Source organism: Streptomyces sp. NPDC058697 (assembly GCF_042715345.1).
In the GTDB taxonomy this organism is placed as follows: Bacteria; Actinomycetota; Actinomycetes; order Streptomycetales; family Streptomycetaceae; genus Streptomyces; species Streptomyces liliifuscus.
The window spans coordinates 112,626-167,699 of record NZ_JBHXSU010000004.1; the positions used below are offsets into that span (position 1 = coordinate 112,626).

Annotated in this window: 49 protein-coding genes, 3 pseudogenes and 1 riboswitch (2 of these 53 running past the window's edge); of the genes and pseudogenes, 26 read left to right on the plus strand and 26 right to left on the minus strand. The window is 69.8% G+C overall.

The genetic code is table 11. The features are described from left to right. A protein-coding gene (locus ACFWXQ_RS11350; RefSeq protein ID WP_383939506.1) for a serine hydrolase crosses the window boundary here: on the plus strand, window positions 1-1,524 show its 3' portion. The gene continues 264 nt to the left of window position 1, outside the view; 1,524 of the gene's 1,788 nt are visible here — the last part of the coding sequence; the start codon falls outside the window, past its left edge; the stop codon is at window positions 1,522-1,524. A gap of 77 nt (window positions 1,525-1,601) precedes the next feature. Here the strand turns inward: ACFWXQ_RS11350 and ACFWXQ_RS11355 are convergent, their stop codons facing one another. From ACFWXQ_RS11355 to ACFWXQ_RS11365, 3 genes are all read right to left on the minus strand, one after another. Then, a complete protein-coding gene (locus ACFWXQ_RS11355; RefSeq protein ID WP_383939503.1) occupies window positions 1,602-3,182 on the minus strand; it encodes a phytoene desaturase family protein in 1,581 nt (526 codons plus the stop codon). A gap of 192 nt (window positions 3,183-3,374) precedes the next feature. Beyond that, window positions 3,375-5,597 (minus strand): tetratricopeptide repeat protein, encoded by a 2,223-nt coding sequence (locus ACFWXQ_RS11360; protein ID WP_383939501.1) that lies wholly within the window; start codon window positions 5,595-5,597, stop codon window positions 3,375-3,377. Window positions 5,598-5,941: 344 nt separating this feature from the next. Next, a complete protein-coding gene (locus tag ACFWXQ_RS11365; RefSeq protein ID WP_386268031.1) occupies window positions 5,942-8,149 on the minus strand; it encodes an MMPL family transporter in 2,208 nt (735 codons plus the stop codon). Between the two features lie 209 nt (window positions 8,150-8,358). Here ACFWXQ_RS11365 and ACFWXQ_RS11370 point away from each other — a divergent pair, with 209 nt between their 5' ends. Together ACFWXQ_RS11370 and ACFWXQ_RS11375 are read left to right on the plus strand one after the other, a co-directional pair. Further along, entirely contained in the window at window positions 8,359-9,753 is a 1,395-nt protein-coding gene (locus ACFWXQ_RS11370; RefSeq protein WP_383951128.1) for a flavin monoamine oxidase family protein, read from the plus strand. A gap of 52 nt (window positions 9,754-9,805) precedes the next feature. After that, complete coding sequence (locus ACFWXQ_RS11375; protein ID WP_383951130.1) at window positions 9,806-10,291, plus strand: SRPBCC family protein; 486 nt, start codon at window positions 9,806-9,808, stop codon at window positions 10,289-10,291. Between the two features lie 50 nt (window positions 10,292-10,341). Here ACFWXQ_RS11375 and ACFWXQ_RS11380 read toward each other — a convergent pair whose 3' ends face one another. Next, on the minus strand, window positions 10,342-10,965 hold the full coding sequence (locus ACFWXQ_RS11380; protein ID WP_383951133.1) for a TetR/AcrR family transcriptional regulator: 624 nt from the start codon (window positions 10,963-10,965) through the stop codon (window positions 10,342-10,344). A 321-nt stretch (window positions 10,966-11,286) separates the two neighbouring features. On the opposite strand from ACFWXQ_RS11380, the gene ACFWXQ_RS11385 reads away from it, so the two are divergent. The 3 genes from ACFWXQ_RS11385 (at window position 11,287) to ACFWXQ_RS11395 (ending at window position 14,423) form a co-directional block, all read left to right on the plus strand. Beyond that, window positions 11,287-12,450, plus strand: coding sequence for an ABC transporter substrate-binding protein (locus tag ACFWXQ_RS11385; RefSeq protein ID WP_383951136.1), 1,164 nt, complete (start codon window positions 11,287-11,289; stop codon window positions 12,448-12,450). Between the two features lie 108 nt (window positions 12,451-12,558). Further along, window positions 12,559-13,752: a sensor histidine kinase gene (locus ACFWXQ_RS11390; protein ID WP_386268034.1), complete on the plus strand. Its 1,194-nt coding sequence runs from the start codon at window positions 12,559-12,561 to the stop codon at window positions 13,750-13,752. Beyond that, window positions 13,749-14,423 (plus strand): response regulator transcription factor, encoded by a 675-nt coding sequence (locus ACFWXQ_RS11395; protein WP_383951141.1) that lies wholly within the window; start codon window positions 13,749-13,751, stop codon window positions 14,421-14,423. The genes ACFWXQ_RS11390 and ACFWXQ_RS11395 overlap by 4 nt, the downstream gene beginning before the upstream one ends. Before the next feature lie 125 nt (window positions 14,424-14,548). Here the strand turns inward: ACFWXQ_RS11395 and ACFWXQ_RS11400 are convergent, their stop codons facing one another. From ACFWXQ_RS11400 to ACFWXQ_RS11410, 3 genes are all read right to left on the minus strand, one after another. Beyond that, the gene (locus ACFWXQ_RS11400; RefSeq protein ID WP_383951145.1) at window positions 14,549-15,235 is read right to left on the minus strand and encodes a TetR/AcrR family transcriptional regulator; all 687 of its coding nucleotides are present in this window, start codon (window positions 15,233-15,235) and stop codon (window positions 14,549-14,551) included. Then, a complete protein-coding gene (locus ACFWXQ_RS11405) occupies window positions 15,232-15,903 on the minus strand; it encodes a DUF998 domain-containing protein (RefSeq protein WP_383951148.1) in 672 nt (223 codons plus the stop codon). The genes ACFWXQ_RS11400 and ACFWXQ_RS11405 overlap by 4 nt, the downstream gene beginning before the upstream one ends. 245 nt (window positions 15,904-16,148) lie before the next feature. Next, entirely contained in the window at window positions 16,149-16,838 is a 690-nt protein-coding gene (locus tag ACFWXQ_RS11410) for a TetR/AcrR family transcriptional regulator (protein ID WP_383951151.1), read from the minus strand. Between the two features lie 522 nt (window positions 16,839-17,360). Here ACFWXQ_RS11410 and ACFWXQ_RS11415 point away from each other — a divergent pair. Further along, window positions 17,361-18,656, plus strand: a complete 1,296-nt coding sequence (locus ACFWXQ_RS11415) for an MFS transporter (protein WP_383951154.1) — start codon at window positions 17,361-17,363, stop codon at window positions 18,654-18,656. Window positions 18,657-18,728: 72 nt separating this feature from the next. Here the strand turns inward: ACFWXQ_RS11415 and ACFWXQ_RS11420 are convergent, their stop codons facing one another. Both ACFWXQ_RS11420 and ACFWXQ_RS11425 read right to left on the minus strand, forming a co-directional pair. After that, window positions 18,729-18,971, minus strand: a complete 243-nt coding sequence (locus tag ACFWXQ_RS11420; RefSeq protein ID WP_383951157.1) for a hypothetical protein — start codon at window positions 18,969-18,971, stop codon at window positions 18,729-18,731. A 46-nt stretch (window positions 18,972-19,017) separates the two neighbouring features. Next, a complete protein-coding gene (locus ACFWXQ_RS11425; protein WP_383951160.1) occupies window positions 19,018-20,424 on the minus strand; it encodes a ferric reductase-like transmembrane domain-containing protein in 1,407 nt (468 codons plus the stop codon). A 277-nt stretch (window positions 20,425-20,701) separates the two neighbouring features. Between ACFWXQ_RS11425 and ACFWXQ_RS11430 the strand changes: the two genes are divergently transcribed. Both ACFWXQ_RS11430 and ACFWXQ_RS11435 read left to right on the plus strand, forming a co-directional pair. Continuing rightward, window positions 20,702-21,397: a response regulator transcription factor gene (locus ACFWXQ_RS11430; RefSeq protein ID WP_383951163.1), complete on the plus strand. Its 696-nt coding sequence runs from the start codon at window positions 20,702-20,704 to the stop codon at window positions 21,395-21,397. Then, on the plus strand, window positions 21,394-22,785 hold the full coding sequence (locus tag ACFWXQ_RS11435; protein ID WP_383951165.1) for an ATP-binding protein: 1,392 nt from the start codon (window positions 21,394-21,396) through the stop codon (window positions 22,783-22,785). The genes ACFWXQ_RS11430 and ACFWXQ_RS11435 overlap by 4 nt, the downstream gene beginning before the upstream one ends. A 39-nt stretch (window positions 22,786-22,824) precedes the next feature. Here ACFWXQ_RS11435 and ACFWXQ_RS11440 read toward each other — a convergent pair whose 3' ends face one another. After that, the gene (locus ACFWXQ_RS11440; protein WP_383951168.1) at window positions 22,825-24,939 is read right to left on the minus strand and encodes a glycosyltransferase; all 2,115 of its coding nucleotides are present in this window, start codon (window positions 24,937-24,939) and stop codon (window positions 22,825-22,827) included. Window positions 24,940-25,060: 121 nt separating this feature from the next. Beyond that, on the minus strand, window positions 25,061-26,335 hold the full coding sequence (locus ACFWXQ_RS11445; protein WP_386268040.1) for a flavin monoamine oxidase family protein: 1,275 nt from the start codon (window positions 26,333-26,335) through the stop codon (window positions 25,061-25,063). Window positions 26,336-26,597: 262 nt separating this feature from the next. On the opposite strand from ACFWXQ_RS11445, the gene ACFWXQ_RS11450 reads away from it, so the two are divergent. From ACFWXQ_RS11450 to ACFWXQ_RS11460, 3 genes are all read left to right on the plus strand, one after another. Continuing rightward, complete coding sequence (locus ACFWXQ_RS11450) at window positions 26,598-27,269, plus strand: response regulator (RefSeq protein WP_386268042.1); 672 nt, start codon at window positions 26,598-26,600, stop codon at window positions 27,267-27,269. Further along, on the plus strand, window positions 27,269-28,372 hold the full coding sequence (locus tag ACFWXQ_RS11455; protein WP_383956317.1) for a sensor histidine kinase: 1,104 nt from the start codon (window positions 27,269-27,271) through the stop codon (window positions 28,370-28,372). Before ACFWXQ_RS11450 ends, ACFWXQ_RS11455 begins: the two co-directional genes overlap by 1 nt. Window positions 28,373-28,524: 152 nt before the next feature. Then, a complete protein-coding gene (locus ACFWXQ_RS11460) occupies window positions 28,525-29,709 on the plus strand; it encodes a flavin monoamine oxidase family protein (RefSeq protein WP_383956320.1) in 1,185 nt (394 codons plus the stop codon). A 15-nt stretch (window positions 29,710-29,724) separates the two neighbouring features. Here the strand turns inward: ACFWXQ_RS11460 and ACFWXQ_RS11465 are convergent, their stop codons facing one another. From ACFWXQ_RS11465 to ACFWXQ_RS11475, 3 genes are all read right to left on the minus strand, one after another. Beyond that, window positions 29,725-30,915: an acyl-CoA dehydrogenase family protein gene (locus tag ACFWXQ_RS11465; protein ID WP_383956329.1), complete on the minus strand. Its 1,191-nt coding sequence runs from the start codon at window positions 30,913-30,915 to the stop codon at window positions 29,725-29,727. Between the two features lie 161 nt (window positions 30,916-31,076). Then, entirely contained in the window at window positions 31,077-31,847 is a 771-nt protein-coding gene (locus tag ACFWXQ_RS11470) for a CbtA family protein (RefSeq protein ID WP_383956323.1), read from the minus strand. Between the two features lie 29 nt (window positions 31,848-31,876). Beyond that, the gene (locus ACFWXQ_RS11475) at window positions 31,877-32,101 is read right to left on the minus strand and encodes a CbtB-domain containing protein (RefSeq protein ID WP_055611616.1); all 225 of its coding nucleotides are present in this window, start codon (window positions 32,099-32,101) and stop codon (window positions 31,877-31,879) included. A 35-nt stretch (window positions 32,102-32,136) separates the two neighbouring features. Further along, window positions 32,137-32,279: riboswitch (cobalamin riboswitch) on the minus strand. Between the two features lie 130 nt (window positions 32,280-32,409). Here ACFWXQ_RS11475 and ACFWXQ_RS11480 point away from each other — a divergent pair. After that, complete coding sequence (locus ACFWXQ_RS11480) at window positions 32,410-33,033, plus strand: histidine phosphatase family protein (protein WP_386268045.1); 624 nt, start codon at window positions 32,410-32,412, stop codon at window positions 33,031-33,033. 99 nt (window positions 33,034-33,132) lie between these two features. Here the strand turns inward: ACFWXQ_RS11480 and ACFWXQ_RS11485 are convergent, their stop codons facing one another. Next, on the minus strand, window positions 33,133-33,525 hold the full coding sequence (locus tag ACFWXQ_RS11485; RefSeq protein ID WP_383944836.1) for a ferredoxin: 393 nt from the start codon (window positions 33,523-33,525) through the stop codon (window positions 33,133-33,135). A gap of 143 nt (window positions 33,526-33,668) precedes the next feature. Here ACFWXQ_RS11485 and ACFWXQ_RS11490 point away from each other — a divergent pair, with 143 nt between their 5' ends. Beyond that, the gene (locus ACFWXQ_RS11490; RefSeq protein ID WP_383944742.1) at window positions 33,669-33,818 is read left to right on the plus strand and encodes a hypothetical protein; all 150 of its coding nucleotides are present in this window, start codon (window positions 33,669-33,671) and stop codon (window positions 33,816-33,818) included. Between the two features lie 198 nt (window positions 33,819-34,016). Then, window positions 34,017-35,345, plus strand: coding sequence for an AbfB domain-containing protein (locus ACFWXQ_RS11495; RefSeq protein WP_383944839.1), 1,329 nt, complete (start codon window positions 34,017-34,019; stop codon window positions 35,343-35,345). Between the two features lie 242 nt (window positions 35,346-35,587). Here ACFWXQ_RS11495 and ACFWXQ_RS11500 read toward each other — a convergent pair whose 3' ends face one another. Genes ACFWXQ_RS11500 through ACFWXQ_RS11510 form a run of 3 tightly spaced genes read right to left on the minus strand, consistent with a single transcriptional unit; the run spans window position 35,588 to window position 38,401 of the window. Next, the gene (locus tag ACFWXQ_RS11500; protein ID WP_383944745.1) at window positions 35,588-36,769 is read right to left on the minus strand and encodes a PQQ-dependent sugar dehydrogenase; all 1,182 of its coding nucleotides are present in this window, start codon (window positions 36,767-36,769) and stop codon (window positions 35,588-35,590) included. Beyond that, the gene (locus tag ACFWXQ_RS11505) at window positions 36,766-37,653 is read right to left on the minus strand and encodes an SDR family oxidoreductase (protein ID WP_383944748.1); all 888 of its coding nucleotides are present in this window, start codon (window positions 37,651-37,653) and stop codon (window positions 36,766-36,768) included. The genes ACFWXQ_RS11500 and ACFWXQ_RS11505 overlap by 4 nt, the downstream gene beginning before the upstream one ends. 10 nt (window positions 37,654-37,663) lie before the next feature. Continuing rightward, window positions 37,664-38,401: an SDR family oxidoreductase gene (locus ACFWXQ_RS11510; protein ID WP_383944751.1), complete on the minus strand. Its 738-nt coding sequence runs from the start codon at window positions 38,399-38,401 to the stop codon at window positions 37,664-37,666. 89 nt (window positions 38,402-38,490) lie between these two features. On the opposite strand from ACFWXQ_RS11510, the gene ACFWXQ_RS11515 reads away from it, so the two are divergent. Further along, complete coding sequence (locus ACFWXQ_RS11515; protein WP_383944754.1) at window positions 38,491-39,096, plus strand: TetR/AcrR family transcriptional regulator C-terminal ligand-binding domain-containing protein; 606 nt, start codon at window positions 38,491-38,493, stop codon at window positions 39,094-39,096. Between the two features lie 138 nt (window positions 39,097-39,234). Then, window positions 39,235-39,600 carry a hypothetical protein gene (locus tag ACFWXQ_RS11520; RefSeq protein ID WP_383944757.1) on the plus strand — a complete coding sequence of 122 codons (366 nt, stop codon included), beginning with the start codon at window positions 39,235-39,237 and terminating at the stop codon, window positions 39,598-39,600. A gap of 7 nt (window positions 39,601-39,607) precedes the next feature. On the opposite strand, the gene ACFWXQ_RS11525 is transcribed toward ACFWXQ_RS11520, so the two are convergent. Beyond that, entirely contained in the window at window positions 39,608-40,180 is a 573-nt protein-coding gene (locus tag ACFWXQ_RS11525) for a hypothetical protein (protein ID WP_383944760.1), read from the minus strand. A 634-nt stretch (window positions 40,181-40,814) separates the two neighbouring features. Here ACFWXQ_RS11525 and ACFWXQ_RS11530 point away from each other — a divergent pair. From ACFWXQ_RS11530 to ACFWXQ_RS11545, 4 genes are read left to right on the plus strand one after another with little or no spacing between them, the layout of a single operon-like run. Beyond that, a complete protein-coding gene (locus ACFWXQ_RS11530; protein WP_383944763.1) occupies window positions 40,815-41,444 on the plus strand; it encodes a (2Fe-2S)-binding protein in 630 nt (209 codons plus the stop codon). Continuing rightward, a complete protein-coding gene (locus ACFWXQ_RS11535) occupies window positions 41,441-42,424 on the plus strand; it encodes an FAD binding domain-containing protein (RefSeq protein WP_383944766.1) in 984 nt (327 codons plus the stop codon). The genes ACFWXQ_RS11530 and ACFWXQ_RS11535 overlap by 4 nt, the downstream gene beginning before the upstream one ends. Next, on the plus strand, window positions 42,421-44,628 hold the full coding sequence (locus tag ACFWXQ_RS11540) for a xanthine dehydrogenase family protein molybdopterin-binding subunit (protein WP_383944768.1): 2,208 nt from the start codon (window positions 42,421-42,423) through the stop codon (window positions 44,626-44,628). The genes ACFWXQ_RS11535 and ACFWXQ_RS11540 overlap by 4 nt, the downstream gene beginning before the upstream one ends. After that, window positions 44,625-45,782: an XdhC family protein gene (locus tag ACFWXQ_RS11545; RefSeq protein WP_383944771.1), complete on the plus strand. Its 1,158-nt coding sequence runs from the start codon at window positions 44,625-44,627 to the stop codon at window positions 45,780-45,782. The genes ACFWXQ_RS11540 and ACFWXQ_RS11545 overlap by 4 nt, the downstream gene beginning before the upstream one ends. Window positions 45,783-45,792: 10 nt before the next feature. Here ACFWXQ_RS11545 and ACFWXQ_RS11550 read toward each other — a convergent pair. Then, window positions 45,793-45,870, minus strand: a pseudogene (locus ACFWXQ_RS11550) (NADP oxidoreductase); the annotation flags it as partial. A gap of 24 nt (window positions 45,871-45,894) precedes the next feature. On the opposite strand from ACFWXQ_RS11550, the pseudogene ACFWXQ_RS11555 reads away from it, so the two are divergent. Both ACFWXQ_RS11555 and ACFWXQ_RS11560 read left to right on the plus strand, forming a co-directional pair. After that, a pseudogene (locus ACFWXQ_RS11555) lies at window positions 45,895-46,157 on the plus strand (MMPL family transporter); the annotation flags it as partial. A gap of 220 nt (window positions 46,158-46,377) precedes the next feature. Then, entirely contained in the window at window positions 46,378-46,872 is a 495-nt protein-coding gene (locus tag ACFWXQ_RS11560; protein ID WP_383944774.1) for a GNAT family N-acetyltransferase, read from the plus strand. Window positions 46,873-46,984: 112 nt separating this feature from the next. On the opposite strand, the gene ACFWXQ_RS11565 is transcribed toward ACFWXQ_RS11560, so the two are convergent. Further along, window positions 46,985-47,638, minus strand: a complete 654-nt coding sequence (locus tag ACFWXQ_RS11565) for a TetR/AcrR family transcriptional regulator (protein ID WP_383944777.1) — start codon at window positions 47,636-47,638, stop codon at window positions 46,985-46,987. 73 nt (window positions 47,639-47,711) lie between these two features. On the opposite strand from ACFWXQ_RS11565, the gene ACFWXQ_RS11570 reads away from it, so the two are divergent. Together ACFWXQ_RS11570 and ACFWXQ_RS11575 are read left to right on the plus strand one after the other, a co-directional pair. Continuing rightward, window positions 47,712-48,479 carry an MBL fold metallo-hydrolase gene (locus ACFWXQ_RS11570; protein WP_383944780.1) on the plus strand — a complete coding sequence of 256 codons (768 nt, stop codon included), beginning with the start codon at window positions 47,712-47,714 and terminating at the stop codon, window positions 48,477-48,479. Between the two features lie 172 nt (window positions 48,480-48,651). Beyond that, window positions 48,652-50,295, plus strand: a complete 1,644-nt coding sequence (locus ACFWXQ_RS11575; protein WP_383944783.1) for a GMC oxidoreductase — start codon at window positions 48,652-48,654, stop codon at window positions 50,293-50,295. Between the two features lie 68 nt (window positions 50,296-50,363). Here ACFWXQ_RS11575 and ACFWXQ_RS11580 read toward each other — a convergent pair whose 3' ends face one another. The 4 genes and pseudogenes from ACFWXQ_RS11580 to ACFWXQ_RS11595 all read right to left on the minus strand — a co-directional run bounded on the left by ACFWXQ_RS11580 (window position 50,364) and on the right by ACFWXQ_RS11595 (window position 53,540). Continuing rightward, window positions 50,364-50,843: a carboxymuconolactone decarboxylase family protein gene (locus tag ACFWXQ_RS11580; RefSeq protein ID WP_383944786.1), complete on the minus strand. Its 480-nt coding sequence runs from the start codon at window positions 50,841-50,843 to the stop codon at window positions 50,364-50,366. A 241-nt stretch (window positions 50,844-51,084) separates the two neighbouring features. After that, a pseudogene (locus tag ACFWXQ_RS11585) lies at window positions 51,085-52,149 on the minus strand (dihydrodipicolinate reductase); the annotation flags it as partial. 110 nt (window positions 52,150-52,259) lie between these two features. Next, window positions 52,260-53,177: a TIGR03619 family F420-dependent LLM class oxidoreductase gene (locus ACFWXQ_RS11590; RefSeq protein ID WP_383944789.1), complete on the minus strand. Its 918-nt coding sequence runs from the start codon at window positions 53,175-53,177 to the stop codon at window positions 52,260-52,262. A 153-nt stretch (window positions 53,178-53,330) separates the two neighbouring features. Continuing rightward, complete coding sequence (locus ACFWXQ_RS11595; protein ID WP_383944791.1) at window positions 53,331-53,540, minus strand: hypothetical protein; 210 nt, start codon at window positions 53,538-53,540, stop codon at window positions 53,331-53,333. Here ACFWXQ_RS11595 and ACFWXQ_RS11600 point away from each other — a divergent pair. After that, complete coding sequence (locus ACFWXQ_RS11600) at window positions 53,539-53,928, plus strand: hypothetical protein (protein ID WP_383944794.1); 390 nt, start codon at window positions 53,539-53,541, stop codon at window positions 53,926-53,928. The genes ACFWXQ_RS11595 and ACFWXQ_RS11600 overlap by 2 nt on opposite strands. A gap of 189 nt (window positions 53,929-54,117) precedes the next feature. On the opposite strand, the gene ACFWXQ_RS11605 is transcribed toward ACFWXQ_RS11600, so the two are convergent. After that, window positions 54,118-55,074: the 3' portion of a carboxylesterase/lipase family protein gene (locus ACFWXQ_RS11605; protein WP_383944797.1), read on the minus strand. It continues 564 nt past the right edge of the window; only the last 957 of its 1,521 coding nucleotides appear in the window; its start codon lies off the right edge, out of view; the stop codon is at window positions 54,118-54,120.

The following is a 55,074-nucleotide window of genomic DNA, read 5'->3' on the forward strand; positions in this document are numbered from 1 at the left end:
GGCGCCGTGCTGCTCGCCGGACGCGGCGGCACGGTCGCGCTGCACCACCCGATCGGCAAGGCGGTGCGCTACTCGGCGTACGACGAGAAGACCGACACCGCCCTGGAGTTCCCCGCCGACCAGCAGATCGCGATGGCGCGGGACACGGTCTTCGACCTCGCCTCGGTGTCGAAGCTGTTCACGTCGATCCTCGCGGTGCAGCAGATCGAGCGCGGCGAGTTGAAGCTGGAGGGAAAGGTCGCCTCCTACCTCCCGGACTTCGGCGGCGCGGGCAAGCAGGACATCACGATCCGTCAACTGCTCACGCACACCTCGGGGTTCCGCGCCTGGATCCCGCTCTACAGCGCGCCGACGTACGAGGAGAAGCTCCAGCTCATCTGGAAGGAGGCGCCGCTCAACCCGCCGGGCACCAGGTACCTCTACTCGGACCTCAATCTGATCTCGCTCCAGCTCGTCCTGGAGAAGATCACCGGTCGCGCCCTGGACGCCCTGCTGCGAACCGAGATCACCGACCCGCTCGGAATGCGCCGCACCCGCTTCAATCCGCCCGCCTCCTGGAAGCCGAAGATCGCCGCCACCGAGGACGCCCGCAAACCGTGGTCGGGGCTGGACCGCGGCCTCGTCTGGGGCCAGGTGCACGACGAGAACGCGTACAGCCTCGGCGGTGTGGCGGGCCACGCCGGTGTCTTCTCCACCGCGTGGGACCTGGCGGTCCTCGGCCGTGCACTGCTCAACGGCGGCGTGTACGGCAGGGCGCGCATCCTGGAGCCCGAGTCGGTGGAGTTGATGTTCACCGACTTCAACACTGCGTTCCCTGGTGACGAGCACGGCCTCGGCTTCGAGCTCTACCAGCACTGGTACATGGGCGCGATGGCCACACCGCGCACCGCGGGCCACACGGGTTTCACCGGCACCTCGCTCGTACTCGACCCGACGACCGACTCGTTCCTCGTCGTGCTCAGCAACTCCGTCCATCCCGTGCGCAGTTGGCGGTCGGGGTCCGCTCCCCGGGTGGCCGCCGCCAACAACCTGGCCCGCGCTGTGCCGGTCCGGCCCGCGCGAGGACGTACGGCCTGGTACTCCGGCATGGCGGCCGCCACGTCCGCCACGCTGACGCTGCCCGCGCTGGATCTCGGCGCGGGAGGCCGTCTGCGGTGCGCCCTGTGGTGGGACACCGAGCCGGGGGCGGACGCTCTCTTCCTGGAGGCCTCGCCGGACGGCGGCACGACGTGGCGGCCGGTGCCGTTCACCACCGTCCGGCGCGGCGAGGCCGCCCAGGAGCATCCCGCCGGTTCCGTCACCGGCTGGTCGGGGCGGGCCTGGCACCGGCTCTCCGCGGATCTCCCCGAGTCCCGGCAGCTCGTCCTGCGCTGGCGGTACACGACGGATCGGCTCTACGTCGGCCGGGGCGTGTACGTGGACGCGCAGCGGGTCGCGGACGGCGACCGGGTGGTGTTCGACGAGGCCAGACCCGCGGACGCGGCACGGATCGAGGCGGCGGGCTGGACGGCGGCCAAGGACTGACCACCGGAGCCGGCGACGGCGTGAACAAGCCGCCGCCGGGCGCTACTTGGCGGTCACGCAGCCGGTCTCACAGCCAGTCACGGAGACTCCTCCAGCACCGCCATGGCCGCGTTGTGTCCCGGTACTCCGCTCACCCCGCCGCCGCGCACCGCGCCCGCGCCGCACAGCAGGACGTTCGCGTGCGCGGTCTCCACGCCCCAGCGGCCCGTGCCGTCCTGCTCATAGGGGAAGGCGAGGTCGCGGTGGAAGATGTTGCCGCCGGGCAGCCGCAGATCGCGCTCCAGGTCGAGCGGTGTCTTGGCCTCGATGCAGGGGCGGCCGTCCGCGTCGGTCGCCAGGCAGTCGGCGAGCGGCTCGGCGAGGTGCGAGTCCAGTTGCGCGAGCGTCGACTTGAGCAGTTCCTCGCGTACACCGTCGTTGTCGTGGGCGAAGAGCCGGGCGGGTGTGTGCAGTCCGAAGAGCGTGAGCGTGTGGTAGCCCTGCTGCACCAGGTCCGGGCCGAGGATCGTCGGATCGGTGAGCGAGTGGCAGTAGATCTCGGAGGGCGGCGCCTCGGGCAGCGAACCGGATGCGGCCTGCGCGTGTGCGGTCGCCAACTGCTCGTATCCCTCGGCGATGTGGAAGGTCCCGGAGAACGCCTCGCGCGGATCGACGGACGTGTCGCGCAGCCGGGGCAGCCGCTTCAGCAGCATGTTGACCTTGAGCTGGGCGCCCTCGGCCGGGGCGGGCGGCTCGTCACCGGTGAGCCGGACGAGCTCCTGCGGGGAGGCGTTGACGAGGACGTGCCGGGCGGAGACGGTCCGTTCCCCGTCCGCGGTCCGATACGTGACCTCGGCGGCCCGCCCGTCGGTCTCCACGCGGACCGCCTCGTGGCCGGTGGCGACGACCGCGCCCGCGGCGCGCGCGGCTCCGGCGATGGCGTCGGTGAGCGCGCCCATGCCGCCGACCGGCACGTCCCAGGCTCCCGTGCCGCCGCCGATCACGTGGTAGAGGAAGCAGCGGTTCTGCCGCAGGGACGGGTCGTGGGCGTCGGCGAAGGTTCCGATGAGCGCGTCGGTGAGGACGACGCCGCGTACGAGATCGTCGCTGAAGTTGTCCTCGACGGTCACCCCGAGCGGCTCCTCGAAAAGAGTCCGCCAGGCCTCCTCGTCGTCGATGCGGCCGCGCAGCTCGTCGCGCGTGGGCAGCGGTCCGGTGAGGGTGGGGAACACCTTCTTGGCGACGCGGCCGGTCATCCCGTAGAAGCGCTGCCATGCCTGGTACTCGCGGGCGGACCCGGTCAGCTTGGCGAAGGCCTCCCGGGTGCGCCGTTCGCCGCCCCCGACGAGCAGTCCGGTCGGCCGTCCGTCACGCTCGGTCGGGGTGTACGAGGACACGGTGCGGCCGCGGACCCGGAAGTCCAGGCCGAGATCCCGCACGATCTTCCGGGGCAGCAGGCTGACCAGGTACGAGTACCGCGACAGCCGGGCATCGACACCGGCGAACGGCCGCGTGGACACGGCAGCCCCGCCGGTGACCCCCAGCCGCTCCAGCACCAGCACGGACTTCCCGGCCCGAGCCAGATAGGCAGCGGCAACCAGCCCGTTGTGCCCCCCGCCGACAATGACGACGTCCTGCTCCCGGTATCCCTCGAATGCACCCATGCATCTAGGTAACACGCAACGATCTAGGTCGGCCAGACACACGCGGCAACCGGCCCCGTTAGGGGCGCGGGCCGCGAGGGGCCGAGGCCCCGTTAGGGGCGCGGGGAACTGCGCGCCCAGCCACACCCAACCCGCGGCCGACGAACAACCCAACAGCGGGGCCCGGGGCGCAGCCCCGGTCTCGATCCCGCGCACCCCAGCGGAGCGTCACCGCTGGCGCAAAGCCGCCACCCTCCGATACAACTCCACCGCCTCCGCCCCCCGCCCCAGCTGCTCCAGACAGTGCGCCTCGTCGTTGCGGCTGGCCAGCGCGTCGGGATGGTCACCGCCCAGCACACGCTCGCGTGCGGCGGCCACCTGGCGGTACTCCGTGAGCGCGTCGGCCCACCGGCCGAGCCAGCCGAGCCCGACGGCGACCTCGCGCCGGCTGACGAGGGTGTCCGGGTGGTCGGGGCCGAGGACGCGCTCGCGGATCGCGCACACGTCACGGGACTCGGCGAGGGCCTCCTCCCACCGGCCGAGCCGGCCGAGGTTGACGCCGAGCCCGTGCCGGGCGCGCAGGGTCTCGGGGTGGGCGGGCCCGTGGACGCGCGTGCGGTCGTCGATCAGGCCGCGGTACAGCTCCAGCGCCTGGGCGCTGCGTCCGAGCCGGCCGAGGCTGATGCCGACCTCGTAGCGCGCGGCGAGCGTGTCGGGATGGTCGGGGCCGAGCGCCTGTGCCCGCGCCTCGGCGACCTCCTGGTACGTCTGCAGTGCCTCCGGCCAGCGGCCCAACTGCCCGAGCGCGTAGGCGACTTCGTACCGGGTGACGAGCGTGTCGGGATGGTTCGCGCCGAGCACCCGGGCGCGGGAAGCGGCCACCTCGCTCGCCATCCGGTACGAGTCCTCCAGGCGTCCGAGTCTGCTGAGGTTGAAGGCGAGGTTGTGGCGGCAGCGCAGGGTGTCGGGGTGCTCGGGGCCCATCGCGCGTTCCCGGGCCGCCAGTACGGCCGTATAGACCTGGTGTGCTTCGAAGTGGCGGCCCAACTGGCCCAGTACGTAGGCCATTTCCTGGCGGGCGGCGAGGGTGTCCGGGTGGTCGGGGCCGAACACGTGCTCCCTGGTCTGGGCCACGTGCCCGTATTCGCGCAGCGCGTCGGCGGGGCGGCCGGTGCGGCTGAGAGTGAAACCGACCTCGTAGCGGCTGGCCAGTGTGTCGGGGTGGTCGGGGCCGAGCGCGTGTTCGCGTTCGGCGGCGACCGCGCGGTGCACCTCGCCCGCCTCCGCCCAGCGGCCGAGCCGCCCAAGGCTCAGCCCCGCGTTGTGCCTGCCGGTGAGGGTGGTGACCAACTCCGGTGACGGTGTGGGCCGTTCGGCGGGAACAGGGTGCTGGGTGCCGCGCGTGTCGGTGCGGGCGATCCAGTCACCGGTGAGACCCGCGGCGGCGTCGGGCGGTGTGGTGCGCAGGCCCGCGCCGGTCGCCTTGTGGCCGGTGGTCATCCCGCGGGTCCAGGAGGGCAGCCGGTCCTCGCGGGCGGCAGGCCGGTCCGGCGCCGCGGGCCGCACCGGGGGCGACACCACGGTCGGCACGTACGCCGGTGCCGTGCGGCCCGCGCCGATGCGGCGGCCCAGCTCACGGGCGTCGTGCGGCCGCTGTTCGGGTTCCTTGGCCAGCAGGTCCAGGATGACCCGGTCCAGGAACTCGGGGAGCTCGGCGCGATGGCGGCGCGGCGGCTCGGGGGGCGTGTCCCGGTGGCCGACCAGGACCGCCCACGCGTCGTCGAGGTCGAACGGCGGCGCCCCGGTGGCGATCTCGTACAGCACACAGCCGAAGGAGTAGAGGTCGCTGCGGTGGTCGACGTGGTCGCCGCCGATCTGCTCCGGCGACATGTAGTGCGGGGTGCCCATGGCAATGCCGGTGCCGGTGAGTCTGGAGGTGAAGCCGATGTCGTGGCCGAGGCGGGCTATGCCGAAGTCGCAGATCTTCACCGTGCCGTCGCCGAGCCGCATGATGTTCGCGGGTTTCAGGTCCCGGTGCACGATGCCCTGTTGGTGGGTGTACGCAAGGGCGGCGGCCGCCTGTTCGCCGATCTCCACGATGTCGGCGACGGGCAGCGGATGCTGTTTGTTGTCCTCCAGGAGCTGGCTGAGGTTGCGCCCGTCCAGCAACTCCATCACCAGATAGAGCACGCCGTCCGACTCGCCGAAGTCGTGGACAACCGTCACCCCGCGGTGCTGAAGGGCCGCGGCCACCCGCGCCTCCCGGCGGAACCGCTCCCGCAGGACACGGGTGAACGAGTTGTCGTGGTGCTGTCCCAATGGTTTGAGGCACTTCACGGCGACCTGTCTGCCCAGCGACTCGTCCCGGGCACGCCACACCTCACCCATCCCCCCTCGACCGATCAGGTCGAGCAACCGGTACCGGCCCTGGATCAGCCTGGTGTCCCCCATCTGCTGCGATCGCCCCCGTCGTTCGGCCCCGCCCTCCCCTGGCTCGTCCAGTATGGCCAGCTGTCGTCCGACTTTGTACGGGGCCCGCCGTGAGCCGGGGCCGAGCCGTGACATCGTGCGGATAATGTGTTTGGGCGGCAGTTGCCGGTGTGGACGTGCGGGAACGCAGTGCAACACGGTGCCGGTGGTTCGCAGTTGCCGCATCACCGTGCCGGGCGACCGTACGGATCTTCCGTACAACTCATGGTCGTACGGCGGCAGTGGGACGTACGTCGACTGCGCCACCCGGCGCCACACCAGTGCGCGCGCCGGGACCAACAGCACTTTCCCTCGCGTGGGCCGGCTCAGGAGACGGGTTCGGGTTCCTTGCGTTCCGCCGGTGCCGTCTTCTGGAGGCTGCTGCCTTCGACGTCGAGGTCGGGCAGGATCCTGTCCAGCCAGGCCGGCAGCCACCAGGCGCCCCGGCCGGCGAGGGCGAGTACCGCCGGTACGAGCGTCATGCGGACGGCGAAGGCGTCGATGGCAACACCGACGGCCAGGGCGAACGCGATGGGTTTGATGAGGGAGTCGTCCAGGGGGAAGAACCCGGCGAAGACGGTGAACATGATCAGGGCGGCGGCGGTGACGACCCGAACGCTGTGCCGCGCGCCGTCGACGACCGACTGACGGGCCCGGCCGGTGTGGGCCCATTCCTCGCGCATCCCGGACACGAGGAACACCTCGTAGTCCATGGCGAGTCCGAAGAGCACGCCGATCAGGATGATCGGCAGGAAGCTGACGACCGGACCGCTGTGGGGCACACCCAGGACGTCGGCCAGCCAGCCCCACTGGAAGACGGCGACGACCAGTCCGAGCGAGGCGCCCACCGAGAGCAGGAAGCCGACGGCGGCCTTGACGGGAATGACCAGTGACCGGAAGACGATCATCAGCAGGAGCAGGCTGAGGCCGACGACGATGGCGACGAAGGGCAGCAGGGAGTCGCTGAGGCGGTTGGAGACGTCGATGTTGACGGCGGTGGTGCCGGTGACCGCGACCGAGGCGCCGGTGGTGTCACGGAGGTCGGGCGCGGCCTCGCGGATGTCGCGGACCAGTTGGCCGGTGCGGACGCTGTCGGGGCCGGAGGCGGGCAGGACGGTGATGACGCTCTGCGTGGGGTCGCCGGTGGGCTGGGGCGGCAGGACGGCCTTGACGTTCTTGAGGGTGCTCAGCCTCTCGGCCACCTGAGCGCCGGCCTGTGAACTCGTGGCAGCCGTACCGTCGTCGGTCTCCGCCAGTACGAGCAGCGGGCCGTTGAAGCCGGGGCCGAACTTCTCGCTGATCGCGTCGTAGGCCTTGCGCTCGGTGGAGGCGTGCGGCGCGGAGCCGTTGTCGGGAAGCGCCAGGCGCAGGTCCGTGACGGGCAGGGCGAGGGTCACGAGGATGCCCGCGACGGCGAGCACGGTCAGCAGCGGCTTCGCGATGACCCACTTGGTCCAGCGGGTGCCCATGGTGGTGCGGCCGGTGACCCCCTCGGCGTCGGCGGCCCGCCGGGCGGCGCGGGTGCCGGGCTTGGGGGCGAGCCGCGGACCGGCGAATCCCGCGACGGCGGGGACGAGGGTGATCGCGGCCAGTACGGCGACGAGAACGGCTCCGGCGGCCCCGAGACCCATGGTGGTCAGAAACGGGATGCCGATGACGCTGAGGGCGGCGAGCGCGATGATCACGGTGGCGCCGGCGAAGACGACGGCGCTTCCGGCCGTACCGACGGCCAGCGCGACGGATTCCTTCGGGTCGGCGCCACGGGCGAGTTGCTGTCGGTGGCGGGAGAGGATGAACAGGACGTAGTCGATGCCCACGGCCAGGCCCAGCATCAGGGCCAGCGTGACGGCCGTGGAGGAGATGCTGACCGCGGGTGCGAGCGCGAGCAGCCCGGCCAGACCGACCGCCACACCGATCAGGGCGGGCAGCAGCGCCATTCCGGCGGCCAGCAGCGAACCGAACGTGACGACGAGCACGAGCAGCGCCACGGCCACGCCGATGATCTCCGAAGGACCGATGTGGACGCCCTTGCTGCTGAAGACGGAACCGCCGACCGAGGTCCGCAGCCCGTCCGTCTCCGCCGCGCGGGCCGCGTCCTGGATCGCGTCCACGGATGACGTACGGACCTCCGCGGTCTGCACGGGGTACTGGATCTGGACGATCGCCGTCGTCCGGTCGCCCGAGACGGCGCCGGAGGACCGAGGGTCGACGACCTCGCTGACCTGCGGCGCCTGCTCGGCCTCCGCCACGGTCCGGGCGATGGCCGCCGTGTAGGGGGCCTCGGTGACCCGGTGGCCCTCAGGCGCGGTGAAGACGATCTGGGCACTCGCGCCCGACGCTTCCGGAAGGGTCCTGCTCAGGCTGTCCAACGCCCGCTGCGACTCGGTGCCCGGCACCGAGAAGCGGTCGTCGAGCTTGCCGCCGAAGACGCCGACGCAGGTGATGAGCGCGGCCAGGACGAAGAGCCATATACCCAGGACGAGCTTTCGGTGCCGGTAGGCGCTGTGACCCAGCCGGTGCAGCAGGACGGCCATGACGAACTCCCTCGAACGGTAGCGGTGGGCCGACTTTATCACCTGCTCAAGTCGCTCGACATAGTCTTCAGACTGTGACGCATGCCATTCGCGCCATAAGGCCAGGTCATACCCCTTGGGCGGGTGACAGACTCATACGACATTGTCAGTCGACCACGTCGCATGTAACTTACTCACCGACCCCCATCCCCATGAGCCAGGGAGTGACCGTGACCCAGACCGAGGCCCGGACACACAGCACGCGAGACACCGACGTCGTCGTCATCGGCGCCGGGCTGGCCGGACTCACCGCGGCGCGTGAACTCGTCGCCGCGGGCAAGTCCGTGACCGTCCTGGAGGCCCGCGACCGGGTCGGCGGACGGCTGCTCAACCACGACCTCGGCGACGGCCGAGTGACCGAGATCGGCGGGCAGTTCGTGGGCCCGACCCAGGACCGCGTCCTGGCGCTGGCCAAGGAGGTAGGCGTGTCCACGTACGAGGCCGCCGTACCCGGCGATCGCATCTACGTCCGTGACGGCAAAGCCAGGCGGTTCGCCGGACACACTCCCCCGGACCTCCTCGCCCTGCCCGACATGGGCATCGCCCTGGCCCGCATCGGCCAGGCGGCCGGCAAGGTGCCCCCGGCGGCTCCGTGGCGGGCCACGAACGCCCGTGACCTGGACGGAATGACGTACGAGACCTGGCTGCGCAAGGCCGAAGTCACCGGCGACGCGGTCGACTTGATCAACATCTTCCTCAACTCCGCGTACGGCGGCGAGGCGCGCGACGCGTCGGCGCTGTTCAGCCTCTGGTACGTCTCGACCTTCGGCGACGAGACCCATCCGGGCACCATGGAGCGCGGCACCGGCACCTCCGGCGGCGCCCAGGACAGCCGGTTCGTCGGCGGCTCGCAGCTGGTCGCGACGCGGCTGGCCGAGGAACCCGACGGCCGCGTCCAACTGTCGGCCCCGGTACGGCGGATCAGCCAGGACACCGGTGGAGTCACCGTGGTCTCCGACGCCGGCGACTGGCGGGCCGACCGGGTGATCGTCGCCGTACCGCCGCTCCTGGCATCGCGGATCGTCTGGGACCCGCTGTTGCCTCCGCAGCAGGACCAACTGTTCCAGCGGCTGCCCTTCGGCACGCTCATGAAGTGCGTGGCCGTCTACGACAGCCCGTTCTGGCGGGCGGAGGGCCTGTCCGGCATGGGCCTGCTGCGGGGTGGTTCGCCGATCCGCGAGATGTTCGACAACTCCCCGCCCGACGGCGGACCGGGCGTCCTCATGGGGTTCCTCGGCGGCAAGGAGTGGCGGAGGTGGGCGCACCGCCCGGCGGGCGAGCGCCGTGGCGCGGTGCTGCGTTCCTTCGCCCAGGTCGTCGGGGACCGGGCCTACGACACCGTCGACTACGTCGAGCAGGACTGGACCGCCGAGCAGTGGACGCGGGGCGGCCCCACGTCCGTCGCCGCCCCCGGAGTGCTCACGGAGTACGGGGAGTGGCTGGGCCGGGCGTTCGGGCGCGTGCACTTCGCCGGGTCGGAGTTCTCCCCCTACTGGAACGGCTTCATGGACGGCGCGGTCCGCTCCGGCCGGCACACCGCCACCGAACTCCTGCACCGGAGCTGACCGGGATCAGCGGCCGGAAGAACGAGAACAGAAACAAGAAGGAGAACCGCTCATGACCAAGTTCCACGTCACCGAACACGCCGTCGTCGACGCCCCCGTCGAGCGTGTCTGGGAGATCGTCTCCCGTACCGACCGCTACGCCGAGTGGGTAGCCGGTGCCATCGAGGTCACGGACCACCACTTCATCGCCACCGTGGGCAGGACCTACGCCGAACGCAACCGCACCCTCGGCCCGTTGCGCACCGACTCGGTGTGGACCGTGGTGGAGGTCGATCCCCTGAGGCGCCGCGTCGACACCGGGGTCGGGTTCGCCCCGCTGAAGGAGGTGACCAGCATCTTCGAGTTCCAGCCGGTGCGGACCGCGGAGGGGAGGGAGGCCACACAGATGACGTACCAGGTGGAATACGTCATCGGCCTCGGCCCCGTCGGACTTCTGCTCGACCGGGTACAGCAGCCGGGCATGCGCGCGAACATGCGCACCTCGATGGCCAACCTGAACACCTTGATCCGTTCCGAGACCCTCAACACGCGCGGCTGACCACAGGCCAAGGGCGCACTCGTACCGTACGAGTGCGCCCTGCGGCGTTGTCAGTTCGCGGGTACGGGCACCAGCTCCAGCCGGCCTCCGGCCATCGCCACCACCGCGGACACGAAGGCCTGGAGGCAGGTGCGTTCGGCCTCCTCGTCGGGGAGCGCGAGGTGTTGCAGCGTGAGCCCGTCGAAGCCGGCGAGGAAGAACCGCGCGATTGCGTCCACGGGCTGGGCGAGGGGTTGGCCGGTGCGTTCGGCCGCCTCGGTGATCAGTCGTGCGGTCACCTCGGTCACCCCCCGGTAGTGGCTTTCGAGGGCCTGGCTCAGAGCGGGCGAGCGGAGCGCGAACATGGTCAGCTCCGTGAGGAGTTGATGGCTTTCGGGCTGCTCACGCACCGTCCGCCACAGTGCGGCCGCCAACGCGCCCGCCGTCTCCTCGAACCCTCCGTCGGCCGGCGCGGCCCGCTCGACCTGGGCCACCAGATCCTGTGTGAGCTGCTCCATGACCGCGAGGTACAGCCCTTCCTTCGTACCGAAGGTGTAGTGCACCGTGGCCTGGGCCACCCCCAGCTCGGCGGCGATGGCACGCGTACTGCCGGCCGCGACGCCTTCCCGCGTCATGAAGTCGATGGCCGCTTTGATCAACTGGGGGCGGCGCTCGGCCGCGGAAACGTGAGCCATGGGATCCATCATAGCGACTGAGTCCGACGAACAAGTCGTCCGAACAAGTCGGGCCCCCTGCACTCGCCCTCTCCTGCGCTACCGTGTGAGCACCCGGCCACCGCACCCGGCCGTACAGGAGTCCGCGGCGCCGAGCCCGTTCAACCGAAGAGTTGAACGGGGTGCGTGCTTATGGGCGACGCGCGAACGCCCGCGCCGGCCGGAGACTCGTTTCGCCCGCGGTCGACCCGGATCACACCCGAGCCGCTTCGACCCGGATCAAGCCCGAGGCCGCGATGTGCGGGACCGGGGCTCGGCAGGCGGAGAGAGGACCCCCCACCCATGTCCAGCAACATCAGCAGGCGCGGCATTCTCGCGGTCGGTGCCGGAGCGACGGTGGCCGCGGCGACCGGGGCCGCCACCGCGAGCGCCGCGGAGAACGTGCGCGGCGGCAGGAGCGGCGCCGGATCGTCCTCCGGCGCCTTCGTCCGCGAGGAGACCCGGTCGCTCGACCAGCTCTACAAGGCCGCGCTCGCCGAGGGCGGCAGGCTCGTCGTCTACGCGGGCGGTGATGTCGACGACCAGCTGGCGGGTGTCCGGGCGGGGTTCCGCAGCAGGTTCCCCGACATCGACCTGACGATTGTCGTGGACTACAGCAAGTTCCACGACGTACGGATCGACAACCAGCTCGCGACGGACACCCTGGTCCCGGATGTCGTCCAGCTCCAGACCCTCCAGGACTTCACCCGCTGGGCGCGACAGGGGGAGCTGCTGTCCTACAAGCCCGCCGGGTTCTCCGCCGTCCACCCGAAGTTCAAGGACCCGGGCGGTGCCTGGACGGCGGTGATGGCTGTCGCCTTCAGCTTCGTCTACAACGTGGCGGCGGTCGGCGCCGAGGTGCCCCGTACACCGCTGGACTTCGTCGACCCCCGCTGGAAGGGCGCCATCGCCTCCTCCTACCCGCATGACGACGACGCGGTGCTCTACCTGTTCTCGCTCTATGTGCGGAAGTACGGCTGGGAGTGGGTCGCGAAGTTCGCCGGGCAGCAGCCGCAGTTCGCACGCGGCTCCCACAAGGCGGGCATCGCGGTGGGCGCGGGCCAGAAGAGCATCGGTGTCGGCTCCTCGGGCAGCCTGCTGACCACCGGCGGGGCGTCGAGGTGGGCTCTTCCCAGCGAGGGTCACCCGTTCATGGCGTGGGGGCAGCGTGCCGCGATCCTGAAGCAGGGCGCCCACCCGGCGGCCGCCAAGCTGTATCTGAACTGGATGCTGTCCCGCGAGGTCCAGGGGGCGTCGTTCAACGGCTGGTCGGTCCGTACGGATGTCCCGCCGAAGAGCGGCCTCAGGCCGATCTGGGAGTACAAGGACGCCAACCTCGACGGCTTCCCGGTGTTCATGGAGGACCGCGCCAGGGTCGAGCAGCTCAAGCAGACCTTCGCGCTGTACTTCGGCGAGGTCCAGGGCGCCCCTTCCCCCGGCGTCCTCGGCCTGCACCCGGGCCGCTGACCCCGGGTGCGGGCAAGGGCTCCCTGCCGGTTTACGCCGGTCACACACTGGTTCGGGTTAAAGTCTGCCGCTCCTGTCGTGACCGTCACCCAGCAGGGAGCCGCTGCCGTGCCGCCCTCTCGATCCGCCCTGCGCAGGCTGCCCTTGTCGGCGCGGCAACTTCCGCACCTGGTCTTCCTGGCCGTCGTCGTCGGCACCCTCGCACGGCTCATCACCGTGCACACATGGCTGTGCTGGCTCGTCACCCCGCCCATCGTGGTGCTGGCCCTGGTGTACGTGGTCGGGCTGATGCAGTGGGACCGGCTCGGCACCCGGGGCAGGCCCGCCTGGCTGGGGCTGCTCCTGCTGCTGTGGGGGTGCGTCTGCTGGATGCTGCCGCCCGATCTGACCACCGGGTACGTCTGGTTGGCCGTTCCGCTGGCCGTGGTCGCGCAGCGGATGCCCGGGCGCCGGCTTCCGCTCGCGGGGCTCTGGGTGACGACCTTGCTGCTCGTGGCGACTCTCGTCCGGATCAGGGGCGGGTTCGACCTCGAACTCGTCGCACCACCGACCGCGGCCGTCTGGGCGACCGTGGCCCTGCATCGCACCCAGGACCGGTTGATGCGTGAACTGACCGCCACGAGAGGGGAGTTGGCGGCACGCCAGCGCGAGGCCGGGCGCCTTGCCGAGCGGGCCCGTCTCGCCCGGGACCTGCACGACACCCTGGCCCAGGAGATCGCGGGGAGCCGCATGCTGCTCCAGGCCGCCGAACGGGACTGGGAGCGCAGGCCGGAGGCGGCGCGGCGACAGGTTCGGGCCGTTGTCGACGCGCTCGGCACGCATCTCGCGGAGACCCGCGGCATCATCCACGACCTCACCCCGCCCGGTCTCGAACGTGACGGCCTGGAGACGGCTCTCCACGAGCTCTGCGCTCGCGCGGACGCGGCTCCGGGAGCTCCCGCGGTCTCCGTCTCCACACGGGGTGAGCCCTGTCCGGTGCCCAACGACCGGGCCGTCGCCCTGCTCCGCGTGACCCGCGGGCTGCTGGCGAACGCGTGCGAGCACGCGCGCGCCTCGCATGTCCGGGTCACCCTTCAGCACGCAGACGGGGTCGTGGCGGTCGAAGTCAGCGATGACGGAAGGGGGTTCGATCCGGCGGCCGCGCTCCCCGGGAAGGACGGGCGGGGATTCGGACTGGCCGCCGCCCGCGAACGGCTCGCCGAGCTGGAAGGCACGCTCACCGTCGACGGCGTACCCGGACGCGGGACCCGGGCCCGAGCGACCGTACCGGTGCGGGCGCGTGTCACCGCGGGCGCGGCATGAGCGAGGCTGCCGCGGTCCGGGCCGTACGGATCCTGATCGTGGACGACCATGTCGTCGTACGGGCCGGTCTGCGGGCCTTGCTGGAGGGTGAGCCCGGCTTCGACGTGATCGACGAGACCGGCGACGGCGAGCAGGCCGTACTCCTGGCCGACAGGCACAGACCCGACGTGGTCCTGATGGACCTGCGGCTGGCGAACGGCGGCACGACCACTGACGCCGACATGGGCGGCATCGCCGCGACCCGTCGGATCACGACCGCCGTTCCCGGCGTCAATGTCGTCGTCCTGACCAGCTACGGCACCAGAGGAGACGTCGTCCGTGCCATGGAGGCCGGCGCTCGCGGCTATGTCCTCAAGGCGGGCCCGCCCGAGGAACTCTTCCGCGCGGTACGCGCCGCCGCGGCCGGGGGCATGGGCCTGGCACCCGAGGCGACCGCCCACCTCGTCGGCGGGGCGATGGGGACCGGCCCGGTGCTGAGTGAGCGCGAGCTCGAAGTCATCAGGCTGCTCGCCCAGGGACACAGCAACCGGGCCATCGCGGCGGCCCTGCATCTCGCCGAGGCCACGGTCAAGACACACCTCGTCCGCATCTACCGCAAGCTCGGCACCGAGAACAGGGCCAGCACGGTCTCCGAGGCCGTCCGACGCGGACTGCTCGAAATCGGCGGCTGAAGCGTCCGACCGACGCTCCCACAAGCCCGCCTCCGGTCGACACCTCGCGCGACAGCGGCGAGGAAGTCGCCGGAGAGGTACTCCAGCGGCTCGGCCGTAAATCTCGGCCTTGAATGGGGACGGAACTATCCCCGCGCGGCATGATCCTGTCCGGCGTCAGCCGGCGGCTGGGCGGAGGGCGCGGGCCAGGTCCGGAGAATCTGGGCGTCGGTCATCGGGGACGTGTGCGCCGCCGGGCCCTGCTCCAGGCCGAAGCCCATCAGCAGGGCTTCGGCGTAGCGGCGCCAGGCCTCGGGGGCGATCTCCTCGGTGCGGTCGGCGACAGCGCCGATCATGTGCAGGAAGGCGTACACGTCGGGGCCGGCGAAGTCTTCGCGGACGGCGCCCGCCGCCACCGCGCCTTCCACCAGGCCGTCCACATGGCGGCCGAGGTCGTCGCGCATCCGGGCGATGGCCCTGTCGTCCATGCTCGCGTGGGCGAGGACGACATCGAGGGCCCGGTCGCGGGCCCGCCACTGGGCCGCTGCGAGGAGGTAGTGGCGCAGAGCCTGTCCCGGGTCCGGTTGCTGCTCGGCCGCTGTCGCGAGCTGCAGGAACGTGGTAAACCGTTCGGTGAACAGGGCGTCGATCAACACCTGCAGATCGGGGAAGCGCCGGTAGACCGTGGCGACTCCGACCCCGGCCTCGCGCGCGATCTCGTTGAGGGTGACGGCGGAGCCGCGCTGCGCGAACATCCGGTCGGCCGTCTCCATGATCAGCCTGCGGTTTCGTTCGGCGTCCGCGCGCAGCGGGCGTTGCGTATCCCGGGTCACGCCAAGACATTCTCCACCACGGCAGGACGGCGTACGTACCTGGCCAGGACCAGGACCCCCGTCACGACGCTCCAGAGCAGCCAGGAGTAGACACTGCCCCGTTCGAACACCCCGGCCACGCTCGCCGAGGCGCCCACGAGTGCCACGCTCACCAGGCCCAGGACGCCGACCGTGACGCTGAAGACGCGGTACGCCGGGGGAAGACCGAGGCTGCGCAGCGCCCCCGCCAGGATCGCCAGCGTGTTCGCGCACAGGATGCCCACCCCGGCTCCGCCGACGTGCACGGCGAGTCCGAAACCCGGGCCGCCCTCGGAGCCCTGGAACAGGCCTACCAGCACCATCCCCACGCCGTGCGCGACCGCGAGGGCGATGACCGCGCGACGTGCCCGGCCCTCCACCAGGTGGGCCAGCAGCAGCACACCTGCCGCGAACAGGATCCCTTCGAGCATGAACGACGTGTTCATCAACGCATGGTCCGGGGAGCAGATGTCACGGCCCTGGAACCGGGCACCGCAGTCGGATACGCCGAGGTCGCTGATGTAGTTCCGGGCGTAGCTGTAGGGCGGACTGATCCAGGCGGCCGCGGTGATCGCCTCTGCGAAGACCCATTGCACCGCGTTCACCACGAGGATCACCGCACCCAGCACAATCCACATTCTGCGAGACATCGGGAACCCCTCTCACGACGCCATGGGGCGACATCGACGGATACCAACGTAGCAGTAAGTGGATAAATCTATCCAGTTAAGCGGGACAGCCGACCGATACCGGTCCGACATCAGGCCACCTGCCATCACCCCCCGTACCGAGAACCGTGACCCCTGCGATCACGCCGAACACCGTGGACGCAGCCGTGCGAGCACTATGTGGAGAAAGTATCTCCACATAGCGGGGATGGCAATGACCCCTGCCGCTACTCCTGGGCCGGGGCGGGCCTGGCGGTCAGGCCCATCAGCTCTTCCACCGTCTCGTTGCCCAGGCTCTCCTCCGTCAGCGCCCGGTTGTCCGGGCGCCGACGGAGGCCGTCCAGCAGGATCTCGATGTAACGGCGCCAGATCTCCGGCCGCCTGCCCTGCGTGAACTGGGCGGCCGCGCTGAGCATCTGCTGGATGACGGGGATGTCGGAGGGCGTCACCTCGGCACGGAGGTCTCCGCTCTCCTGGGCCCGGTGGATCAAGGCCTCCAGGAAGGGGAGCATGCCGCCCCGCGCCGTCTCGATGGGTCCGGAACTGTGGCTCCCCAGCATGATCACTTCATTGAGGCCGCGGTTCTCGGCGAGGTCGGCCGTCATCTCCATCAGGAAGTCGACGAACCCCTGCCATGGATCGGGATGCGCGAGGGCCTTCCGCGCGGAGAGCTGCCGCAGCTCCAGATCCTGCTCGAACAAGGCCCGTACGAGGGCTTCCTTGGTGGGGAAGCGGCGATACACCGTGCCGACGCCGACTCCGGCCTCGTGGGCCACGTCGTCGAGCGTGACCCCCAGTCCGCGCCGGCCGAAGATCTCACGTGCGGCGCGCAGGATCCTCTCCCGGTTGAGCGCGGCATCGCGCCTCAGGGGACGGCCACCGCCCTTGTCGCCCATGGACCGGGAACCGTCATTCATGGCCCCAGAGTAGCCCCGTTGATCACCGGCCGGCCTTCGGGACGACAGGCGCGGAGGCGGTCCCGCACAGCGCGCCGACCACGTTCCGAGGCCCGCCCGCCGAGGCCCGACGGCCACCTCGGCGAGCCGAAGTGCACACGAATTTCCACCCGTTCCGCCCTCTTGACACGGGTTGCGGGGCTGCCTTTACTTACCAACCATCAAACGACCAATCGTTCGGTCGGTACACCTGGGGCGCCAGCAGCCGTGCGGCCCGAGGGGTCTGTACCGACGCGACGTACGGCCTGGTCGTCGTGCTCATTCCGCCTGCACGCAAGCCCGTCCGGAGGCCGGCCCCACCCTGCCCGCCGACAGGACCCCGTCGTGAGCTGAGGCAAGGAAGACAAGGAAGAACCGCCTCGATCCGTACGCGATCCGTACGTCGACCGAGCGCGACCGTCCCCCAGTTCACTCAGGCATGTCTCCATCTCGCCATGCCTCGAAGAGAGCTGCGCCCGCGTCATCCCCTGTCAGGAGACAGCAGTGACCATCGATCGAAATCTCTCCACGGCACCCGCTCAGAAGCGGGTTCGCCCGATGCGAGTGGCGACGGCCAGTTTCATCGGGACCGCAATCGAGTGGTACGACTACTTCATCTACGGCATGGCCGCGGCCATCGCGTTCGGGCCACTGTTCTTCCCTTCCGTCTCCCCGGCCGCGGGCACGCTGGCGGCGTTCGCCACGTATTCGGTCGGATTCGCGGCCCGCCCCATCGGCGGGATCATCATGGGGCACTTCGGCGACCGGGTCGGCCGCAAGTCCATGCTGGTGATCTCACTGCTCACCATGGGGCTCGCCACGGTAGGAATCGGGCTGCTTCCGACGTACGAGACCGTCGGCGTCTGGGCGCCGGTTCTGCTCGTGACCCTGCGGTTCGTCCAAGGACTCGGGGTCGGTGGCGAGTGGGGCGGGGCGGTGCTCATGGCCGTCGAGCACGCCCCGGACCGGAAGAAGGCCTTCTACGGCAGCTTTCCGCAGATGGGTGTGCCGGGCGGGCTCATCGTCGCCAACCTGGTGTTCCTGGCCCTCACGAACAATCTCAGCAACGAAGCGTTCCTGGCGTGGGGTTGGCGCATTCCGTTCCTGGCGAGTGCCGTCATGGTCGTGGCCGGCCTGGTGATCCGACTCACCATCACGGAAAGCCCCGAATTCCAGGAGGTGAAGAAGGCGGACTCGGAGCAACGGATGCCGATCGTCACCGTATTGCGCGAGAGCTGGAAGGAAGTACTCCTGTCCGCCGGGGCCTTCATCGGCATCAACGCGGTCGGCTATATCTTCATGGCCTACCTGCTCTCCTACACAACCGCCGTACTCGGACTGAGCAGGAATCTCATCCTCACCTTCACGCTCATCGCGTCCATGGTGTGGCTCGCGGTCATCCCCTGGGCCTCCGCCCTCTCGGACCGGCACGGCCGGCGCAAGGTGCTCATGGTCGGCTCCACAGGACTCGTCGTCTCCACGCTCCTGCTGTTCCCCATGATCAACACCGCCGACTCGGCCCTGATCCTGATCGCACTCCTGATAACGGCGGTGTTCATGGGCATCGTCTACGGGCCGATCGCGGCGCTGTTCTCCGAACTCTTCAAAGCCGAGGTGCGCTACAGCGGGGCCTCGCTCGGCTACCAGCTCGGCTCGATCCTGGGCGGCGGCATCGCCCCGACCGTGGCGACAGGTCTCTACACGAGCTGGGAATCGACCGTACCCATCAGCCTCTATCTCACGGGGGTGACACTGATCAGCCTCGCCTGCGTGTGGCTGGTCACCCGCCGGACGGGCTGACGTTCCGCCAGGCGTACAACCTCGGGCGCCCGGGATCACCGCCGCGCATGCGGAATCGGCTGCGCCTGCTTCCTACTTGTTCTCGCCGGGCTTGCCGACGTGTTCGCCGTCCCCCGGTGTGTCGTCGCCGGGCTTGGCCTGGTCGGGGTCGGCGGGAGCGGTGGAGCCGGGCTCGGCCGGAGCGGTGGAGCCGGGCTCGGCGTGGTTGCCGTCGTCTCCCGATTTGCCGGTGGTGCCGGAGAGGTTGAGCTGGAAGGCGAAGAGAAGGACGGCCACGGCGAGGGTGGCGGTGATCCAGACGGTGATGCGTCGCATGTGGGTCTCCTGTTGATGGTGAATCGGCGGGTGACGTGGTGTTCGGCTACCAGGCGAACTCCTCGGTGTGGACGTGATCGCGGTGCGCGCCGGCGCCGCGTGCGGCCCTGCGGACGGCGGTGATCCAGGCGGGCGGGCCGCAGACGTAGATGTCGCAGTGGGCGATGTCGGGTACGAGGTTCTTGAGGACCTGGGCGTCGTCATCGAGGTGGGCGGGGCCTGCGGCCTGCCAGGACGTGTCGGCGCGGCGCGGTCCCGGCAGGAAGATCAGCTCGACTCCGCGGTGGGCGGCGATCGCCCGGAGTTCGTCGGCGAAGACGGCGTGCTGGTCTTCGCTGTAGCGGTAGATGAGCGTCGTCTCGCCGCTGGCGTAGGCGGTGTCCTCGATGAGGGCGCGCATGGGGGTGATGCCGATTCCCGCGGCGATCAGGAGCATGCGGGGCTGAGTGCGCCGGCGGGCGGTGAGGGTGCCGTAGGGGCCTTCGATCAGGGCGCGGGTGCCGGAGGTGAGGCGGGCGGCGCGGGCGCTGCCGTCGCCGGCGGCCTTGATGGTGATGCGCAGCCGGTCGCGGGTGGGGGCGGCGGAGAGGGTGTACGGGTTGCCGCGGGTCCAGCCGGGACCGTCGAGGAAGCGCCAGACGAAGAACTGGCCGGAGGCGGTCCTCATCCTGTCCAGGCGGTGCCCTGTGAGCGTGACGGACACGGTGCCGGGTGCCTCGGTGACGACGGACTCGACACGCAGGCGGTGGTGGAGGGAGCGCCGAACGGGCAGGGCGACGCGGTACACGAGGGTGACGGCGAACGCGAAGCCGTACAGGCACCACCAGTAAAGGCGGGTCCAGGTCTCGTGGAAGTCGGCGCCGTCGACGAACGTGTGGGGGAAGGTCGCGGCGATCCCCGCGTACGAGTACAGGTGCAGCAGGTGCCAGGACTCGTAGCGCAGCCTGCGGCGGGCGGTGCGGATCGAGGTGACCACCACCATGATCAGCAAGGTGGTGCCGGCGGTGGCGAACAGCATCCAGGAGTCGGTGATGAAGACCCGCACCAGCGCATCGAGCATCGCGTCGGGTTCACGTACCGCGCGCTCGACGGTGAACAGTACGACGTGGGCGATCATCAGCCAGAACGAGGCGAAGCCGATCCAGCGGTGCCGGCGAGTCAGCAGGTCGTGGCCCCAGGAGCGTTCGACCCAGGGGATCCGGGCGAGCAGGACGACCTGCAGGATCATGAGGTCGGAGGCCAGCAGTCCGGTGAGCAGGCCGAGGGAGCCCATCGCCCGGTCGGCGGTGGTGAGGCCGAGCGGGCCGCCCTGGTTCATCACCCACAGGGCGACGACCGCGACCACGGACAGGATCGCCAGGGCGCCGAGCGGGTCGGCCGCCGTGAAGCCCCGCCTGCCGCGTTCGGCGGGTGGCCTGCGACGGCCGCGGGGCAGGATGGTGGAGAGGGTCATCAGGGTTCCTTCGGCACGGGTCACGATCCGCCGCGGTGTGCGGGTGGCGTTCACCCTGGCCGGGCTCTTTGTGGCAGCTCTAAGAAGCGGCCCGCTGCCGAGCGGCTTCCCATACACGGGGAAGAGGCGGTGACCTGCAGCGACGGAACGCCGGGCGGGGGTGACGGCCGAGGAGCGAACCGCGTGGTTCTTAGACTTCCTTGTCCTTCGCGGCCGATCCTTGATCTCGGGCAGCCCCGGTCGTGTGGGATACCGGCGAAGGACTGAGGTTCAGCAGATGGCAGGAGCGGGCCGGACCCCTGAGGTGCTGGTCGTGGACGACGACCCGGGCGTACGCCAGGCCCTGGATCTGGGTCTGGGCCTTGAGGGCTTCACCGTGCGCCTCGCCGAGGACGGCGAGACGGCGCTGGAGCAGGTCGCCGTCCGGCCGCCGTCGGTGATCGTGCTGGACGTGACCATGCCGGGCCTGTCCGGTGTCGACGTGGTGCGCCGGTTGCGGGCCGTGGGCCGGACGCTGCCGGTGTGCATGCTCTCCGCCCGCGACGAGGTCGACGACCGGGTCGCCGGACTCGCGGCCGGCGCGGACGACTACGTGGTCAAGCCGTTCTCCATCGCCGAACTCGCCGCCCGACTGCATGCCATGGTCCGTCTGCACGAGTCAACCGCCGAGCGTCCGCTGGTCGTCGGCGACGTCACGATCGAACCCGCCCGACGCACCGCCTCCCGCGCCGGGCGGGACCTGCGGCTGACCGCCCGCGAGTTCGATCTGCTGCTCGCGCTCGCGCACCGCCCCGGGCAGGTCCTCTCCCGCACCCAGCTCCTCGAACAGGTGTGGGGCTACACCTGGGACGTGGACACCAATGTCGTGGACGTCTTCATCGGCTATCTGCGCAAGAAACTCGAAGCCGACGGCAGCCCCCGCGTCCTGCGGACGGTACGCGGGATCGGCTTCGCCCTGCGGATCGGCTCATGAAGCTCGTGCCGCGCGCTCTGCGCTCCCAGATCACGGCGGCGGTCGCGCTCCTTGTGACGCTGGTGGTCGCGCTCGCCGGGCTGGTCATCGTCGCCCGGATCGACCACCGCGACCGCACCGACGTCGACCGGCAGCTCACGGCTCGCGCGCAGAAAGTTCAGGAGGACGCCGACAAGCTCCTCGAACAGGGCGACCACGCGGGAGGCGACGAGGGCCAGGACGACTACGGGGGCCTGCTGACCGGCAGTCAGAGTCTGGTCCGCGTGATCTCCGACGGACGGGTCGTCGCGCAGCGGGGCGAGACCCCGCCGTTCCCCCTGCCCGTGCCCGAGCGGGACGGCTACTCCACACTCGAAGGCGACGGACGGACCTGGCGCTCCCTGACCCAGCCCCTGGGCACCTCTGGCGATCGGGTCGAGCTGCTGCAGGACATCGAACCGATCGAACGCCGGCTCTCCGACAACATCGCCATCGTCGCCGCGGTCACCCTCCTCGCCGCCGCGGTCACCGCCATCGGCACCTGGCTCATCACCCGGCTCCTTCTCCACCCGCTGCAGCGGCTGCGCACGGGGGCTCTGGCCATCAGCACCGATGTCACCGGGCCCGCGCTTCCCGCTGTCGACCGGCCCCAGGAGGTCGCCGATCTCTCGCACGCCCTCAACGCCATGCTCGACCAACTGCGCACCAGCATGGAAGCCACCCGCCGCTTCACCGCGGACGCGGGACACGAACTGCGCACTCCGCTCACCACTCTCGGAATGACCCTGGAGACCCTCCAGCGCAACCCGGACCTCCCCGAAGCCCAGCGCGCCCGGGCCCTGGAAGCCATGCGTACCGAGCATCGCCGCATCACCACTCTGCTCACCGGCCTCCAGGCCCTGGCCCGCGGCGACGCCCACGCCCTTCCCGGCCGCGCCCCGGTCGACCTGACCGCACTGCTGACCGAGGCCGTCCAGCATGCCGCCCGACGGCACCCCACGGTCACCTACCGCCTCGAACCCGCCGCCCCGGTGACGGTCGAGGGATGGCAGGCCGGGCTCCGCCTCGCCGTCGACAACCTCCTGGACAACGCCGCTCTGCACGGCCGCGCCGATGGAAACGTCAGCATCGGGCTGTCCCCTGACGGCACCACGGTCCGGATCACGGTCGGCGACGACGGCCCCGGCATCCCGCCCGGCCAACGCCAGGCCATGAAGGAGCGCTTCACCCGCGGGTCACGCACCCATGCCCCCGGCTCCGGTCTCGGCCTCGCCCTCGTCGAACAGCAGGCCCAACTCCACCACGGGACGCTCCACCTCGGACCAAGCCCCGACGGCGGGCTCCGCGCGATCGTCAGCCTGCCGTTCGACGAGGGCGAGGCCGGACCCGGCCCCGAGCGTCATCGGTGAGGACTCTGCGGCGCGGTGAGGCCGAGGACAGGCCGGTGTTCACAAGGATTCGCCCGTCCGCGGAAGGCCGGGCACCGTTGCGGTGGTCCTGATCACCAGGTCGTGATCGTGTGTCAGCTGGAAACACACCGTCAGCGCGCTGCCACCGGAACCCGTGTACCGGCCGACCGGGAAGACGCGGACGTCCCGGCGGTCCACGAGATCACCGGACACCATCCCGAGCCGCAGCTCCGGACCTCCGTACGCGGTCAGTCTCAGCTCCCAGAGCGCCTCTCGGCCTCGATGGTGCTCGGCCATCGCGCGGACCGGGACGGTGACGTCGAAGTCGCCGCGGGGGTCGACGTAACAGGGAGCGTCCAGGACCGCGGCCCTGTCTCCCAGGTTCCGGGCCTGGAAGCGGTAGTGGTGGGCACGCGCCGTCCTGCCCCGGAGCGAGCCCGTCAACCGGACCGCCTCATCGCCCACTTCGACCGCGGTGACCTCCGCGTGCGCCGGCCTGAGCCAGGCCCGCAGTACGAGCCCTCCGTCCTCGGTCGCGTACGGGATCCACCTCCGCCCTTCTCCACGCTCCGGGCTGAGGCCGGTGTCCGGATCCAGGAGGCGTGCCGTCTCTACGAGCCCGGCCCGGACACGCCGTGACCTGATGCCGCCGGCCTGTGCGAGGCGTACGTCCCAGTCCCCCTCGGCGAGTTCCCAGTGGCGTCGTTCGAGCAGGGCCCGCAGAGGCCCGTCGCCTTTCTGCTCGTGGGCCTCCAGCGGCAGACGTACGACATCGCCGCTTCCTCCGCACCGGGGGTCCAGGACCAGCTCCCAGGGGCCGGGCGTCAGCCGCTCCGCGGCCACCTGGAAGAGCAGTGAACCCCCTTTCAGAACACGGCAGTTGACTGTCGCAGGCAAGCCGGGGCGGCGGGCGGCGAGGCGCTCGACGAGCAGTCGCGTACGGCGCCATAGCCGGGGACCGCCTCCCGCGTCCCCCAACGAGCGGGCCCCGCCGCCCGGTTGGGACCCGCAGTCGGCGAACAGGGCCTCGTACTGGGCCGATATGCGCTCAGGACGAAAACGTTCGGCGTTCCTCAGCGCGGCTTCGGCCATCCGTCGGCGCTCGGTCTCGTTCTCGATCAGGCGGCACATCGCGGCGGCGAGCGCGTCGGTGACGGCACCCTGGCCGGGCACGACGAGGCCGTCCACGCCCGGCTCGATGATCTCGCGGGGCGCGTGGTCGCAGTCGGTGCTCAACACCGGTACCCCGCAGGCCATGGCCTCGACAAGCGCCGCGCCGGAGGGTTCGGTGGCGTGGGGGACCACGGCGAGGGCGGCCTTGGCCCACTCGGGTTCCATCGGAGTACGCGCACCCATCAGCAACACGTTGTTGTGCAGGCCGAGTTCGGCGATGCGGTGTTGCAGCCGCGCCCGTTCCCTGCCGCGTCCGTAGATCCGCAGACTCCAGTCCGGGTGCTTCGCCGTGACCTCGGCGAAGGCGTCGAGCAGGCGGTCATGGCGCTTCGTCGGGGTCAGCCGTCCGGCCGCGAGGACGATTCTCGAGTCACCGGTGGAGGGCTCGGCATCGGATGCGGAGCAGCAGACCGGAATGCTCGCCAGCCTCGTCCTCGTATCGGGGAGAGCTGCCCGGTAGGCGCCCAAGTCGGCCTGCGTAAGGGTGACATATGCGTCGAGTCGCGAGATGGCCGCGTCCAGCTCGCTCCGCAGTGCGGCTGTATGGAGATCGCGGGTCCGGTGTTCCTGGCCGATGCGGAGGTAGTCACTCCGGCCGTACTCGGCCAGGAAGCAGACGAGGTACGGTCGCGTCGCGATCACCACGTCGGCGTCGGTGCTCCGCAGATGGGCCGCCAGCCGTGCCTCTCCGAGCCGGCTCGGCGGGGTCGGCCCGGTGTGGGTCTCGTCCCGCGGGCACACGGTTCCGGGCACCCGCAGATCCGCCCTGTCCGTCGCGTCGTACCGGGAGTTGGGCCGCAGGTCCACCAGGGCGCGTACCCGCACACCGTCGGCCGCCGCGAGCGGCATGCGGTCGGCGGTGCGGTAGTAGGACACGATCTCCACCTCATGACGTGCCGCGAGCGCGCCGGCCAGGTTCGTCACGGCGCGGACGGTGGCGGTGATCCCGTAGGCGTTGTGGAGCAGAAACGTGATCTTCATGGTCCTCATCAGGGTGTCGGCCTGTGCCTCCACCTCACAGCGGTGCCTGCCTCAGGTCACTCCCCTGACCAGCGGGACCACCCCGCCGTCAGGGTGATCCCCGCGGCCCTCGGCCATCGAGTCACCCGGTTGGGATCCGCCCCAGCCGGCTCAGCAAGTGGGCGGCGGCCTGCTTGCCGCTGTCGTGGGAGAAGTCGACCTGGTCGGTGACGACGCCGGCCCAGAAAAGGGTGTCGCCGACCGGCCGGTAGATCCTCCGGACGCCGGTGACCTTCCACGAGTGGGTGAAGGCGGCACGGGCGAAGGGGTCCTTGGCCCATTCGTGCTCCATGACCTTGACGGGTGTGAGGCCGGGGTCGCCCGCGACGCACCGGATCACTTCGAGGTACTCCCGATGGCGCTGTTCCGCGGGCATGGCCAGCAGACGCTCGGCCTCCGCCTCCTCGGCTCCCGCGAGAATGATCCGCCCCGAGTGGTCGGGGTTTCCCATGGCGGCGTTCATCAGCCACAACTGCCGGCCCGCTTCGACGACATGGTCGGCATCCTCCGGGAACACCGGCCGGTCGAACTCCATCAGGACCTTGGAGATCGCGACATGCGGCACGGCCTTGAAGGCGTCCGTCTTCTCCTGCGGCAGCGGCGGGGAGAACTCGACGGCGTCGGCGTCGAGTACGGCGACGGGCAGGGCCACCACCGCGGCACGGGCCCGGAAGGTGACCGGCCTGCCTTCCTGCTCGGCATGGACGACGACGTGTCCGGGCGAGTGCTCCACCCGTCGCACCACGGTGTCGAGCTGGATGGACAGGTTTTCGGCGAGCGGGGCGAGGATCTGCCTGTAGCCGCCCAGGACCTGGAAGTTGTAGGGGAACTTGAGGGTCTTCTTCTTCCATGGGCCGCCCACGTGCGTACGGGACAACGTGTGGCTGTGCGTGTGGGTCCCCAGTCCTTGCCGCCGGACCAGCTCCCAGGTGGAGGCGTTCCTGCCGTGGATGAACTGCGCCCCGAGTTCGATGGGGATGGACATGGCGTCCGGATGGGTCCACAGACGGCCGCCGATGCGATCGCGGGCCTCGACGACGATGACGTTCTTTCCGGCATCCGCCAGGACCCTGGCGGCGCTCAGCCCGGCGACTCCCGCGCCGATGACGACGACATCGAGATCGCCTCCCCGTTCTCCCGCCGTGTCCGGCCCCGCCGGTCCGGCGGCGGCCGCGTCCGGCCGGAGGGCGCTGCGTGCTGCATCCGGGCGGAGGGACTCGCTGCTTGCCGCGTCCGGCCGGGGCGGCTCGGTGCGTCCCGGGCCGGCCGACCACGCGGCACGGGACGTGGCCGCCACTTCCCCGGCAACACCGGCGAGAAGGCCGAGAGGGCCCACCCGAGGGATCTTGTGTTCCATTTTCGCCTCCGCCTTTCCGTCGTCAACGGCGTGCGTACGTATTGCCGTTCGCCACCCACGCTCGCCGGGCCGCCGCACGGTCCGCCATCCGCCACCCGGCCTTCGGACACCCGCCGCCCGGCCGGACACATCCCCCGACCGGCTGGAACGGGCCCGCCGGTCGACTGGCCTCGACCGCCGCGGAACCCGCGGAGCGCCGGCCACCGCCTAGGGTCGGCAGGTCAGCGGTCGCAAACCGCCGTACGAGTGCGAAGGAACGACTGTGATCCGGGTAGTGGTGGTGGACGACGAGGCCCTGGTGCGGTCCGGCTTCGAAATGATCCTGAACGCGGCGGACGACATCCAGGTCGTCGCCACCGCGGTCGGCGCGGAGGCCGTCGCCGCTGTACGCCGTGAGAATCCCGATGTCGTCCTGCTCGACATCCGCATGCCGGACGTGGACGGACTGACCGTGCTCGCCGAGTTGCAGTCGCTGCCGGCCGCGCCGGTGGTGGCGATGCTGACTACCTTCGACACCGACGAGTACGTCATGACCGCACTGCACTCCGGGGCGGCCGGGTTCCTGCTCAAGGACACCGAACCCGACCAACTGGCGCAGCTGGTAAGGACGTTGGCGGCAGGAGGCGTCGTCCTGTCGCCGAGGGCGTCCCGTGCGGTCCTGCGGGGCCGGCCCACCGGTCCGGCGCCGGTCGACACCGAGGAGGCCACCCGCGTGGGCCGGCTCACCGACCGGGAACGGGCTGTCCTCACCCTCGTCGCCGAGGGCCTGTCCAACGCCGACATCGGCGCCCGGATCCATCTGAGCGCCGGCACCGTCAAGGACCATGTGAGCGCCATCCTCACCAAGCTCCGCGTGGCCAGCAGGGTGCAGGCGGCCCTCATCGCCCAGCGCACGGGCCTGCTGGACCCGAAGCACAAGGCGGGCGAGGAGTAATGCCGCGCTGGTCCGTGCCCGCCCGGGTACGGGATGTCGGGCTCGCCGCTCTGGCGGCCTTCGACGTCTGGTTCAACTATGAGTCCTTCACGCCCGTCACCGCGGCCCTGACAGCCGTCACCTGTGCGGCGATCCTGCTCAGGCGCCGTTTCCCGCTGACGGCGTTCGTGCTGACCCTGCCCGCCACGCTGGTCGTGGAGGTGGTGGTGGCCCCGATCAGCACCCTGTACACGCTCGCCGAGCGTTCCCGGGACCGCCGCCTCCTGACCGGCTGCGCCATCGTCGCCGCCGCCGTCCTGGCCGTCCCCTGGCCACTGGACTGGTACGCCCCGACGGGCGAGACCTGGACCCTGGTCTACTTCGGATATCTCCTCGCCGCCACGCTGGCACCCGTGCTCGTGGGACAACTAGTCCAGGCCCGGCGCGACTTGAAGCAGCAGCTCGCGGAGATCGAGGAGGCCCGCGAGCACGAGCGGGCGTTGCACGCCCAGGCCGTACTGGCCCGCGAACGCGCCCAGCTCGCCCGTGAGATGCACGACGTCGTGTCCCACCAGGTGAGCCTGATCGCCGTGCAGGCGGGCGCCCTCCAGGTGGCGTCCAAGGACACGCCCAGCCGCGAGGCCGCCCGCTCGATCCGTACCTTGAGCGTCGCCACGCTCGACGAGCTCCGCCATATGGTCGACGTCCTGCGTGCCTCCGGCAGCGGAGCGACCGAGCTCACTCCACAGCCCACCCTCGCCCAACTTGAGCAGCTGATCGCGAACAGCGGTATCGACGTGGAACTCAGCGGCGGGCCCGCGACGGACATGCCCGCGCCCGGCCAGCGGGCGGTCTACCGCACCGTGCAGGAGGCGCTCACCAACGCGCGCAAACACGCACCCGGAGCGCGCGTACGTATCGAGATCCTTCAGATCGGCCAGGACACCGAGGTCACCGTCACCAACACCGCCCCCACCCGCCCCGCCCTCGCCCTGCCCGGCTCCCGGCAGGGTCTCATCGGCCTGCGCGAACGCGCCGAGCTGCTCGGCGGCACCTTCGAGAGCGGACCGACGGACGACGGCGGCTACCGGATCCGCCTGCGCCTGCCCACCCACCCCGGCTGAACACCCCGCGCCCGGCTGCCGGCTGCCGCTCCCCCGACCGGCGGGGGTCGAACCCCCGGCCGGAGGGTGGTGACCGCACTGGCCGACCGACCAGCGTGGGAGGTGCGCGCAACGAGTGCGCACTCCGTTCTTGACGGGAAGGCAGAGGCGAAGTGGAACACAAACGCCCCCTGGTAGGTCGTCGTGGCCTCATCATCGGTACCGCCGCGGGAGTCGCGGCGGGCTCCCTCGCCGTGTGGTCGGCCGGCGCGGCTCAGACCGAGGCACCCACGCCGGACTCGGGAGGCACGCGGGGAGCCGACCTCGATGTCGTCGTCATTGGTGCCGGAGCCGCAGGACTCAGCGCGGCGCGAGTACTTGCGGACGCCGGGAAGAGGGTGACGGTCGTCGAGGCCCGCGACCGCATCGGCGGCCGCCTGTGGACCCAGCCGGACGCCATGTCCGTCCCGATCGAACTCGGGGCGCAGTTCATCCACGAGCCGAACGCCTCGACCTGGAAGTTGGTCCGCAGCCAAGGCCTGAAGACACACACCCACGCCCACACGTTGTCCCGTACGCGCGTGGGCGCCCCTTGGAAGAAGGACACCATCGAGCGTCCGTACAACTTCCAGGTCATCGGCGGTTACAAACAGATCCTGGCGCCCCTCGCCCACAAGCTGTCCATCCGGTTCAACACCGTGGTACGGCGGGTGGAGCACACGCCCGGCAGGGTCGTGGTCCATGCCGAGCGGCAAGGGCGCCGCGTCACCTACCGGGCCCGGGCCGCGGTGGTGGCCGTGCCTGTCGCCGTACTGGCCGCCGATGCCGTGGAGTTCTCCCCGGCGCTGCCGAAGGAGAAGACGGACGCCTTCAAGGCCGTGCCGCACTTCGCGATCTCGAAGGTCCTGATGGAGTTCGACAGGCCGGTGTTCCCGGAGGATGCCGATCACGTCGTCGAGGCGGATGTGCCGTGGTGGCTGATGAACGCCGCCATGGGACAGCCCCGCCACTCGGGTCGGATCGTCTTCGCCGGGGCCGAGGAGGACGAAGCCGAACGGCTGCTGGCGCTGCCCGCCCGGAAGCGTCACCGGGAGTTCCTCGAAGTGGTCCGGGGCATCGCGGGCGACCGGAGCCTCACGCCCGTCAAGGTCATGGAGCACGAGTGGGCGAAGGACCCCTTCGCCCGCGCCGCCTTCACGGACTCGGAGCGGATCACGGGCGCCCGGGAGATCTACGAGCCGGTCGGCGACACCCTCTTCTGGGCCGGAGTCATCACCGATCAGGTCGACTTCTCCCACGACAGCGGCAACGAGGCCGCCGCCCAGGTGCTCAACCAGCTGGGCCGGCCCAGGGCCTAGCTCTGTCGCACCCGGCTACCGCCGTACCCTCGGCATGCCCAGACCGATCCACGAGATGATTTCCCGCTGGATCTCGTTGTTGCCGCCGCCGAAGGTGAAGATCACGGCTGAGCGGTAGCCGCGCTCAAGTTCGCCATGGAGAACGGCTCCCGCGGAGCCCTCCTTGAGGACACCGGCCACGGCGACGACCTCCATGAGCCAGGCGTAGGCGTCCCGGCGGGCCTCGGAGCCGTACACCTTGACGGCGGAGGCGTCCTGCGGGGTGAGCGTGCCCTCCTGGACGGCGTTCACCATCTGCCAGTTGAGGAGTTTCATCGCGTCGAGCTTCGTGTGGGTCTGGGCGAGGCGGCGGCGCACCCAGGGGAGGTCGACGACGCGGCGCCCGTCGGCGAGCTTGGTCTCCATGGCCCAGCGCTGTACGTCGTGCAGGGCGCGGATGGCCATCGTGCCGTGCGCGGCGAGGGTGACCCGCTCGTGGTTGAGCTGGTTGGTGATCAGCCGCCAGCCCTTGTTCTCCTGGCCGACACGGCGGGACGCGGGGACGCGGATGTTCTCGTAGTAGCTCGCGGTGGTGTCGTGCGAGGCGAGGGTGTTGATGATCGTGCAGGAGTAGCCGGGGTCGGAGGTCGGCACGAGGAGCATGGTGATGCCCTTGTGCGGCGGGGCGTCGGGGTCGGTGCGCACGGCGAGCCAGACCCAGTCGGCGGTGTCGCCGTTGGTCGTCCAGATCTTCTGGCCGTCAACCGTGTAGTGGCCGGTGTCCTCGTCGCCCTCCCTGACCGCCTTGGTCTTCAGCGCGGCCAGGTCCGTGCCGGCGTCGGGTTCGCTGTAGCCGATCGCGAAGTCGAGTTCGCCGGAGAGGATCTTCGGCAGGAAGTACCCCTTCTGCTCGTCGGTACCGAACTGCATGATCGTCGGCCCGACCGTGTTGAGCGCCATCAGCGGCAGCGGTACGCCGGCCTGGGCGGCCTCGTCGAAGAAGATGAACTGTTCCATCGGGCTCAGACCGCGCCCGCCGTACTCCTTCGGCCAGCCCACGCCGAGCCAGCCGTCGGAGCCGAGCCTGCGGATGGTCTCGCGGTAGAAGCGCTTCTGCGCCGCCGGGTCGCCGTATCGGGCGTACACGTCCTCGGGGACCAACTCCGCGAAGTAGGCGCGCAGTTCGGTGCGCAACCGCTGCTGCTCCGGCGTGTATTCGAGATGCACGGCGCCTCCTGGCTCCCACTGGCCCGCTCGTTCGGCCACCCGGACCTGACGGCGCACACCGTAGAACGTGTTCCAGAAATTGGGAATGCCGGTGACGTACACACTCATGCGATAAGGCCCCGGGAATGTGCTCCCGGGACCCCTTCGGCTGCGTGAACGGATCAGTGCGCGACGGGAGTTGCCCGCCCTTCGGGTGCCTTCTCTCCCTCGGCCCCGGCCGTCCCGGGAGCCAGCACGCGCTCCGCGAGCAGCCCGAAGACCAGGCCGTACGCGGTCCACAGGGTCACCTGGATGGCCAGGGTCGCCAGGCGGTACTGCCACAGCAGGGTGGCGGGGAAGCCCTCCGGCGCCTCGTTGAACGACGGCAGGAACGCGTACGCCAGGCCGACGGCCAGGACGAAGGACGCGCCCGCCGCGAGGGTGGCGTTCCAGTTGCCCAGGCGCGGTGCGAGGCGCTTGCCGAGGATCACCGCGGCGACGGCCAGCAGCACGCTGAGCACGATCATCAGGAGGAACAGCGCGGTGCGCTGGTTGAGGGTGTCGGGGTCGCCGACGGCGGGCGGGTTCGCCGGGTACTTGAGGAACGGCACCAGGTAGACCGCGACCAGACCGGCGCCCGCCAGCAGCAGCGCGCTCGCGCGCGGCCCGAAGCGGCCGATCCTGCCGAGGGCGAAGCAGTACGCGAGTGCGGCGATGCCGCCGAACGCGACCCCGTAGACGAGGACGCCGGTGGACAGACCACCGGTGGACTGCATCGCACGGGTGACGAGTTCCTCGCCGCCGTGTTCGTGGGCGTGGGCCTCCTCGAACGCGATGGCCTCGTCCACGCGGGGTTCGCCCAGGAAGTAGGCGACGACCAGGGCGAGCACACCCGCGGCAAGACCCGCGAGCATGCCCCGCACCAGGAGATTTCTGACGGTGACGGAGTTCATTGGGTTGTCCTGTCGGTTCTTTGTCGCCGTCAGTGGCAGGGGAAGCCGAGCAGGTGGCGGGCGTCGTGCACCCACTCGTGCACGCCCTCGCCCGAGACCAGGGAGGTGGCGCCCTGTTCGGCACCGACGAAGTAGAGCAGCACCAGCATCAGGATGCCGAGGAAGACCGCCCAGGGAGCGATCGCGCCGATCGGCAGCTTTGCGGGTACGTCGGGGGTGGTTACGGTCGGCTGAGCGACGGCGGACTGCGCCATGGCAGGACCTCCTGGGGGAACTCGCGTCCCATCTCGGTGGTGCACAGGACGACGGCCACGGGTCTGACTTGCTCGACCTCCGCCTCCCCCGGTGGAAGGCGGTTGTGCGGGGCTTACAGTGGCGCGACCGTGCCGGATTCTCACCGGCTTCCGTCGTACCGTCGTCAATATCGACGAGAAGGTACCGCGAAGCGGAGGCGCGGCCAAGGGCGCATGGAATGCCGGGGGCGCGCCGGGGCCCTGGTCACGCCCCCAATTCCCGGTACGGACAGGGGTGTTGAGCACGTGTGGAACGTGAGGGCGGGACGATGACCAGCCGAGTGATGTTGATCTCACCAGCGATGAGCGCGGCGTTGCGGGAGGCGCGTTTCGACGACGGATGTCCCGTCGACCCGGCCGGGCTGCGGCTCGCCGAGGCGGCCGCGGGCTCGCTGCCGTCCGCCGACCGGGTCCTGGTCTCGCCCACCGTTCGCTGCCGGGAGACGGCGGCGGCCCTCGGGCTCGACGCCCTCGCCGTCACCGAGCCCGACCTGGCCGGGCTGGACGTGGGCCGCTGGCGCGGGGCGACCCTCGCCGAGGTGAGCACCGACGAACCCGAGGCCGTGGGCCGCTGGCTGGCGGACCCGTCGTCCGCCCCGCACGGCGGCGAGTCGGTGAGCGGGCTGTGCGAGCGCGTCGCGAAGTGGCTGGAGACGGTGGCGGATCCGGGTTCCGGGGCTTCAGCATCCGACTCGGCTGGGGGTTCACGACCAGGCTCCGTCCGGATCATCGCCGTCGTCGAGCCGGAGATCGTACGGGCCGGGGTGGTGCGGGCACTCGGGGCCCCGGAGCCGGCGTTCTGGCGCGTCGACGTGCCGCCGTTGGCCGCGACGGAGTTCAGCGGGCGGGCCGGGCGCTGGAACGTACGGGTCGGGAGAGCGCTCGGAGAGTGAGGCGACGGCGAGCGCCCGACTGAACGCTCCTCGGGACGCGGCACCTTGGGGGCGTGGCGTTCCTCGGGACGCGGCACCCAAAACTCACCGCACGGGACCTCACCTCAGCAGGGCGAGGAATTCCGTGCAGGCGCGTGCGCAGTCGCGGCAGGCCTCGGCGGCCTTCTCGGCGCCGGGGTTCCGGTCGAAGACATGGGCGGTCTCCAGGCAGACGGCACGACACCACTCCACCTGGGCGCGCATCCCGGCCTCGGCCTGTGTGACCTGCTCGGCCAGGGCACGGCAGGTCGCGTCGCAGACCTCCGCGCACAGGATGCCCTTGCGCCGCAACTCCTGTTGGTCGTCGGGGCCGTCGAGTTCGGCGAGGCTCGCGCGCAGGGCACAGACCCGTGCGCACTCGGTACATGCCTGCGCACAGGCGAACCGGTCCTCGAGGAAACGAACGAGTTCCTGCTGCTCTGTTAGTGACACACGGTTCGGGTAGCCGGGCATCGCCACGCCAAACCCGCCTTCGCACGGCCCAGGCGCGCCCCAACGGGGCCAGAAGCGGCTGAGCGTGTCGAAGTTATTGACGTGGTCACGGCCGCCCTCTACGTTCTGACCGGTTTACCGAACCGCGTTCGATATATCGATCCATGCTCAGTCCGGGCACGCCCGCCCTCAGCCGTACCACGTTCCGCGACTCGGACGTCATCACGGAACCGCGTGCGTCCGACCACCCCCTGCCGCCCGCCAGGGACCGGCTCGTCCCGAGGGACGGCACGCCCGTCGGCACCCGCTTCTGAACCACCCCGTGGACCCCGGGACGGACGACCCCGGGCCCACGGGACTGGCACATCCAGCACCAGCAGCACAGTCCGAACTCCGAACGAGGAGAGCCGCACATGATCACGCCAGACAACTCCCACAGACCTGCCACCGCCCCGGACGCGACCGGCGCCGCCCGCCCCTTCGCACCCTCCCGCCGGAGCCTGCTGCGGGCGATGGCCGCCCTGCCGGTCTCGGCGCTCGTCGTGGGCGGACTGCCCGGCCTGCTCGGCTCGGCCTCCGCGGCCGCGCCGCCCCGCGGATCGGCCACCCGCTACACCATCGTGCCGTTCCTCAACAGCAACGACGGCACGGTGAACGTCTACCAGTCGGACGACGCGACGGACTTCCGGCTCCTCAGGGCGTCCGCGTACACGCCGCCCGCGGGCCGCATCCGCGACGCCAGCATCTTCAAGCACACGGACGGCTACTACTACATCACCTACACCACGCACACCTGGCAGGACACCAGCACCACCATCGGCTTCGCCCGCAGCTCCGACCGCAGCAACTGGACCTTCCTGTACGACTACACCGTGCCGATCGCGAACCTGTCGCGCGCCTGGGCGCCGGAGTGGTTCGTCGACAGCGACGGCAGCGTGAACATCCTCGTGTCCTGCTCGGTCACCAGCAACGAGTGGATCTTCACTCCGTATCTGCTCAAGGCCACCAACTCCGCGCTCACCGCCTGGACTTCACCGGTGGCGCTGTCCGGCATCGGCGCCAACCACATCGACACGTTCTTCGTGAAGACCGGCTCGACGTACCACGCCTTCACGAAGAACGAGACGTCCAAGTACATCGAGTACGGCACGAGCACCGCGCTCGCCGGGCCGTACACGATCAGCAGGACGGGCAACTGGGCGGGCTGGGGCGGCACTCGGGAGGGCGCCGCGCTGATACAGCTCGACAACGGCGCGTGGCGGATCTTCTTCGACGGGTACGGCGACGGCAGTTACTACTACAGCGACAGCTACGACACCTTCGCCACCTGGAGCGCGCCGAAGGTACTGCCGGGCATCTCGGGGACGGCACGCCACTTCACGGTGATCAAGGAGACGGTGTCCGGTGGTGTGACCCTGCCGACGGGCGTCACCCGCTACCTCCAGTCGGGCAACTTCACCACCCGCTACTGGCAGGAGCAGTCCGCCCTGCTCAACCTGCCCGTGCTGACCAGTTCCAGCACGACCGCGGAGAAGCAGGCGTCCACGTTCACGATCGTGGCGGGCCTCGCCGACGCGAACGGCTACTCGTTCCGCAACGCGGCCGGCAACTACCTGCGGCACTGGGACTTCCGGGGCCGCTTCGACGCGAACGACGGCTCGTCGACGTTCGCCAGGGACGCCACCTTCATCGCCCGCGCCGGCACCTCCGTACGCCTGGAGTCGTACAACTACCCCGGCTATTACCTGCGCCACTACAACTACCAACTCCGCGTCGACCCCTCGGACGGCACGGACCTGTTCCGCCAGGACAGCTCGTTCGTGGCGGTGACGCCTTTCTGACCTGCGCGGCAACGTCGTCCGACCTAAGCCGTTGCACATCGGTTGCACAGTTGCAGCGGCCGATGGTGCAGCGGTGGCCGCTCGCCCGATGAGTTCCGAGACCGCCACTTCCTCCAGTCCTTCTGTCCAGCGACGGCTGGGCCTGCGGCATCGGACGGGCGGCTGGCCGCGGCTGTGGTGGTGTCCAGCCGGCCTTCACGACGAGACCACAGCCCGCCATGTGGGTGTTGCCTGGGCTGTGGTCAGGGCTCTTCCACTTCGATGCGGAGGATGCGGTCGTCGCCGGAGCGTGGATCGGTACCGCCCCAGGTGGCACCGTCGGTGTTGGAGGTGATGATCCACAGGGATCCGTCAGGTGCGACTTCGACGGTGCGGATGCGGCCGTATTCGCCTTGGTAGTGGGCGATGGGCTCGGCGGTGGCGGCCTGGCCGTCGACGGGGAGTTGCCACAGCCGCTGGCCGCCGAGGGCGCCGATCCACAGGGATCCTTCGGCGTAGGCGACGCCGGAGGGGCTGGCGTCGTCGGGGTGGATGACGGCGATGGGTTCTTCGCCGGCCGATCCCTGGGTGCCCTCGGACTCCGGCCATCCGTAGTCGGCGCCCGCGCGGAGCACGTTGACCTCGTCCCAGGTGCGGTGGCCGAGTTCGGAGGCGTAAGCAGTGTCGTCCGGCCCGAAGGTGATGCCCTGAACGTTGCGGTGCCCGCTGGAGTAGACCGGTGAGTCTTCAGGGTTGTCCCGCGGTACGGAGCCGTCGGTGGCGATGCGCAGGATCTTGCCGTTGAGGGAGTTGTCGTCCGCGGCGTTTTCGGGTTCGAAGGCGTCGCCGGTGCCGATCCACAGGTGGCCGTCGGGACCGATGACAATCCGGCCACCGTGGTGGCGGTCGGCGGTCTGGATTCCGTCGAGCAGAACCCGTTCGAGGGCGAGGGCGTCGTAGTCCGCGGCGATCGTGAGCGCGACGATACGGTTCTCGCTTGCGCCGGAGACCGAGGCGTAGACCGTGCGATCGTCGGCGAAGTCGGGCGAGGCGACGATGCCGAGGAGTCCTCCCTCTGATGTGGCGTTCACATCAGGGACGACCCCCACCGTGCGGGCGTCACCGCCGTCGGCAGGTACGCGCAGGATCTCACCGGTGATCCGTTCGGAGACCAGCGCCGAGCCGTCGGGCAAGAAGGTCAGCCCCCACGGCGCGTCAAGTCCGGTGGTCAGTTCTGTGGGTTCGCCCAGCGTCGCGGCGTCACCGCCGCCGGACTTCGCAGACGTCGTCGGCAGCGACGCCCTCGGCCGCTCCGACTCCTCGGACCTGCCGGAACAGCCACTCAGTACAAGTCCCAGGCACAGCGCCCCGGTCGACAGTCCGACAACCGTCGCCCGCGCAGAACCACGCAGACTCCCGCTCCACCCACGTGACACACCATTCATGACTTCACCTTCAGTGTTTCGGCGAACCCGAGCCGCCGTACGAAGGCCTCGCGTGTCAGGTCGCTGAACGCCATGACGTGGTCGACGCCGGCCTCAGCCGCGTCCACCACCGAACGGAAGGGCTTGCTCCCGACCGGCAGGGCGAGGATGCGCTCGATCTCGTCCGCGACGCTCTGCGGGTCGGCTGTCGTGCCCGGCGCGAAAAGCTGCTCGTGCGCCTCGTGCGTACGCTCGACCAGTGGGTCCAACTCGGCGTATTGCACCGCCACTCTCAGGTCGCCGGCGTGGGTGGCCCCAGGAAAGTGATCGGTCCCCTGGGTGATCGCGCCGGGCATCACGATCGACGTCTCGATGCCGAACTGCGACACCTCGTAGGAGGTGACCACAGCCAGTGCGTCGAGGGCGGCCTTGGAGGCCACGTAGGGGCCGAGGAACGGTGGAGTGGTCACCTGGATGGTGCTGCCGACGTACAGCAGCGTGCCGGAACGGCGGGAGCGCATGTGCGGCAGTGCCGCGCGGTTCACCCGGTGAGCGCCGATGGTGTTGACGTCCAGCAGGTGGCTCACGTCGTTGTCGGTGAACGCCTCGACATACCCGATGTACAGGTGTCCCGCGTTGTGCACGACGGCATCGAGACCGTCGGTCTCGTCGAGAACGTGCCCGACGGCGGCGTCTGCGGACGCCTGGGATGTCACGTCGAGCTCGACGACCCGCAGCTTCCAGCCCCGGGAGCGTGCGAGAGCCTTGAGATCGGACACAGCGCCGGCGTCGCGGTTGCCGGGGTCCCGCATCGTCGCGTACACGGTGTGGCCGGCGGCGGCCAGCGTTTCCGCAGTTCGGCGTCCGATACCGGTGGATGATCCCGTGATCAGTACGGTTGACATGCCTGTCCCCTCAGGCCATGGCGCCGTTGGTATGGAGAACCTGGCCGTTGACCCAGCGGGCCGGGCCGGCGAGGAAGGACACTGTTTCGGCGATGTCCTCGGGCGTGCCCAGGCGCTGCATGGGGTTGGCGTTCGCGATCTGGTCGACGGCTTCCTGGCTCTTGCCCTTGAAGAACAGAGGGCTGGCGGTGGGTCCGGGAGCGACGGCGTTGACGGTGATGTCTCGGCCCCGCAGTTCGCGGGCGAGGATGAGCGTGAGTGCCTCGACTGCACCCTTGGAGGCCGCGTAGGCGCCGTAGGTGGGGATGTTCAACCGGGTTACCGACGTGGAGAAATTGATGATCGATCCGCCTTTGCGGACACGCCGTGCGGCGAGCTGGTCGACGACGAAGGTGCCGCGCACGTTGGTGCGCTGGATGCGGTCGAAGGTGTCCAGGTCCATCTGCGCGATGGGGGCGAGCGGCATGATGCCCGCCGTGTGGACGACGACGTCGACGCCGCCGAGTTCCCTGTCCGCGATGTCGAAGACCGCGGTCATGGCTGCTTCGTCCGCCACGTCGCCGCCCACGGCGACGGCCGGGACTCCGGCACGGGTCAGCGCGCTCGCGGTCTCCTCGGCTCGGTCCTCGGCGCCCGCGAAGTGGATCAGGACCGAGAAGCCGTCGGCGGCCAGGCGCTCCACGCACGCCCTGCCGATGCCACCGGATCCGCCGGTGACGACCGCCACGCGGCCAGTGTTGTTCACCATGGCCCAACCTCCGTACGATGGATATGGACGAGCTGTCCACTAGCCACGATACATAGAAATGTACAAGCAGTCCACAAAGGAGATTGTCCATGTCCCAGAACACTGCCGCCCGCCGGGGACGAGGCCGCCGGCCGGCCGCGGAAGTCCGCGCCGGCGTACTCGCGGCAGCGGGACGCATCCTGCTCGCCGAGGGCCTGCGAGCCGTCACCTTCGACCGCGTCGCCACCGAAGCCGGATCAAGCAAGATGACCCTCTACAAATGGTGGCCCTCGCCGGGCGCCCTCGCCGCCGAGGCGTACTTCACCCAGAGCGGCCGCACCCTGCAGTTTCCCGACACCGGCGACCTCCGCACCGACCTGATCACCCAGCTCAGTTCCTTCATCCGCTGGCTCACCGACGAAGGCGCGGCAAAACCCGTCTCCGAACTCGTCGGCGCCTCCCAGACGGACCCCGACCTCGCACACGCCTGGTCAAGCAGCTATGCCCTGCCCCGCCGCGAACTCGCCCGCGTACGCCTGCGCACCGCCCAGGAACAAGGCCAGCTACGCCAGGACGCCGACCTCGACATCATCGTCGACCAACTCTGGGGCGCCTGCTACCACCGACTCCTCGTACTCAAAGTCCCCTTCGACGACACCCTCGCCGAACGCCTCGTCGACCAAGCACTCCACGGCGCAACACCCCACACAACATGACCGCCTACGGCAGAGGGGAGTGTCATGAATCAGGCTCTGCCAAGATTTCCTAGCTGTTGATCGCTCGCTGGGATGGATCAGTTGAGCAGGATGCGGTGGCGGAGGAGGCGGAAGCCGGCCCTATCCATCGACGCCCCCGTGATCGGCCATGAGCGAACGGCGCGGGAGCGTCTGATCAACGGCGGTGCACCACTGCCTGACCGGCGTCATCGGCAACTTGCCCACAGCAACGGCATCGACCCGGACCGCATCTCGTTCGTCAAGGTCCTCAAGCACACCCGACGCAGCGTGGTCCGCCAGTTCGCCGACACCCCGCCGAAGATCCGCAGGTTCCTGACCGCGCCGACGGCGAAGGTCCGCCGGAAACTCGACAGCGGCACCCGCCGACCGCAAGAGGCAGACCGCTTCCTGAAACGGCCCAACTCGCTGTACTCCTACCGACCGAAGGACAACCGAAAGCCCTACCACGCCACGTACCCGCCAGGACCGTCAAACTGCAGGTGACGATAGTTCAGTAGTCCGACAACGGCATTGTGTGCCCGTCGGAAAGTGACAGACCGTCCCACGCGCCGCTTTCCTGGAGCGTGCGCAGCGTGGCGGGTTCCAACGCCGAGAGGTGGCTGTGCAGTTCCTCGTCGGTGGGCATGCCGGGGAGGCGCGGCGCGAGCCGCTCGCGTATCGCACTCATTCTCTCCAACAGGGCGTCGAGGTGCGCCTGCTGGGACTCGGAGTCGTGGGCGGGAGCCGATTCCATACTGCGGGCGATGATGTCCTTGATGGCGTGGGTGGCGCCCTGTTCGTCGATGGTGACCATGGCGTTCCAGGCCCGGCTCTTGTGCCGGTACTGAAGCATGGACATCGCCGCCTCGTGCCGGATGAAGTCGGCGTCACGCAGCGGCTTTCCCTGCCACGCTCGGCTGAGGGAGCGAGCGAGCGAAGTGGCGGAGGCGAGACCGCTGTTGAGGCCGCGGCCCGGCCAGAAGTGGATGGCGTTGGCCGCGTCGCCCAGCAGGAAGCCGTACGTGCCGGGGCTCGTCGAGGTCGGGCGGGTCAGCTGCGCCGTGAACCGAGCCCACGTGGGCATAAGCGGCAATTCACCCACGCCAAATGCCCTCTCAGTTAAGGGCTTTGGCCGTGTTGAGCAGGAGGGGTGGGCGCGACAGCCGACTGGCGCCCTCGAATCCCACTCCTTTATGGACTGCCTGTACATTTCCGTGTATCGTAATAAGTAGACGAGGCGTCCATATCGCGCGGAGGTTCAAGCCATGGCGACACCTTGGAGGACGGCGTCGTGGGCCTGACGCAGGCATCATCGGCTTGTCCCGCGTCACCTGTGGACAGATGTCGGGGCCCCAGCTGCTCTCGCAGAGTCCCATCAGTGAAAGCTGCGATGGTCCTCGGACGGCAAGGGTCTCGGGCTCCCGTCGGCGCGCCTCGCGTCCGCCGGACTCCGGAGGGTCCTGATGGCTGCTCGGGCAACCGGAGGGAAGCAGGGCGAGCCGCCGTCCGCCGCAGTCGAAGAAGGCGGCAGCCGCCTCCTGGCCTCCCCGGATCGTCACGCACTCGTGCGCCGGCTTCCGCACCGGCACAGGTCGCCGAGCCCTACCTCTCGGCCATCACACAAGGACCAGTCGTGTCAGCCCCACACTGCATCGCTGATGCCTTCCCGTGCGGAGGAAGGCAGATCTCCCCATCACCCACCTGCGAGGAGACACACCATGGCCGATTCTGACGCATTGTCAACTGACAAGCACAGTCGCCGGAACGTACTCAAGGCCGGTGCCGTCGGCGCCGCTGTGGCCGTGTCGGGAGGCGTGGCGCCGCTCGCGCTCGCTCATCCGGCCGCCGCGGCGGAGACGGCGCTGCCGCCCCCGGCCTCGACCGCCGAGGTGACACTTCGTGTCAACGGAGTCCGACGTAACGTAACGGTCGAATCCCGCGTCACTCTGCTGGACGCGCTCCGTGAGCGTCTGGGCGTGACTGGGCCGAAGAAGGGCTGCGACCGCGGTGAATGCGGCGCCTGCACCGTCCTCGTCGAGGGCCGGCGTGTCAAGTCCTGTATGACGCTCGCTGTCATGGAGGACAACCGTGACATCACCACGGTCGAAGGTCTGGCCCGCGGGGACGAACTGCACCCTGTACAGGCGGCGTTCATCCAACGGGACGCATTCCAGTGCGGGTTCTGCACATCCGGGCAGATCATGTCGGCCGTCGCCTGCATCAAGGAGGGCCACACCGGGTCCGATGCCGAGATCCGTGACTGGATGAGCGGCAACCTGTGCCGGTGTGGCTGTTATCCGAACATCGTCGAAGCAGTACGAGACGCCGCGAAGGGAGGCAAGCTGTGAAGCTCTTCGACTACGCGCGTACGTCGCGTGTATCCGACGCTGTCGGCCTGGTTGCGGGCCACCCCGGTGGCGCGTTCATCGGGGGCGGGACCGAACTGACGAATCTGATGAAGGACGGTGTCCTCGCCCCGGACCTCGTCGTGGACGTGGGCGGGCTGGCCCTGGCAGACATCGGCGTGAGAAAAGGCCGGCTGCTCATTGGCGCCACGGCCCGGATGGGGGATGTGGCCGAACACCCGGTGGTCCGTGAGCGGTTTCCCGTCATTTCCGAAGCCCTGCTGGCTTCTGCGTCCCCACAGGTGCGCAACAGAGCCACCATCGGCGGAAATCTCATCCAACGGACCCGGTGCTGGTACTACCGGGACGTCGGCAGTGCCTGCAACAAGCGTGAACCCGGCAGCGGCTGCCCCGCCATCGGCGGACAGAACCGCTGGCACGCGATCCACGGCGGCAGCGATCACTGCATCGCCGTTCACCCGTCCGATCTGGCCGTCTCGCTGACCGCTCTGGACGCGACGGTGCTCACTCTTGGACCTGATGGCCGCCGGTCCATCCCCATCGGGGACTTCTACCGTCTGCCCGGTTCCACTCCGGACCAGGAGACCGCGCTGCGGCACGGCGAGCTCATCACTGCTGTCGAGATTCCCGAGAGCGGACCAGCAGTTGGCTCCCGCTACCTCAAGCTGCGTGACCGGGCCACGTTCGAGTTCGCCGTGGTCTCCGTGGCCGCCGCGCTGACCCAGGCGGGAGGAGTGGTCACCGATGTGCGGCTCGCCTTCGGTGGCATTGCCACCAGGCCGTGGCGCTCGGCCGGTGCCGAGGAGGCCCTGCGCGGCCACCCGCTGACCCAGGCCACCATTGCGGCAGCCGGCCGAGCGCTGGTTGACGGCGCTCAGCCGCGGGAGCACAACGCGTTCAAGGTCGAGCTGGTTCAGCGCGCCCTGGCCGACATCCTCGAGGACCTTGGAGGCCGCAAATGAGCCCGATCGTAGGGAGCCCCGTAGCCCGGATCGACGGACGCGCCAAGGTCACGGGAGCGGCCACCTACACCGCGGACACTCAGGTCGGCGGAGCCCTGTACGGCTACCTGGTGCTCAGCACCATCGCCAACGGACGCATCACCGGCATCACCACCCAGGACGCCGAACGTTCGCCCGGTGTGGTCGGCATCTTCACCCACCAGAACATGCCCCGCCTGGCCGTTCCCACCTCGCAGCTCGCGGCCTACTGGAAGCGTGTCATCCCCCTGCAGAACGTGGACATCCACCACAGCGGCCAGCCCGTGGCCTACGTGGTGGCACAGACTCTGGAGCAGGCCCAGCACGCGGCGTCGCTCGTCAGCGTCACTTACGACGCTCGCACACCCCAGACCAGCCTTTCCGGAGCCATGGACGAGGCATATGTGCCCGATCCGGGTCTGGAGGGTCCCAACGAGGTCACCCGCGGCGACACCGAGGCGGGGCTGGCACAGGCCGATGTCCGCATCGATGTCAGCTACACGACACCGATGCATCACCACAACGCCCTGGAGCCGTCCGCGACGACGGCCGTCTGGGACGGCGACCGGCTGACTGTGCACGAAACCGCGCAGGGCATCAACGCCACCCGGCTCAGCCTCTCCGAGGCGCTCAATGTGCCCCTTGCCAACGTCCGTGTACTGTCCCCGTTCCTGGGCGGAGGGTTCGGAGCGAAGGGCCCGGTGTGGCCACACACCATGTTCACCGCCGCTCTCGCCCGCCATCTGAGGCGTCCGGTCAAACTGGTGCTCTCCCGTGCTCAGGCATATACCTCCAATGGCCACCGCCCCGAAGCCCACCAGCGGTTCAGGCTCGGAGCCAAGCGGGACGGCACCCTCACCGCGATCGACCACATCACGACGTCCCAGGTCAGTCGGACCGAGGATTTGCTGTTCAACACCAGTGAACCCACGCGCATGCTGTACGCCTGCCCCAACGTGCATGTGGCCCAGCGGGCTGTGAGACTTCATCTGCCCGCGCCGAGCAACATGAGGTCACCGGAAGTCGTCGCCTCCCACGGCCTGGAGACCGCACTCGACGAGCTGAGTTACGAGCTGGACATGGACCCCATCGAGCTCCGGCTGCGCAATTACACCTCGGTCAATCCCGACAACGGCGCCGCCTTCGGCAGCAAGCACCTACAGGAGTGCTACCGCCGGGGCGCGGACGCATTCGGCTGGAGCGAGCGCGATCCGCGCCCGCGATCGATGCGCGACGGCGACACCCTGATCGGCTTGGGCATGGCGTCCGCGGCGCACACGGCCGGCGGAAGGCCGGGAGCCGGCGCCCGTGCAGTGATCTCCGCCAATGGAAAAGCAGTGGTCCAGGTCGCCACCCACGACATCGGAACCGGAACCTACACGGTGATGTCGCAAGTCGCTGCGGACAGCCTGGGACTGGATCTTGACGACGTGGATTTCGAACTCGGTGACACCGACTACCCGTTCGCGTTCGTCTCCGCCGCGTCGGCCACGGCCCCCGGTGTGAGCGCCGCCGTCAACCGAGCGTGCACCACAGCCCGCCGATCCGTGATCGACATCGCAGTAGCGGACCCACGGTCCCCCCTTCACGGCATCCCGGCCGACCAGATCACCGTCGAAGGCGGGATCCTGTACGACACCGACCGGCCAAAACTCCGCGACACCATCCGCGCGGTCGTCACCCGGCACGGCAAGCCCGTGGAGGCGACCACCAACCCGGTTCCCATTCCCCCTGGTTACTCCACCGGTGCGGTCTTCGCGGAAGTACGCGTCCACCCCAGGCTCGGACAGGTCCGAGTCACCCGTATGCACGGGATCTTCGACGCCGGCCGGGTCCTCAACCGCAGGACGCTGCGCAGCCAGGCGATCGGCGGGGCGGTCTGGGCCGTCGGCTTCACCCTGTCCGAGCACACCATGGTCGACCACCACCTGGGGCGGATCGTCAACCCCAACCTGTCGGGCTATCTGGTGCCTGTCAACGCCGATATCCCCGAGATCCGCATCGGCTTCGTGGACAAACCCGACCCGGCGAACCGCGAGTCGTTCGGCGCACGCGGGTTCGGAGAAACCCCGATGACCGGCATGACGGCCGCCATCGGAAACGCCGTCCACCACGCTACGGGGCGCCGCATCCGGGACCTGCCCATCACCCTGGACAAGATCATCGGAGATGAGGAAGCAGGATGAACGACATGTGGGAGCGGCTCCATCGTCTCTGGGAAGCCGGCACACCGTGCGCGCTCGCCACGGTTGTCTCCGCGTACGGCTCGGCTCCCCGCCGACCCGGAGCCATCATGATCTGCGCCCCGGACGGAACAGTCACCGGCAGCGTGTCCGGCGGCTGTGTGGAGGGCGCCGTTTACGACCTGGCACAGCAGGTCGTGCGGGACGGCACTCCCGTGCTCGAACGCTACGCGGTGAGCGACGACGACGCGGGAGCGGTCGGCCTGACGTGCGGTGGCACCATCGAAGTCCTCGTCGAGCGCGTCGACCAGCAGTCCTTCCCCGAATTGGGCACCCTTCTCCACCACATGCGGCGCGGGGTCGCCGTCGCTCTGGCCACGACCGTCGGGGCTGACGGGCCGGTACGAGTCGGCACGCACCTGGTGTGCTGGGACAGCGGCACGAGCGGTAGCACGGGCGACTCCGTCCTCGACGGTGACACTGCCGGAGCGGCCAGGAGACTGCTCGGGCAGGGGCGCTCCTGCACGTTCCGCACCGGGTCCGCCGACGGGGACTCCGGCGCCGGCCCGCGGGTGTTCGTCAACTGCTTGGCGCCGCCGCCCCGCATGCTGGTCTACGGATCCAATGAGTTCGCCTCGGTCCTCGCCTGCCAGGGTGCACTGCTCGGTTTCCGGGTCACGGTGTGCGACGCACGGCCGGTGTTCACCACCCCCGAGCGCTTTCCGGACGCGGACGAGGTCGTCGTGGACTGGCCCCACCGCCACCTCGCCGCCGAGGCAGCGGCAGGCCGGATCGACGGCAGAACGGTGGTCGTCTCGCTCACCCACGATCCCAAGTTCGACGTGCCCTTGCTTCAGGCCGCGTTGGGGATGGACCTGGCCTACGTCGGAGCCTTGGGCTCCCGGCGAACCGCAGAGCAACGCAGGGCATCCCTGCGAGCCACGGGAGTGCGCCACGACCGACTGAGGCGGCTCTGTTCCCCCGCTGGGCTCGACCTGGGCGGTGCCGGCCCGGCGGAAACCGCACTGTCCATCGCCGCCGAGATACTCCTCCTACGCCACGGCAGTAGTGGTGCCCGGCTGTCGGGAACCACGGGCGCGATCCACCAGGAGGCCCCGACAGCCGTTCTCTCCTTGTTGGGGGCGGGTCGCATGTGATCCGAAGATGGCCCACCGTGACCACGCCCGCTCCTTCCAGCCAGTGCGCCATTTTCAGGCTGCCGACGTCCAGCGGGCGCAGCCCGCGTCCCAGCAACTGCTCCGCGAGCAGGCCATCAACCTCGATGTCTCCGCCAAGTTCACCGCGGCGATCGCGCCCTACCTCTCCCTCGTGGTCGGTCTGGCCGTCCTCGTGCTGATCGTGGTGTTCCGCTCCCTCCTCGTCCCGCTCAAGGCCGCTCTCGGCTTCCTGCTGTCGGTCCTTGCCTCCTGGGCGCGGTCGTGGCCGTCTTCCAGTGGGGCTGGCTCAAGGACGTCATCGGCCTGGAGCAGACCGGGCCCATCATGAGCCTGATGCCCATCCTCATGGTCGGAAGCCGTTGCGTATGGGGCTACAAAGTTGCGGCGGCCGGCCGTGCAGACCGCCGTCGAGCCGACCGGAACAGCCGGGTCGCCCTTGCGGCCCGGCATCCGGTCCGCTTCACCCGGCGGCCAATGCTCCAGCCGTAGTTCGCCATGTGCCCTGGTCCTGGAGCTGTCTGCCACTGACGGAAACTCTGGTGACCTCGGCGAACGGTCTGGGTAGAGTCGGGCGATGCCCGAGCTGAAGCGGCTGGATGCCGGCCATGCCCCGGCGGTTCTGGCCTTCGAGCTGGCGAACCGCGCCTACTTCGCCGCCTCGATCTCCGACCGCGGCGACGACTTCTTCGACCGGTTCACCGAGCGGTACAACACCGCGCTGGCCGAGCAGGAGGACGGCGTCTGCGCCTTCTACGTGCTCGTCGCCGAGGACGGCTCGGTACTCGGCAGGTTCAACCTGTACGACCTGGAGGACGGCACCGCCAGACTCGGCTACCGGGTCGCGGAGCGGGTCGCCGGCCGCGGCGTGGCGACCGCGACAGTCCAGGAGCTGTGCCGGATGGCGACAGCGACGCATGGCCTGCTCACACTGCGGGCGGCCACCTCCCACGACAACGCCGCGTCCCAGAGAGTCCTGGCCAAGGCCGGGTTCGTCTCGGTCGGCCCTGCCACCCCGGCCGACCTCGGCGGCAGGTCGGGCAGTTGGTACCAGCGCGACCTCCAGCCATAGACCTTGATCCTGCTCGTGGGTCGGCTGCGGGAAGGTGCCAAGTGAACGGCCCCGCCCCCTCGCCCCGATGCGCCTTCGACCCGATGCGCCTTCGACCCGATGCTGCAAGCGCTCACCGTTTCCTGGGCGAAGGGGCCTCGATCGTGGCCGTCAGCATGTCGGCCAGCCAGTTCTCGTACGTGTCGGCCGACCAGCCCCGTCCCGCCGTGAGCTGGGTGTACAACTGGGGGCCGGCCAGGGCCCAGACGGCGTCCGCCAGATGGGCGGGATCCGCTGCCGGGCCCAGCGCGCCGGTCTCGTCGAGGTGGGTGACGAAGGCGGTGACGCCGGTCAGCCGCTCGCGCTCGGCGATCTCCAGGACCTCTCCGACGTCCGGCCCGGCCTGGGTCAGCAGGGCGAACAGCGCGGCGACCCGTTCATGGATGCCCCGCGCGAACGCGGCGTAGAGCCGGAGCTTGGCGCCCAACTCCTCCGTCCCCAGGATCTCCCGCATCTGGGGGCGGTCCCCCATGGGAACCGGTTCGTCGTCCCCGGCCAGCGTGATGTCCCACAGGGCCTTGACCATGCCCGGCTTGCCGCCGAACGACTTGTACACCGTTTCGGCGGAGACACCCGCCCGCTCGGCCACGGCACGCACGGTCGTGGCGTGGTAGCCCTCCCGGAAGAGCAGCTCACGGCAGGCCGCCAGTACCGCGGCGCGGTTGCGGCGCGCGGCCTCGCGCCGGCCCTCGGAGTTGTAGGACCGACGTGGCGTTCCGGCTGCCATCGGCACACCCTTCCATTCTGTTACAGTCGACTGTATCGAATATGCGCATGCTGCTCGGTCGCCGGAGGCTCGTATGTCCCGTCCCGCGCCCACCCAGGTCGCACCAGGCGTCCACCGCCTCGGCGACCATGGCGTCAACTTCTACCTGATCGAGGACCCCGACGGTCTCGTCCTGGTCGACGCGGGAACACCCGCCCATCTGAAGCAGCTGCGCGCACTGCTGGCGGGCCTCGGCCGACCCCTGTCCGACGTCCGTGCCGTACTCCTCACCCACGGCCACCCCGATCACACGGGGCTGACCCACACCCTGCAGGAAGCCGGCGCCGACCTCTGGATCCATGAGCGGGACGCCGCGATCCTGCGCGACGGCCCGCGGAGCGCGATGCGCCACGCCAAGCCCGAGCGTTCGATGCTCCCGTACCTGCTGCGCAGGCCCTCCGCACTCGCCCTCCCCGTCGGGCTGGCCCGCTCCGGGGCCTTCACCGCACCCGCGGTGCGAGGTGCGCGGGTCTTCGATGCCGACCAGGTGCTGAAGGACGTCCCCGGCGCCCCGCAGGCCGTCGTACTGCCCGGCCACACACCCGGCAGCACCGCGTACGTCCTCACCGACCGCGGGCTGCTCTTCACGGGCGACGCCCTGGTCACCGCCGACGGTTTCTCCGACCGCACCGGACCCACGATCGTGAGCCGCTGCTTCACCCACGACAGCCGGGCCGCACTCGCCGCCCTCGACCGCCTGGACGAACTGACGGCGGATCTGCTGCTGCCCGGCCACGGCAAGCCCTTCACCGAAGGCGTCCGAACCGCGACCCGGCAGGCACGGCGGTTCGGCGTGCATTGACCTCCCCCGCCCCTCCCCCGTGTCAACGCGTGTTCCAGTCATGGTCTGTCATCGCGTGTTGCGCGTGATGCCCAATTTGTGATCGTTTGAAAGTTACCTCAGGGTATGGCGTGACTTCTTATGAGGGTGGCATTAGAACCCGTTTCACTCTATGGAGAGTGAGGAGCCGCGCATGAACGACGATTCCCCACGTGGGACGCGCCTTAGAGGCGTATCTCGTCGAAGATTCATCACTGGAACTGGTTCTCTTCTTGGGTCGGCGGCACTCGCCGGCCAGGTACTGCCGGCGCATGCCGCCACGACGGCCGCAGCCGCCGTCATCGAGCCGGGGGCGCATGTGCCCGCCCTCGTGATCGGCACCGGATACGGCGGCTCCGTGGCCGCTCTGCGCCTGGCCCAGGCGGGTGTCGACGTCCACATGATCGAGATGGGCATGGCCTGGGACACCCCCGGGTCTGACGGCAAGATCTTCGCCAACACGACGAGTCCCGACTACCGCTCCTACTGGCTGCGCACCAGGACGAAGCAGCCGCTCAGCAACTTCCTCGGCTTCCCCATCGACAAGGACGTCCCCCGCTACACCGGGATCCTGGACGCCGAGGAGATGGGCGGCATCATCGTCTACCAGGGCCGTGGCGTGGGCGGCGGCTCACTGGTCAACGGAGGGATGGCGGTCACTCCGAGGCGAGAGAACTTCGGCGCCGTCCTCCCGTCGGTCAACGCCGACGAGATGTACTCCGTCTACTACCCGCGTGCCAACTCCGGCCTCGGGGTCGGCACGGTCGACCCGACTTGGTTCGAGACCGCCGACTGCTACCAGTACGCCCGGGTCGGCCGTAAGCATGCCCAGCGTTCGGGCTTCCCGTTCGTCTTCGTGCCGGACGTGTACGACTGGGACTACATGGAACAGGAGGCGGCCGGAACCGTACCGAAGTCCGCGCTCGCGGGTGAGATCCTCTATGGCAACAACTACGGCAAGAAGTCCCTGCAGAAGACCTATCTCGCCAGGGCCAGGGCAACCGGCCGCGTCTCCATCTCACCGCTGCACAAGGTCACTTCGGTAGCTCCGGCGACGGGCGGCCGCTACACGGTCGTCATCGACCAGCTCGACACCGGCGGCAACACCACGGCCACCAAGACCGTCACCGCGGACCGGGTGTTCTTCGCGGCCGGCAGCGTCGGCACCAGCAAGCTGCTGGTCGAGCTCAAGGCCAAGGGCGCGCTGCCGGGCCTCAACAGCGAGGTGGGCAAGGGCTGGGGCGACAACGGCAACGTGATGTGCGGCCGTGCCAATCATCTGTGGGACCCGACCGGTGCCCTGCAGTCGTCCATCCCGTGCTCCGGTATCGACAACTGGGCCGCGGGCGGCGCGTTCACCGAGGTGGCGCCGCTGCCCACCGGCATCGAGACCTTCGCCTCGTTCTATCTGTCGATCACCAAGAACCCCAACCGCGCCCAGTTCTCGTGGAACGCGTCGGCGGGCAAGGCCGAACTCAACTGGCAGACCGCCTGGAAGCAGCCGTCCATCGACATGGCCAAGACGATCTTCGACAAGATCAACGCCAAGGAGGGGACGATCTACCGCACCGACCTCTTCGGCGCCTACAAGATCTGGGGCGACCACCTGACGTACCACCCCCTGGGTGGCGCGGTGCTCAACAAGGCGACGGACAACTACGGCCGTCTGCACGGACATCCGGGGCTGTACGTCATCGACGGCGCGCTGATCCCGGGCAACACCAGCGTCAATCCGTTCGTCACCATCACGGCGCTCGCCGAACGGAACATCGAGAAGATCATCGCGACGGACCTGTAGCGGCAACCGCGGACAAGAGGGGGACCAGGTCGGGGCCGTCCGGAACTGCCGGGCGGCCCCGTACCGGCTCAGTGCCCCGGCAGTACGCACATGGCGTCGAGTCCCAGGACACGGTTGAGCCGTCCGAAGGCGAGCCAGGAGCCCAGGCTCATGGTCAGTTCGACGATCTCGGTCTGGCTGTAGTGCGCGGTCATCCGGTCCCAGAACTCCTCGTCGAGGCCGTGGTGGTCCAGGGCGTAGCGGTCGGCGTATTCGGCGGCCAGGCGGGTGCGGTCGTCGAAGGCGTCGGTCGTGCGCCAGTGCTCGACGGCGTCGGGGAAGTCGTCCTCGACCTTGTGGCCGTCCCGCTCGGTCCGCCAGTCGAGGCAGAAGAGGCAGCCGTTGATCTGCGCGATCCGAAGCCGTGCGGCCTCGAACTCCCGCAGTCCCAGGGTCGTATGGGCGTAGACGGCCAGTGAGAAGTTCGCGGCGGCGGTCCCGATGCCGGGGACCATGTCGCCCCACACGTACTCGATCGGGTTCTTGCCCTCGGGGATGTCGACGTTCATCCGGGACTCCTTCGTCCACGTTCCCGGCCCCGGCCGGGGCCGCGGGCGCGTCCTTGGGGTGCCGACAGGGCGTGTCGGCGTCGATGCCACTTGGTTGTCACTTGGTTCCGAGTGCTCCGAGCGGTGCGGGAGCTTCGAGGGGTGCGGGAGCTTCGAGGGGTGCGGGAGCTTCGAGGGGTGCGGGAGCTTCGAGGGGTGCGGGAGCTTCGAGGGGTGCGGCGGCTTCGAGCGGTGCGGTCGCGCCGAGTCTGCCGACCGCCGGGCGCAGTGGAACGTCGAGGGCGTCGTAGAGCCCGGGCTCCGCGCCCACGAGCCAGTCGATGGCTCCGACGAGACGGCCGACGGCGGTGGCGTTCCCGCCGGCGGAGCGGTTGTCACCCTCGTCGGTGGCTTCGACGGTGATCTCGATGCGCGGGCGGCCCTCGATGATCACGCGGTGCGCACCGTCGCCGTTGGGCGGTGACGGCCAGTCCGGGGCGCAGCTCGGGTGGATGCGGGTGACGTGCTCGATGACGAGGCGGGGTTCGCCCTTCACGATGCCCTGCACCTCGAAGCGCACCGCGCCCTGGGTGCCTGCCTCGAAGTCACCCATCGTGCGGGTGCTCACCGTGGCGTCGAGCGCGCGGCGCTGCAAGGTCTCGCGGATCTCGTCGAGTTCGACACCGAGGGCCCTGGCCATCAGCCGTATCTGCCCGCCCCACACCATGGTCGGGATCGACGGTGCGAGCATCAGCGGCTGGTAGTCCATGGGGTGCCCCATGCCGATCAGATGCCTGACCGACTCCTCCTGCTCGTACGTGGAGTAGTCGAAGATCTCCTGACAGCGGACGGCGTCCACGACCGTGCCGAGTCCGCTCATCAGCAGGGGCAGGACGTCATTGCCCCAGCCCGGGTCGACACCGGACACGAACAGCGATCCGCCACCGTCCGCGATCGCCGCGAGCACGGGGTCGCGGAACTCGGGCGGGGCGTTGCGCTGGTCGTAAAGCGGATACAACGACGGGGTGACGACCACCGCACCCGCCCTGATCGCCGCGCCGATGTCGGACAGTGCCTCGTCGGGCCGGATGTCACCCGACGCCGCGTACACCACCGCTCCCGGCCCCGCTGCCAGCACCGCGGCGACATCGTCCGTCGCCGCGACACCCAGAACCCGGTCCAGACCGGCGAGTTCACCCGCGTCACGGCCGACCTTCCCGGGACTGTGGACCAGTACCGCCGTGAGATCGAGCGCCGGATGCGCGTCGACCGCACGGATCGCCGCACGACCGACATTTCCGGTTCCCCAGACCACCGTGGAAATCATGCGCGGAGCGTAACCTGACGAGTCGTCAGTTTCCATACCCTTGCGTCGGCCTCCCGCAGCGAGGCCACGGGAGGCCGATCGACAGGGGCGATTCGGCGGCCGGCGTGTCCCTAGCCCTTGCTCAGTTGCTCGTGGAACCGGTGTGCCAGGTCCGTCAGTTCCTCCGCGCTCCGCGCGGTCTGCTGCAGGTCGATGAGGACCTCGTTGGCTCCGGCCGCATGGGCGGCGAGCAGGTAGTCCGACACCTGAAGGACCGTTCCCCGGTGCGGAACGGCCTCGCTCGGTGCGGACTCGGCGGTCACCACGGGGTTGACCCGGACGACGGTGCGCAGGGCGGCGGAGTCACGTCCGGCCGCCTCCGCGATCTGCCGGATCTGGCTGATGACGTAGGCAAGTTGGGGAACCGGCAGTGCCACTCCCGCCCAGCCGTCCGCGCGACGGCCGATACGTTCCATGGTGGCCGGAGTGAACCCGCCGAGGAGCACCGGCGGGCGGGGACGCTGTACCGGGAGTGTCTCGATGTGCGCACTCGGGATCGTCCACAGAGCCCCCTTGTGCTCGGCCGACGAACCCGACCAGACGTGATCCAGGACGTCCAGGATCTCTTCCATCCGTGCCCCGCGTCCCTGCCACGGCACACCGATGGCCTCGTACTCGTCGGAGGACCAGCCGAGCCCGAACCCTATGTCGAGCCGCCCGCCGCTGAGGATGTCGACGGACGTCAGAGAACGGGCCAGCAGGAGTGGGGAGTAGAAGGGCGCGTTCAGCGTGCTGGTCCCCAGGCGCAACCGCCGGGTGGCGTGAGCCAGGAACGACAGCGTGGCGATGGGGTCCAGGAAGGTGCGGTACTCCTCCGGTACGGGGCCGCCGCCGGGATACGGGTCACGGGGCTGCGTCGGTACGAGGGCCCGGTCGCCCACCCACAGGCTGTCGAAGCCGATCGCTTCGACACCGGCGGCGAACCCGGAGAGCGTGGCGGGGTCGGCGAACAATCCGTACTGGGGAGCTCCCAGACCGAGCTTGAGCATGTCTGTCACCTGTTCGAGGAGTTGTTGAGGCAGCAGGAGGACGCACGGAGGCGCCCCGACTGCGGTCCGTTCTCGGATCACCGTGCCGAACGCCGATCAACGTCCGATCGACGTCACGTCAAAGCGGGTCGACTCAGCAGCGAGCGGACAGGCTCAGCGCCTCGCCCCTTCCCGCCGCAGGCGATCACTCACCTCGTAAACGTGCCGCACCGCGAAGGGGTTCACCTCGACCCGGTCCGAACTCGGCGCGGCGAACAGGCGGGCCACGTCCTGGAGGAAGCACGCCGGGCTGTTCGGATCGTCCGACTCGGCGAAGAGCTCGACGGCCTCCGCGGTCCGCCCGGGATGGAACAGCGCACGCATGCGCAGCGCGTACAGGTCATCCCGCAGCGGATCGTCGGAGCTGCCGCTGGGCGTAGGGGCCGGGCACGCCAGGCAGCGGCTGCTCCCCCAACCACAGCGCCAGCGCGGCGTCAAAGGCACGCAGGGCGGGGCCGATCTGCCGCGCGGTCCGCAGTTCCTCGGCGTCACCGACGAGTCGCTACTCGTGCGGCACGAGGGGCGTGTGTCAGCGGCGGCGCAGAATCATGACGACAGCGATGATGACAAGGATGACGACGACGGTACCCAGCCCTATGTACACGGTTTTCTCTTTTCCTTCGGGGAACGGCACCCAGCGGTGCCGCAGACAGCCGAGTGCCCCCGTCAGAGCCTTTCAGCCCGTTCCCGGGACTCTGTTGCCCCGCTGTGACATGCATCCGTAGTTGCCGGCGGACAGCGATGACGGCGTTGGAGCGGCACCTGGGCCATCAGCGAGAGCAGCTCGTGCTCACGCGGGGTCAGCTCCAGCAGGAGAGGGTCCGCCGAGCGATGGTGGACAACGACGGCGTCCGTCGCGAGCAGTTGAACGACCGCGTCCGCGCGGCTACGCGCTACCCCGCTACGACGTCATCAGCGGCAGCGCGGAGAAGGTGTGCCGCTCCCACAGTCGGCGGGAGGTCTCCTCGGGGTAGGCGGCCATGGTCGGTTCGGTGTCGAGCAGGTGGACGAGGCGCCGCTCGGTGTCGTACGGGGACCAGCCCGGGTCGCCCGTCCTGGCGAACGCGGTCCAGGCGGAGCGGACATGGGCGGACAGCGCCTCGGCCTCCGGGGAGAACTCGGGGCCGACCAGCATGCCGCCGAGTCCGCCGTGGACGCCGAAGGTCAGGGGCACGTCCAAGCCGTGGCAGGCGCCGAGGGTGCCGCCGTCGGCCGGGGCGGGCCAGGTGAGTTCGTACAGATGGGCCTGGCCTCCACCGGCCGTGTGAGCCTCGGCCAGGTGCAGCGAGGGCATGCGGAACAGCCAGTCGGACTGGACGAGTTCGAAGAGGTACTCCGCGGAGGCGTCGGGGAACGCGGCCCGGTAGGACCGCTCGGCGTCCGGTGCCGGTCCGAAGAGGCCGAGGGCCATCGACGCGAGGCTTTCGTCGACCCGGCCGAGCAGCCCGCCGAGCAGGAGGAAGAGCCGGTACTCGTCACGGTTGTGCCCGGCGATCAGCTCGACGTCGCGTGCGGTGCCGTTCGCCAGCGCCTCCCACGGTGCGGTGGGCAGGACGTCACCGTCGACGACGGGTGAGAACGGGGTCGGGGTGAGGGCGACCGGGCCCCAACGGTGTACGTACTCGCGCATCCTGGTGGTCAGCGCGGCGCCTGCCTCGGGCAGTTTGCGCGGGTCCACGGCGGACAGGTCGGCGACCGTCGGGCGCAGTCCCAGCTCACCCGCGACGGCCCCGGCGATGTCGGCGGCCAGCTCGTCCGAGAAGAACGTGCCCGGCACGCTCTGTGCGACGGCCCGCCGGAACAGGCCCCGCGCCCGGGGCATGGACATCAGCGCGGCGATGGACCCGGCGCCCGCCGA

What these genes read in the sequence shown, in the direction of transcription:
- ACFWXQ_RS11525 (WP_383944760.1), bottom strand. Translation starts at nt 40,180, where the DNA reads ATGCCCACGTGGGCTCGGTTCACGGCGCAGCTGACCCGCCCGACCTCG.
- ACFWXQ_RS11505 (WP_383944748.1), bottom strand. Translation starts at nt 37,653, where the DNA reads ATGTCAACCGTACTGATCACGGGATCATCCACCGGTATCGGACGCCGA.
- ACFWXQ_RS11500 (WP_383944745.1), bottom strand. Translation starts at nt 36,769, where the DNA reads ATGAATGGTGTGTCACGTGGGTGGAGCGGGAGTCTGCGTGGTTCTGCG.
- ACFWXQ_RS11560 (WP_383944774.1), top strand. Translation starts at nt 46,378, where the DNA reads ATGCCCGAGCTGAAGCGGCTGGATGCCGGCCATGCCCCGGCGGTTCTG.
- ACFWXQ_RS11470 (WP_383956323.1), bottom strand. Translation starts at nt 31,847, where the DNA reads ATGAACTCCGTCACCGTCAGAAATCTCCTGGTGCGGGGCATGCTCGCG.
- ACFWXQ_RS11530 (WP_383944763.1), top strand. Translation starts at nt 40,815, where the DNA reads ATGGCCGATTCTGACGCATTGTCAACTGACAAGCACAGTCGCCGGAAC.
- ACFWXQ_RS11580 (WP_383944786.1), bottom strand. Translation starts at nt 50,843, where the DNA reads ATGAACGTCGACATCCCCGAGGGCAAGAACCCGATCGAGTACGTGTGG.
- ACFWXQ_RS11380 (WP_383951133.1), bottom strand. Translation starts at nt 10,965, where the DNA reads ATGGCTCACGTTTCCGCGGCCGAGCGCCGCCCCCAGTTGATCAAAGCG.
- ACFWXQ_RS11395 (WP_383951141.1), top strand. Translation starts at nt 13,749, where the DNA reads ATGAGCGAGGCTGCCGCGGTCCGGGCCGTACGGATCCTGATCGTGGAC.
- ACFWXQ_RS11510 (WP_383944751.1), bottom strand. Translation starts at nt 38,401, where the DNA reads ATGGTGAACAACACTGGCCGCGTGGCGGTCGTCACCGGCGGATCCGGT.
- ACFWXQ_RS11455 (WP_383956317.1), top strand. Translation starts at nt 27,269, where the DNA reads ATGCCGCGCTGGTCCGTGCCCGCCCGGGTACGGGATGTCGGGCTCGCC.
- ACFWXQ_RS11490 (WP_383944742.1), top strand. Translation starts at nt 33,669, where the DNA reads ATGCTCAGTCCGGGCACGCCCGCCCTCAGCCGTACCACGTTCCGCGAC.
- ACFWXQ_RS11435 (WP_383951165.1), top strand. Translation starts at nt 21,394, where the DNA reads ATGAAGCTCGTGCCGCGCGCTCTGCGCTCCCAGATCACGGCGGCGGTC.
- ACFWXQ_RS11375 (WP_383951130.1), top strand. Translation starts at nt 9,806, where the DNA reads ATGACCAAGTTCCACGTCACCGAACACGCCGTCGTCGACGCCCCCGTC.
- ACFWXQ_RS11475 (WP_055611616.1), bottom strand. Translation starts at nt 32,101, where the DNA reads ATGGCGCAGTCCGCCGTCGCTCAGCCGACCGTAACCACCCCCGACGTA.
- ACFWXQ_RS11565 (WP_383944777.1), bottom strand. Translation starts at nt 47,638, where the DNA reads ATGGCAGCCGGAACGCCACGTCGGTCCTACAACTCCGAGGGCCGGCGC.
- ACFWXQ_RS11440 (WP_383951168.1), bottom strand. Translation starts at nt 24,939, where the DNA reads ATGAAGATCACGTTTCTGCTCCACAACGCCTACGGGATCACCGCCACC.
- ACFWXQ_RS11385 (WP_383951136.1), top strand. Translation starts at nt 11,287, where the DNA reads ATGTCCAGCAACATCAGCAGGCGCGGCATTCTCGCGGTCGGTGCCGGA.
- ACFWXQ_RS11545 (WP_383944771.1), top strand. Translation starts at nt 44,625, where the DNA reads ATGAACGACATGTGGGAGCGGCTCCATCGTCTCTGGGAAGCCGGCACA.
- ACFWXQ_RS11515 (WP_383944754.1), top strand. Translation starts at nt 38,491, where the DNA reads ATGTCCCAGAACACTGCCGCCCGCCGGGGACGAGGCCGCCGGCCGGCC.
- ACFWXQ_RS11485 (WP_383944836.1), bottom strand. Translation starts at nt 33,525, where the DNA reads ATGCCCGGCTACCCGAACCGTGTGTCACTAACAGAGCAGCAGGAACTC.
- ACFWXQ_RS11590 (WP_383944789.1), bottom strand. Translation starts at nt 53,177, where the DNA reads ATGCTCAAGCTCGGTCTGGGAGCTCCCCAGTACGGATTGTTCGCCGAC.
- ACFWXQ_RS11405 (WP_383951148.1), bottom strand. Translation starts at nt 15,903, where the DNA reads ATGTCTCGCAGAATGTGGATTGTGCTGGGTGCGGTGATCCTCGTGGTG.
- ACFWXQ_RS11595 (WP_383944791.1), bottom strand. Translation starts at nt 53,540, where the DNA reads ATGCGTGCGCTGTTCCATCCCGGGCGGACCGCGGAGGCCGTCGAGCTC.
- ACFWXQ_RS11495 (WP_383944839.1), top strand. Translation starts at nt 34,017, where the DNA reads ATGGCCGCCCTGCCGGTCTCGGCGCTCGTCGTGGGCGGACTGCCCGGC.
- ACFWXQ_RS11600 (WP_383944794.1), top strand. Translation starts at nt 53,539, where the DNA reads ATGCGCAGCGCGTACAGGTCATCCCGCAGCGGATCGTCGGAGCTGCCG.
- ACFWXQ_RS11570 (WP_383944780.1), top strand. Translation starts at nt 47,712, where the DNA reads ATGTCCCGTCCCGCGCCCACCCAGGTCGCACCAGGCGTCCACCGCCTC.
- ACFWXQ_RS11575 (WP_383944783.1), top strand. Translation starts at nt 48,652, where the DNA reads ATGAACGACGATTCCCCACGTGGGACGCGCCTTAGAGGCGTATCTCGT.
- ACFWXQ_RS11430 (WP_383951163.1), top strand. Translation starts at nt 20,702, where the DNA reads ATGGCAGGAGCGGGCCGGACCCCTGAGGTGCTGGTCGTGGACGACGAC.
- ACFWXQ_RS11540 (WP_383944768.1), top strand. Translation starts at nt 42,421, where the DNA reads ATGAGCCCGATCGTAGGGAGCCCCGTAGCCCGGATCGACGGACGCGCC.
- ACFWXQ_RS11420 (WP_383951157.1), bottom strand. Translation starts at nt 18,971, where the DNA reads ATGCGACGCATCACCGTCTGGATCACCGCCACCCTCGCCGTGGCCGTC.
- ACFWXQ_RS11410 (WP_383951151.1), bottom strand. Translation starts at nt 16,838, where the DNA reads ATGAATGACGGTTCCCGGTCCATGGGCGACAAGGGCGGTGGCCGTCCC.
- ACFWXQ_RS11425 (WP_383951160.1), bottom strand. Translation starts at nt 20,424, where the DNA reads ATGACCCTCTCCACCATCCTGCCCCGCGGCCGTCGCAGGCCACCCGCC.
- ACFWXQ_RS11480 (WP_386268045.1), top strand. Translation starts at nt 32,410, where the DNA reads ATGACCAGCCGAGTGATGTTGATCTCACCAGCGATGAGCGCGGCGTTG.
- ACFWXQ_RS11365 (WP_386268031.1), bottom strand. Translation starts at nt 8,149, where the DNA reads ATGGCCGTCCTGCTGCACCGGCTGGGTCACAGCGCCTACCGGCACCGA.
- ACFWXQ_RS11445 (WP_386268040.1), bottom strand. Translation starts at nt 26,335, where the DNA reads ATGGAACACAAGATCCCTCGGGTGGGCCCTCTCGGCCTTCTCGCCGGT.
- ACFWXQ_RS11360 (WP_383939501.1), bottom strand. Translation starts at nt 5,597, where the DNA reads ATGGGGGACACCAGGCTGATCCAGGGCCGGTACCGGTTGCTCGACCTG.